At 61.6% G+C, this 57427-nt stretch carries 47 protein-coding genes and 5 tRNA genes (1 of these 52 cut by a window edge); 34 read left to right on the top strand and 18 right to left on the bottom strand.

Annotated elements, in window-relative coordinates; translation table 11 throughout:
* Both rluB and ACF8GF_RS13065 read left to right on the top strand, forming a co-directional pair.
* Nucleotides 1–356 carry the end of a 23S rRNA pseudouridine(2605) synthase RluB gene (rluB, locus tag ACF8GF_RS13070; protein WP_176685218.1) on the top strand. It extends 712 nt beyond the left edge of the window, so the window shows 356 of its 1068 coding nt (coding positions 713–1068); the start codon falls outside the window, past its left edge; its stop codon occupies nucleotides 354–356.
* Between the two features lie 639 nt (nucleotides 357–995).
* Entirely contained in the window at nucleotides 996–2414 is a 1419-nt protein-coding gene (locus tag ACF8GF_RS13065; RefSeq protein WP_392519745.1) for an amino acid permease, read from the top strand.
* Between the two features lie 271 nt (nucleotides 2415–2685).
* Here ACF8GF_RS13065 and ACF8GF_RS13060 read toward each other — a convergent pair whose 3' ends face one another.
* The gene (locus ACF8GF_RS13060; RefSeq protein WP_176685220.1) at nucleotides 2686–3570 is read right to left on the bottom strand and encodes a LysR substrate-binding domain-containing protein; all 885 of its coding nucleotides are present in this window, start codon (nucleotides 3568–3570) and stop codon (nucleotides 2686–2688) included.
* A gap of 152 nt (nucleotides 3571–3722) precedes the next feature.
* Between ACF8GF_RS13060 and ACF8GF_RS13055 the strand changes: the two genes are divergently transcribed.
* Nucleotides 3723–6743 carry an FAD-binding and (Fe-S)-binding domain-containing protein gene (locus ACF8GF_RS13055; RefSeq protein WP_392488111.1) on the top strand — a complete coding sequence of 1007 codons (3021 nt, stop codon included), beginning with the start codon at nucleotides 3723–3725 and terminating at the stop codon, nucleotides 6741–6743.
* Between the two features lie 132 nt (nucleotides 6744–6875).
* Here the strand turns inward: ACF8GF_RS13055 and ACF8GF_RS13050 are convergent, their stop codons facing one another.
* From ACF8GF_RS13050 to phhA, 5 genes are all read right to left on the bottom strand, one after another.
* The gene (locus ACF8GF_RS13050; RefSeq protein ID WP_392488110.1) at nucleotides 6876–8078 is read right to left on the bottom strand and encodes an MFS transporter; all 1203 of its coding nucleotides are present in this window, start codon (nucleotides 8076–8078) and stop codon (nucleotides 6876–6878) included.
* Nucleotides 8079–8168: 90 nt separating this feature from the next.
* Nucleotides 8169–12368 (bottom strand): deaminase domain-containing protein, encoded by a 4200-nt coding sequence (locus ACF8GF_RS13045; RefSeq protein ID WP_392488109.1) that lies wholly within the window; start codon nucleotides 12366–12368, stop codon nucleotides 8169–8171.
* Nucleotides 12369–12525: 157 nt separating this feature from the next.
* Complete coding sequence (locus tag ACF8GF_RS13040; protein WP_003254533.1) at nucleotides 12526–12654, bottom strand: hypothetical protein; 129 nt, start codon at nucleotides 12652–12654, stop codon at nucleotides 12526–12528.
* A gap of 186 nt (nucleotides 12655–12840) precedes the next feature.
* A complete protein-coding gene (locus ACF8GF_RS13035) occupies nucleotides 12841–13197 on the bottom strand; it encodes a 4a-hydroxytetrahydrobiopterin dehydratase (protein ID WP_003254532.1) in 357 nt (118 codons plus the stop codon).
* 39 nt (nucleotides 13198–13236) lie between these two features.
* Nucleotides 13237–14025, bottom strand: coding sequence for a phenylalanine 4-monooxygenase (gene phhA, locus ACF8GF_RS13030; protein ID WP_003254528.1), 789 nt, complete (start codon nucleotides 14023–14025; stop codon nucleotides 13237–13239).
* Between the two features lie 257 nt (nucleotides 14026–14282).
* On the opposite strand from phhA, the gene ACF8GF_RS13025 reads away from it, so the two are divergent.
* On the top strand, nucleotides 14283–15842 hold the full coding sequence (locus tag ACF8GF_RS13025; protein ID WP_392488108.1) for a sigma-54-dependent transcriptional regulator: 1560 nt from the start codon (nucleotides 14283–14285) through the stop codon (nucleotides 15840–15842).
* A 153-nt stretch (nucleotides 15843–15995) separates the two neighbouring features.
* Here ACF8GF_RS13025 and ACF8GF_RS13020 read toward each other — a convergent pair whose 3' ends face one another.
* Complete coding sequence (locus ACF8GF_RS13020; protein WP_021783457.1) at nucleotides 15996–16250, bottom strand: DUF2790 domain-containing protein; 255 nt, start codon at nucleotides 16248–16250, stop codon at nucleotides 15996–15998.
* Nucleotides 16251–16647: 397 nt separating this feature from the next.
* Here ACF8GF_RS13020 and acs point away from each other — a divergent pair, with 397 nt between their 5' ends.
* The 21 genes from acs (at nucleotide 16648) to mgtE (ending at nucleotide 38710) form a co-directional block, all read left to right on the top strand.
* Entirely contained in the window at nucleotides 16648–18609 is a 1962-nt protein-coding gene (gene acs / locus ACF8GF_RS13015) for an acetate--CoA ligase (protein ID WP_176685224.1), read from the top strand.
* A 536-nt stretch (nucleotides 18610–19145) separates the two neighbouring features.
* A complete protein-coding gene (locus ACF8GF_RS13010) occupies nucleotides 19146–19931 on the top strand; it encodes an ABC transporter substrate-binding protein (protein ID WP_012051577.1) in 786 nt (261 codons plus the stop codon).
* 88 nt (nucleotides 19932–20019) lie between these two features.
* The gene (locus ACF8GF_RS13005) at nucleotides 20020–20709 is read left to right on the top strand and encodes an ABC transporter permease (RefSeq protein WP_176685225.1); all 690 of its coding nucleotides are present in this window, start codon (nucleotides 20020–20022) and stop codon (nucleotides 20707–20709) included.
* Nucleotides 20706–21404: an ABC transporter permease gene (locus ACF8GF_RS13000; protein WP_176685226.1), complete on the top strand. Its 699-nt coding sequence runs from the start codon at nucleotides 20706–20708 to the stop codon at nucleotides 21402–21404. Before ACF8GF_RS13005 ends, ACF8GF_RS13000 begins: the two co-directional genes overlap by 4 nt.
* A gap of 22 nt (nucleotides 21405–21426) precedes the next feature.
* Nucleotides 21427–22191, top strand: coding sequence for an ABC transporter ATP-binding protein (locus ACF8GF_RS12995; RefSeq protein ID WP_233691502.1), 765 nt, complete (start codon nucleotides 21427–21429; stop codon nucleotides 22189–22191).
* Nucleotides 22192–22289: 98 nt separating this feature from the next.
* Nucleotides 22290–23270, top strand: coding sequence for a transcriptional regulator ArgR (gene argR / locus ACF8GF_RS12990; protein WP_021783461.1), 981 nt, complete (start codon nucleotides 22290–22292; stop codon nucleotides 23268–23270).
* Between the two features lie 602 nt (nucleotides 23271–23872).
* Nucleotides 23873–25093, top strand: coding sequence for an aspartate aminotransferase family protein (locus ACF8GF_RS12985; RefSeq protein WP_176685228.1), 1221 nt, complete (start codon nucleotides 23873–23875; stop codon nucleotides 25091–25093).
* Nucleotides 25094–25240: 147 nt separating this feature from the next.
* Complete coding sequence (gene aruF, locus ACF8GF_RS12980; protein WP_010955177.1) at nucleotides 25241–26260, top strand: arginine/ornithine succinyltransferase subunit alpha; 1020 nt, start codon at nucleotides 25241–25243, stop codon at nucleotides 26258–26260.
* Between the two features lie 78 nt (nucleotides 26261–26338).
* The gene (astA, locus tag ACF8GF_RS12975; RefSeq protein ID WP_176685229.1) at nucleotides 26339–27367 is read left to right on the top strand and encodes an arginine N-succinyltransferase; all 1029 of its coding nucleotides are present in this window, start codon (nucleotides 26339–26341) and stop codon (nucleotides 27365–27367) included.
* Nucleotides 27368–28831, top strand: coding sequence for a succinylglutamate-semialdehyde dehydrogenase (gene astD / locus ACF8GF_RS12970; RefSeq protein WP_392488107.1), 1464 nt, complete (start codon nucleotides 27368–27370; stop codon nucleotides 28829–28831).
* 23 nt (nucleotides 28832–28854) lie between these two features.
* Nucleotides 28855–30204, top strand: a complete 1350-nt coding sequence (gene astB / locus ACF8GF_RS12965; protein WP_209967397.1) for an N-succinylarginine dihydrolase — start codon at nucleotides 28855–28857, stop codon at nucleotides 30202–30204.
* A 14-nt stretch (nucleotides 30205–30218) separates the two neighbouring features.
* Entirely contained in the window at nucleotides 30219–30509 is a 291-nt protein-coding gene (locus tag ACF8GF_RS12960; protein WP_003254508.1) for a topoisomerase II, read from the top strand.
* A gap of 10 nt (nucleotides 30510–30519) precedes the next feature.
* On the top strand, nucleotides 30520–31527 hold the full coding sequence (gene astE / locus ACF8GF_RS12955; RefSeq protein WP_176685246.1) for a succinylglutamate desuccinylase: 1008 nt from the start codon (nucleotides 30520–30522) through the stop codon (nucleotides 31525–31527).
* A 384-nt stretch (nucleotides 31528–31911) separates the two neighbouring features.
* On the top strand, nucleotides 31912–34536 hold the full coding sequence (alaS, locus tag ACF8GF_RS12950; protein WP_176685232.1) for an alanine--tRNA ligase: 2625 nt from the start codon (nucleotides 31912–31914) through the stop codon (nucleotides 34534–34536).
* Nucleotides 34537–34638: 102 nt separating this feature from the next.
* The gene (locus ACF8GF_RS12945; RefSeq protein ID WP_176685233.1) at nucleotides 34639–35874 is read left to right on the top strand and encodes an aspartate kinase; all 1236 of its coding nucleotides are present in this window, start codon (nucleotides 34639–34641) and stop codon (nucleotides 35872–35874) included.
* A gap of 166 nt (nucleotides 35875–36040) precedes the next feature.
* Nucleotides 36041–36229, top strand: a complete 189-nt coding sequence (gene csrA / locus ACF8GF_RS12940) for a carbon storage regulator CsrA (protein ID WP_003254503.1) — start codon at nucleotides 36041–36043, stop codon at nucleotides 36227–36229.
* A gap of 72 nt (nucleotides 36230–36301) precedes the next feature.
* Nucleotides 36302–36392, top strand: a tRNA-Ser gene (locus ACF8GF_RS12935).
* A gap of 106 nt (nucleotides 36393–36498) precedes the next feature.
* A tRNA-Arg gene (locus ACF8GF_RS12930) sits at nucleotides 36499–36575 on the top strand.
* Between the two features lie 70 nt (nucleotides 36576–36645).
* Nucleotides 36646–36722 (top strand) — tRNA-Arg (locus tag ACF8GF_RS12925).
* Between the two features lie 72 nt (nucleotides 36723–36794).
* Nucleotides 36795–36871, top strand: a tRNA-Arg gene (locus tag ACF8GF_RS12920).
* Between the two features lie 396 nt (nucleotides 36872–37267).
* Nucleotides 37268–38710 (top strand): magnesium transporter, encoded by a 1443-nt coding sequence (mgtE, locus tag ACF8GF_RS12915; RefSeq protein ID WP_176685234.1) that lies wholly within the window; start codon nucleotides 37268–37270, stop codon nucleotides 38708–38710.
* A gap of 107 nt (nucleotides 38711–38817) precedes the next feature.
* Here the strand turns inward: mgtE and ACF8GF_RS12910 are convergent, their stop codons facing one another.
* Entirely contained in the window at nucleotides 38818–39144 is a 327-nt protein-coding gene (locus ACF8GF_RS12910; RefSeq protein WP_003254499.1) for an Arc family DNA-binding protein, read from the bottom strand.
* Nucleotides 39145–39213: 69 nt separating this feature from the next.
* On the opposite strand from ACF8GF_RS12910, the gene ACF8GF_RS12905 reads away from it, so the two are divergent.
* The 3 genes from ACF8GF_RS12905 to ACF8GF_RS12895 all read left to right on the top strand — a co-directional run bounded on the left by ACF8GF_RS12905 (nucleotide 39214) and on the right by ACF8GF_RS12895 (nucleotide 40270).
* Entirely contained in the window at nucleotides 39214–39483 is a 270-nt protein-coding gene (locus ACF8GF_RS12905) for a hypothetical protein (RefSeq protein WP_176685190.1), read from the top strand.
* Nucleotides 39484–39488: 5 nt separating this feature from the next.
* Complete coding sequence (phnN, locus tag ACF8GF_RS12900) at nucleotides 39489–40082, top strand: phosphonate metabolism protein/1,5-bisphosphokinase (PRPP-forming) PhnN (protein WP_176685235.1); 594 nt, start codon at nucleotides 39489–39491, stop codon at nucleotides 40080–40082.
* A 111-nt stretch (nucleotides 40083–40193) separates the two neighbouring features.
* Nucleotides 40194–40270 (top strand) — tRNA-Arg (locus ACF8GF_RS12895).
* An 82-nt stretch (nucleotides 40271–40352) separates the two neighbouring features.
* Here ACF8GF_RS12895 and ACF8GF_RS12890 read toward each other — a convergent pair.
* Together ACF8GF_RS12890 and ACF8GF_RS12885 are read right to left on the bottom strand one after the other, a co-directional pair.
* Nucleotides 40353–41735: an amino acid permease gene (locus tag ACF8GF_RS12890; RefSeq protein ID WP_392488106.1), complete on the bottom strand. Its 1383-nt coding sequence runs from the start codon at nucleotides 41733–41735 to the stop codon at nucleotides 40353–40355.
* A 312-nt stretch (nucleotides 41736–42047) separates the two neighbouring features.
* On the bottom strand, nucleotides 42048–42575 hold the full coding sequence (locus ACF8GF_RS12885; RefSeq protein ID WP_392488113.1) for a hypothetical protein: 528 nt from the start codon (nucleotides 42573–42575) through the stop codon (nucleotides 42048–42050).
* 215 nt (nucleotides 42576–42790) lie between these two features.
* Here ACF8GF_RS12885 and ACF8GF_RS12880 point away from each other — a divergent pair, with 215 nt between their 5' ends.
* The gene (locus ACF8GF_RS12880; RefSeq protein ID WP_176685237.1) at nucleotides 42791–43789 is read left to right on the top strand and encodes a diguanylate cyclase; all 999 of its coding nucleotides are present in this window, start codon (nucleotides 42791–42793) and stop codon (nucleotides 43787–43789) included.
* A gap of 111 nt (nucleotides 43790–43900) precedes the next feature.
* Here ACF8GF_RS12880 and lpdA read toward each other — a convergent pair whose 3' ends face one another.
* From lpdA to ACF8GF_RS12860, 4 genes are read right to left on the bottom strand one after another with little or no spacing between them, the layout of a single operon-like run.
* On the bottom strand, nucleotides 43901–45280 hold the full coding sequence (gene lpdA, locus ACF8GF_RS12875) for a dihydrolipoyl dehydrogenase (protein ID WP_209967385.1): 1380 nt from the start codon (nucleotides 45278–45280) through the stop codon (nucleotides 43901–43903).
* 2 nt (nucleotides 45281–45282) lie between these two features.
* Nucleotides 45283–46554, bottom strand: a complete 1272-nt coding sequence (locus ACF8GF_RS12870; protein ID WP_176685239.1) for a dihydrolipoamide acetyltransferase family protein — start codon at nucleotides 46552–46554, stop codon at nucleotides 45283–45285.
* The gene (locus ACF8GF_RS12865) at nucleotides 46555–47613 is read right to left on the bottom strand and encodes an alpha-ketoacid dehydrogenase subunit beta (protein WP_012051588.1); all 1059 of its coding nucleotides are present in this window, start codon (nucleotides 47611–47613) and stop codon (nucleotides 46555–46557) included.
* A gap of 1 nt (nucleotide 47614) precedes the next feature.
* Nucleotides 47615–48847, bottom strand: coding sequence for a 3-methyl-2-oxobutanoate dehydrogenase (2-methylpropanoyl-transferring) subunit alpha (locus tag ACF8GF_RS12860; RefSeq protein ID WP_176685240.1), 1233 nt, complete (start codon nucleotides 48845–48847; stop codon nucleotides 47615–47617).
* Between the two features lie 198 nt (nucleotides 48848–49045).
* On the opposite strand from ACF8GF_RS12860, the gene bkdR reads away from it, so the two are divergent.
* The 3 genes from bkdR (at nucleotide 49046) to ACF8GF_RS12845 (ending at nucleotide 52475) form a co-directional block, all read left to right on the top strand.
* Nucleotides 49046–49531 carry a Bkd operon transcriptional regulator BkdR gene (bkdR, locus tag ACF8GF_RS12855; protein WP_003254485.1) on the top strand — a complete coding sequence of 162 codons (486 nt, stop codon included), beginning with the start codon at nucleotides 49046–49048 and terminating at the stop codon, nucleotides 49529–49531.
* Nucleotides 49532–49760: 229 nt separating this feature from the next.
* A complete protein-coding gene (locus tag ACF8GF_RS12850) occupies nucleotides 49761–51002 on the top strand; it encodes a glutamine synthetase family protein (protein ID WP_392488112.1) in 1242 nt (413 codons plus the stop codon).
* Between the two features lie 132 nt (nucleotides 51003–51134).
* Nucleotides 51135–52475: an MFS transporter gene (locus ACF8GF_RS12845; RefSeq protein ID WP_064614948.1), complete on the top strand. Its 1341-nt coding sequence runs from the start codon at nucleotides 51135–51137 to the stop codon at nucleotides 52473–52475.
* A 93-nt stretch (nucleotides 52476–52568) separates the two neighbouring features.
* Here the strand turns inward: ACF8GF_RS12845 and ACF8GF_RS12840 are convergent, their stop codons facing one another.
* The 4 genes from ACF8GF_RS12840 to flgA form a co-directional block, all read right to left on the bottom strand.
* On the bottom strand, nucleotides 52569–53312 hold the full coding sequence (locus ACF8GF_RS12840; RefSeq protein WP_209967383.1) for a flagellar brake protein: 744 nt from the start codon (nucleotides 53310–53312) through the stop codon (nucleotides 52569–52571).
* Nucleotides 53313–53391: 79 nt separating this feature from the next.
* The gene (locus ACF8GF_RS12835; protein WP_176685242.1) at nucleotides 53392–53859 is read right to left on the bottom strand and encodes a flagella synthesis protein FlgN; all 468 of its coding nucleotides are present in this window, start codon (nucleotides 53857–53859) and stop codon (nucleotides 53392–53394) included.
* Between the two features lie 49 nt (nucleotides 53860–53908).
* Nucleotides 53909–54223: a flagellar biosynthesis anti-sigma factor FlgM gene (flgM, locus tag ACF8GF_RS12830; RefSeq protein ID WP_392488105.1), complete on the bottom strand. Its 315-nt coding sequence runs from the start codon at nucleotides 54221–54223 to the stop codon at nucleotides 53909–53911.
* 164 nt (nucleotides 54224–54387) lie between these two features.
* Nucleotides 54388–55140 carry a flagellar basal body P-ring formation chaperone FlgA gene (flgA, locus tag ACF8GF_RS12825; protein ID WP_028696945.1) on the bottom strand — a complete coding sequence of 251 codons (753 nt, stop codon included), beginning with the start codon at nucleotides 55138–55140 and terminating at the stop codon, nucleotides 54388–54390.
* A 77-nt stretch (nucleotides 55141–55217) separates the two neighbouring features.
* Between flgA and ACF8GF_RS12820 the strand changes: the two genes are divergently transcribed.
* Together ACF8GF_RS12820 and cheR are read left to right on the top strand one after the other, a co-directional pair.
* Nucleotides 55218–56147 (top strand): chemotaxis protein CheV, encoded by a 930-nt coding sequence (locus ACF8GF_RS12820; protein ID WP_339535012.1) that lies wholly within the window; start codon nucleotides 55218–55220, stop codon nucleotides 56145–56147.
* A 52-nt stretch (nucleotides 56148–56199) separates the two neighbouring features.
* The gene (cheR, locus tag ACF8GF_RS12815) at nucleotides 56200–57027 is read left to right on the top strand and encodes a protein-glutamate O-methyltransferase CheR (protein ID WP_004575768.1); all 828 of its coding nucleotides are present in this window, start codon (nucleotides 56200–56202) and stop codon (nucleotides 57025–57027) included.
* Nucleotides 57028–57427 lie beyond the last annotated feature (400 nt).

The raw sequence follows: 57427 nt of genomic DNA, 5'->3' as shown, positions 1-57427 counted from the left end.
CGATGGGCCGCTGGCGCGAAATGACCCAGGGCGAAATCGACATCCTCGCCGCCGAAGTCGGCCTGCAGCCGGTCGCGCTGCCAGCCATGAAGCTCAAGGCCAAGGACAAGATGGAGCGCCTGCAGCGCAAGTCGACCCGCCCGCTGGGCCGTGGCGAGCGCGTGCGCAACCTGCGCCCGGCACACGAAGGTGCCGCCACTGGCGAACGTCCAGCGCGTCAGCCGCGTGAAGAAGCCCCACGTAAAACCAACCGTGGCAGCACGGTGGCTGAGCGCCCGAGCGAGATGCGCAAGCGTCCAGGCAAGGCTGATGGTGACAAGCCAGCAGGCCGTGGCCGCGGCAAGCCGCGTGGCTGATAAGCCAGTGTGACAATCAAGGAACCAGCCTTCGGGCTGGTTTTTTATGCCTGCGAGAATCCGGCCAAGCGGCCCAAGATATTGAACAAAAAGAATTTTCCGGACGACTGGCAAGTTCTTGAACCGTCATGTAAAGAAATTTGTACAAATATGGCCGTTTTCAGTCCGCATTTCAGATCAAGCCCGATCGTGTAAACAAACCTTGCCGGCGTTCATGCACCAAAGCCGTCGCCATGGCGCCAGCCACCCTTGCCCAAACCCCCGTCCCCACGTTGTTATAGCCGCCATTGCCTTGTGCAGGAGCCCGCCCACCGAGCCGGGCTGACAAAACAACAAATGGAGGCGCCATGTACGCCGATCACTCCGCCTTTGAAGGCCTGTACCACAGGAACGCTGCGTTTTTTCCCGAGGAAACGATGCAACGCGTTGACGCCTGCGCGTTTGCAGGGGTATACAGTGCGCCGCGTTTTACCTGTGACTCTCTTGCGTACCGCGCACTCTTGATCACGCCTGGTTGACCCGCTCCGGCGGCACCTGAGGTCAAGAAACCCAAGGTAACCACCTTGCCCATTCCGCTGCGCCACGAGCGCGGTGGGTCCGATTCCGTCACAGATAAAAACAATGCAGGTGACTTCGTTCATGAGTGGACAAAACATGCATTCAGGCGAGCTAAAGCGGGGCCTGAAGAACCGCCATATCCAGTTGATCGCCCTCGGCGGTGCGATTGGTACCGGCCTGTTCCTCGGCTCGGCAGGCGTGATGAAATCCGCCGGCCCGTCGATGATCCTTGGCTACGCCATCTGCGGCTTCATCGCCTTCATGATCATGCGCCAGCTGGGTGAAATGATCGTCGAAGAGCCGGTGGCCGGCTCGTTCAGCCATTTCGCCCACAGCTACTGGGGTGGTTTCGCCGGCTTCCTGTCGGGTTGGAACTGCTGGGTGCTGTATATCCTGGTGGGTATGTCGGAGCTTTCGGCGGTCGGCAAGTATGTCCACTACTGGTGGCCGGAGATCCCCACCTGGGTCACGGCGGCAGCCTTCTTCGTGCTGATCAACGCCATCAACCTGATGAACGTGAAGTTCTTCGGTGAAGCCGAATTCTGGTTCGCCATCATCAAAGTGGTCGCCATCGTCAGCATGATCGGCCTGGGTGCCTACCTGCTGACCAGCGGCAGCGGCGGCCCTGAAGCCACCGTGGCCAACCTGTGGTCACAAGGCGGCTTCTTCCCCAATGGCGTCAGCGGGCTGGTAATGGCCTTGGCTTTCATCATGTTTTCCTTTGGTGGCCTGGAAATGCTTGGCTTCACCGCCGCCGAGGCGGACAAGCCAAAGACTGTGATCCCCAAAGCGATCAACCAGGTCATCTACCGCATCCTGATCTTCTACGTCGGTGCCCTGGTAGTGCTGCTGTCGCTGACCCCGTGGGACACCCTGGTCGCCAGCATCGACGCCTCGGGCGGCAGTTATGGCAGCAGCCCGTTCGTGCAAGTGTTCTCGCTGCTGGGCAGTGACGTGGCTGCCAACCTGCTGAACTTCGTGGTGCTGACTGCGGCGCTATCGGTGTACAACAGCGGCACCTACTGCAACGCCCGCATGCTGCTGGGTATGGCCGAGCAGGGCGATGCCCCGGCGTCGCTGGCCAAGGTCGACAAGCGTGGCGTGCCAGTGCGTTCGATCCTGGTGTCGGCAGCCGTGACCTTCGTCGCCGTGCTGCTGAACTACCTGATGCCGCAAAACGCGCTGGAACTGCTGATGTCGCTGGTTGTGGCCACCCTGGTGATCAACTGGGCGATGATCAGCTACTCGCACCTGAAGTTCCGTCAGCACCTCGACCGTACCGGCCAGAAGCCGCTGTTCAAGGCGCTGTGGTACCCGTACGGCAACTATGTGGTGCTGGCCTTCGTGGTGCTGATTCTGGGCATCATGCTGATGATCCCGGGCATCCAGGTGTCGGTGTATGCGATCCCGGTGTGGCTGCTTGCGATGTTCGTGGTGTACATCTTCAAGTCTCGTCGCCGGGTCAATGCGGGCGGTGCTGTTGAGACTGTCGCCAAGTAAGGCGCCATAAGTGGTAGGCGAAAACCCGGAGTCAGGTGACTGGCTTCGGGTTTTTTGTTGCCTGTGCGGGCCTGTTCGCGGGTGAACCCGCTCCTACGACGACCTGGTATGCCTGAGGCTTGCGTAACCCTTGTAGGAGCGGGTTTACCCGCGAATACGGTAGCGGCGGCAACGGTGAGCGGCGGGTGGAGATTGGCCAGCAGGCCCGGCCCTTTCGCGGGTGAACCCGCTCCAACAGCGTTGTCCTCAGGTCAGGTGACCCCGCCAAAAATCAGATCTGCTCCAGCAACCACCCTCTGAATGCCCGCAACGATGGCAGCGCCTCATTCCTCGGCGGGTAGATCAGGTAATAACTGCGCTGGCTGGCAAACGCTACGCCCGGGCTGTACAGCTCTCCCTTGGCCAATTCCTCCTCCACCAATATGCGCGGTACCAGCCCGATTCCGATCCCGGCACGTACCGCCTGGATCAGGTGCGAGGTCAGCTCGAAGCTAGGCCCCAACCGCATCGCCCGATGCGGCAGGCCATGATGGGTAAACCACTCGCCCCACGCATGCGGGTTGTTGGCCACATTCAGCAGCACCTCTTCGCTGATCCTGGCCGGGCTCCAGCCCTGGCTGTCGGCACCGGCTTCCGGCGGCAAGATCACCACCAGTTCCTCGGCATGCAGGCGATGGCAGACAAGCCCCGGCAAGTCGTGGCTGGCCACGCCGATGGCGGCATCGATTTCGCTGGTGTCGAAGTTGATGGTTTCAATGCGTGAATGAATATGCACCAGCATGCCCGGGTGAGCGCTGTAGAACGCATGCAGCCTCGGCAACAGCCATTTCGAGCCGAATGTTGGCAGGGTAGCCAGGCGCAAGGTGCCCACCCCCGATTGATAGGCCAGTGCCTGCAAAGTGGCGCTGCGGATGCGCCCCAGTGCCTCGCTGAGTTCGCGCTGGTACAGGCGGCCGACATCGGTCAGCTGCACCTGGCGCCCCTCGCGACGGAACAGGGTCAGGCCCAACTGCTGCTCCAGGGCCTGTACCTGGCGGCTGACCGCGCTTTGGGTCAGCGACAGTTCGGCGGCGGCGCGGGTGTAGCTTTCATGCCGGGCGGCGGCCTCGAAAGCCAGCAGCAGTGACATGGATGGGGTCAGGTGGCGGTAATTCATTCATAAAAGTCATTGATAGCGGCAGGATTATCCGTTTGCCCCTGACGCGAAACTACAGGAACATTGGCCTATACGTCATCCCGGCATGGCTGAATCCATGCCGGGGCGACAGGTATCCCGTGATCTAGCCAATATCAAGAGGCCATCCTTCGATGATCGCCCAGCTGTCCACCGTTGCACCGAGCGCCAATTACCCCGAATTCCTCGAAGCCCTGCGCAACAGCGGCTTCCGTGGCCAGATCAGTGCCGACTACGCAACCCGCACGGTACTGGCCACCGACAACTCGATCTACCAGCGTTTGCCGCAGGCGGCGGTGTTCCCGCTGGATGCCGACGATGTGGCGCGGGTCGCCACGCTGATGGGCGAGCCGCGCTTCCAGCAGGTCAAGCTGACCCCGCGCGGTGGTGGCACCGGCACCAACGGCCAGTCGCTGACCGACGGTATCGTCGTCGACCTGTCGCGACACATGAACAACATTCTCGAAATCAACGTGGAAGAGCGCTGGGTGCGGGTACAGGCCGGTACGGTCAAGGACCAGCTCAATGCTGCGCTCAAGCCGCACGGGCTGTTCTTCGCCCCTGAGCTGTCCACCTCCAACCGCGCCACGGTCGGCGGCATGATCAACACGGATGCCAGTGGCCAGGGCAGCTGCACCTACGGTAAAACCCGCGACCACGTGCTGGAGCTGCACAGCGTGCTGCTCGGTGGCGAGCGCCTGCATAGCCTGCCGATCGACGATGCTACGCTGGAACAGGCCTGCGCCGCGCCGGGCCGGGTCGGCGAGGTGTACCGCATGGCCCGGGAAATTCAGGAAACCCAGGCCGAACTGATTGAAACCACCTTCCCCAAGCTCAACCGTTGCCTGACCGGCTACGACCTGGCGCACCTGCGCGACGAGCAGGGCCGCTTCAACCTCAACAGCGTGTTGTGCGGCGCCGAGGGCTCGCTGGGGTATGTGGTCGAAGCCAAGCTCAACGTGCTGCCGATTCCCAAGTATGCGGTGCTGGTCAATGTGCGCTACACCAGCTTCATGGATGCGCTGCGTGATGCCAACGCGCTGATGGCGCACAAGCCGCTGTCGATCGAGACGGTCGACTCCAAGGTGCTGATGCTGGCGATGAAAGACATCGTCTGGCACAGCGTTGCCGAGTACTTCCCGGCGGACCCCGAGCGCCCCACGCTGGGCATCAACCTGGTGGAGTTCTGCGGCGACGAACCGGCCGAGGTCAACGCCAAGGTGCAGGCGTTCATCCAGCACCTGCAAAGCGACACCAGCGTCGAACGCCTGGGCCACACCTTGGCCGAAGGCGCCGAGGCAGTCACCCGCGTCTATACCATGCGCAAGCGTTCGGTGGGCCTGCTGGGCAACGTCGAAGGCGAAGTGCGCCCGCAGCCGTTCGTGGAAGACACCGCAGTGCCGCCAGAGCAGTTGGCCGACTACATCGCCGATTTCCGCGCACTGCTCGATGGCTACGGCCTGGCCTACGGCATGTTTGGCCACGTCGATGCCGGCGTGCTGCACGTGCGCCCGGCACTGGACATGAAAGACCCGGCGCAGGCTGCGCTGGTCAAGCCGATCTCCGACGCCGTTGCCGCGCTGACCAAGCGTTATGGCGGCCTGTTGTGGGGTGAGCACGGTAAGGGCCTGCGCTCGGAATACGTGCCCGAGTACTTCGGCGAGCTGTACCCGGCATTGCAGCGCCTGAAGGGCGCCTTTGACCCGCACAACCAGCTCAACCCGGGCAAGATCTGCACGCCGCCGGACAGCGCCGAGGGCCTGACCCCGGTCGATGGCGTGACATTGCGCGGCGACCTTGACCGTACCATTGACGAGCGCGTATGGCAGGACTTCCCCAGCGCCGTGCACTGCAACGGCAATGGCGCCTGTTACAACTATGACCCCAACGACGCCATGTGCCCGTCGTGGAAGGTTACCCGCGAACGCCAGCATTCGCCCAAGGGCCGCGCCTCGCTGATGCGCGAGTGGCTGCGCCTGCAGGGCGAGGCGAACATCGATGTGCTGGCTGCGGCGCGCAACAAGGTGTCGTGGCTCAAGGGCCTGCCGGCGCGTCTGCGCAACAACCGCGCGCGCAACCAGGGCCAGGAAGACTTCTCCCATGAAGTGTACGACGCCATGGCCGGCTGCCTGGCGTGCAAGTCGTGCGCCGGGCAGTGCCCGATCAAGGTCAATGTGCCGGACTTCCGCTCGCGCTTCCTCGAGCTGTACCACGGCCGCTACCAGCGCCCGCTGCGTGACTACCTGATCGGCTCGCTCGAGTTCACCATCCCCTACCTGGCGCACGCACCGGGGCTGTACAACGCGGTGATGGGCTCGAAGTGGGTGAGCCAACTGCTGGCCGACAAGGTGGGCATGGTCGACAGCCCGCTGATCAGCCGCTTCAACTTCCAGGCTACCCTGACCCGTTGCCGCGTTGGCATGGCCACGGTGCCGGCCTTGCGCGAGCTGACCCCGGCCCAGCGCGAACGCAGCATCGTGCTGGTGCAGGACGCCTTCACCCGCTACTTCGAAACGCCGCTGCTGTCGGCCTTCATCGACCTTGCCCACCGGCTGGGCCACCGGGTATTCCTGGCACCGTACAGCGCCAACGGCAAGCCGTTGCACGTACAGGGTTTCCTTGGCGCATTTGCCAAGGCGGCGATCCGCAACGCCACGCAGCTCAAGGCCCTGGCCGATTGCGGCGTGCCGCTGGTGGGGCTGGACCCGGCGATGACGCTGGTGTATCGCCAGGAGTATCAGAAAGTGCCAGGCCTGGAGGGTTGCCCGCAGGTGCTGCTGCCGCAGGAATGGCTGATGGATGTGCTGCCCGAGCAGGCGCCGACCGCACCGGGCAGCTTCCGCCTGATGGCGCACTGCACCGAGAAGACCAACGTGCCGGCCAGCACCCGGCAGTGGGAGCAGGTGTTCGCCCGTCTGGGGCTGAAGCTGGTGACCGAGGCCACGGGTTGCTGCGGTATGTCCGGTACCTATGGGCACGAAGCCCGCAACCAGGAAACGTCTCGGGTCATATTCGAGCAGAGCTGGGCGACCAAGCTGGACAAGGAAGGGGAGCCGCTGGCGACCGGTTACTCGTGCCGTAGCCAGGTCAAGCGCATGACCGAGCGGAAGATGCGTCACCCGCTTGAGGTGGTGTTGCAGTACGCTCAGCGCTAAGGTTCTGGGCCTTTGGGGGCTGCTTTGCAGCCCTTCGCGGGTGAACCCGCTCCTACGGGGGATCGTGCACGCCAGGCTGGCGCGTCAACCCAGCAGGGGCGGGGTTACCCGCGAAGAGGCCGGCAGCGGCTTTCAGGCTTCTGTTGTACGGTCCCTGCCACGGCGCGCCTGGCGGTACAAATAGAGGCTCAACACCAACCCGCACGCTGCCGCCGCCGCAGCGAACAGAAACATCGAAGCAAAGCCGAACCCCGCCGCCACCGCACCGACCAATGGCCCGGTCACCCCCAGTGACAAGTCGATGAACAGCGAATAAGCCCCCACCGCCGCCCCGCGGTTAGCTGCCGACACTTGGTTCACTGCCTCCACGCCCAACGCCGGAAACACCAGCGAGAAACCAAACCCGCTCAGTGCAGCCCCCGCCAAGGCCAGTTCGGCGTTGGGTGCCAGCCACAGCATCAACAGCCCGAGCACTTCCACCGACAGGCAGGCGATCGCCACCCTGAAGCCACCGATGCGATTGATCAGGTTGCCAAAGAGCAGTCGTGCGCTGATGAAACTGGCGCCGAACAGGCTCAGGGTCAGTGCCGCATTGGCCCAGCCGCGGCTTGCGTAGTACAGGGTGATGAAGGTGGCGATGGTGCCAAAGCCGATCGAGCCCAGGGCAAGCCCCGAGCCATGCGGGAATACCTTGCCCAGCACCCGCAGGAACGGCAGGCGTACACCGCTGACGATGGGGGCGGCTTGCTTGGGCCAGGCCAGCAGCAAACCGAGTACGCACAGCAGGATGATGCTCACACCCATGCTCCACAGCCCGAGGCCCTTGACCATCAGCACGCCCAGCGGGGCGCCGATGGCCAGCGCACCATAGCTGGCGATGCCGTTCCAGGAGATGACCTTGGCCGTGTTCGCGGCACCCACCCGGCCAATGCCCCAGCCGATCGCGCCAGAGCCTACCAGGCTTTCGGCGCTGCCCAGCACCAGGCGGCCGATCAGCAGGCAAGCCAGGCTCAGCCAAGGCAACTGGGTGAGGAAGGCGCAGGCCAGCATGAATACCCCGCTGAGCCCGCAGCCGGCCAGGCCATACATGACCGCCTTCTTGCTGCCGTGGTTATCGATGATGCGGCTGGCGCCAGGGCGACTGAGCAGGGTGGCCAGGTATTGCACGCTGATCACCAGGCCGGCGACCACGGCACTGAACCCCAGGTCGTTGTGCACATAGCCGGGCAAAACGGCCAGTGGGATGCCGATGTTCAGGTAGCCGATGAAGGTGAACAGGACGATGGAGACGACTTGCCCAGTGACGGCAAGGGGCGTGGGACTGCGTGGTGGCATTGGGGATCCGTTGCTGCGGTAAGGATGGCGGTGTGCGCCGCCATCTTAACCACAGCAAGGGTGTTTGCGGGCGAAGCTGTCAGCCTGTAGTCAGTTGGTGTATTCGAGCATCCAGGTCACACTGAACTCGGCTTGCGGGTAATCCAGCCGCAAGCGCGGCAGGACGAAGCCGCCACAGGAGCGACAGGAGTCGAGCAGTGTGAAGACATCGATACGCTCGACCTCGGTGTGGCGGTGAAGCAGTCTGCGGTTCAGCGCGCTGGCGATGTGCCGTTCGGCATCGAGATGTCGCTTATGGACGCGCGTCGACAGGAAATCTGCGCGCCGCAGGGTTGGCAACTCGGTAAACCGCGGGTCTGGCGGGAAAAACTGGTTAACCTGACGTGCATCGACGTAGTCCACTGCCGGTGTGAGGCGGGGCGTCGGGATGATATGCAATGCGCGTCGGCCAGGGCTGCCTGACAGGGCGAAGAACACCACGCGGCTATGGTCCTTCAGCGTGACGCTGGCAAAGGCCAGGTTGACTGGGTAGAGGTGCTGACGCAAGGCGGCCATCGCGTTGTCGTCGAGCGACTGCGCACCTGCTGCCGGTGCGTAAGGGGTAGTGGCGCCGCGCGCAGGTAGCAGATCGTCCAGTACGCCAAGGATGTGTTGGCGGTCTGCGGCGCTGGTGCTGTGGAACTGCCTCCAGATCGGGATTATCTCCCGGTTCAACGCTGCGATGCCGCGACTGGCGGGGCCCGCCAAAGCGTCCTGGGCCGCGCTCTGCGTGAGGATGTTGCGCGCGTAATCCGGGAGCAGGCGCGACTCCATGGCTTCGATGAATTGCAGGAATCGCGAGGGGTGGCGGAGCTGCCATGTTCGCCCTTGTTCTATCCAGTCGCGCAGCAATCTGACCACGTTATCGACATCGCGCTGCAGGTTGGGGCGTTCGGCGACGATGCGGTAGGTTTCGCTGATTTCCAGGTACCGCTCGATGGCCTCGTGGTCGGTGATTCTTTCGAACTTGCGACGCAGCCCTCTGGGTGGATGTGGCAGCGAAGCTGGCAGTGCCGGGGCATCCAGCAGCTTTGTCTGCCACGCCCAGGGCTGATGGGGGGCGCCATAAAATACCCCCAGATCGGCCTCGACGATCAACCACTGCTCACCGCGCCAGTCGATCAATGCGCCGCGCAGGGTACGGCGGTCGGGGATGGTCCGCGCCAGCCCGCCCAGGCGCACGGGAGGGCAGTGCTCGGTAATCTGCCTGACTTGCTCGATCGGCATGTCCGCAGGCAAGCCAAAGCGTAGTTCAGGCGATGGGTCGACCACGATGCGCCTGTGGTACACGGGCGGCGAGATGATGCCAAGGCGTAACTGGGTTTCTCCGACGGGCAAGGCTTTCAATTGCCTGGGGTGATTAGGCGCGTGCACGACGACCTTGCCCTCGCGCACCATGACCTGCGCCCAGATGTCGAAGCGTGTGTGCTGCGGGCGGTAACGAATCGGTACCGGCTCGATCCGCACGGTTTGGAAGGCGTGACTGACGTGTTGTCCGAACACGGGTGTGCCCGCGTCATTGGGCAAGGGCGAGAAGCTCAGGGCCATTTGCGCTTCGCCGCCGGGGTAGGGCGGCGGCACCACGGTGGGCGGCTGGCCGAGTAGCGGCTCATGGGCAACCCGACGGACCAGCCCCGAGGTGTTCGGCGTTTGCAGGCGATAGGCGGCGCCGTGAATGATTGCATCGACCGTGGCATTGTCGCGGGGTATGAGCGTGGCGGTCCCAGGCAGCTCCCGTGGCAACGGACCATGGCTGTCGGGTACCTGGTCAAGTAGCAGGGCATCGGGCGTTTGGCCCGGCAGTACCCTTCGCTGCACCATGAGCTCCCGGGATTCGGGAACGACCGTTGTCAGTTCGGGCGCGCTGCGCCAGCGCTTGGGCGGGGTAATGCGCTCGCTGAAGTCTGGCGTGACGGGGATGCTGCTCCAGCGTCGGGCGGCACGTGCGGCGTTCAGGCGTGCGATGCTGGCACTTTGGCCCAGTACGCCGGGAAGCTTGGCCAATGGTTTGAAGGCCCGTCCACCGAGCGTGACTGCCGCGCCTTTCAGCGCGGCGATGTCCAGGACGCAAGCCAGTGCATCGCTGCCATCCTCTGGGTTCAGGCAACTCAAGCCTGGTATCAGGTTGGAAAACAACCGTTGCAAGTAGCGCCCAGTGCTCACGGACTGGCGCCTGGCCAGGAATTGTTCGTGCGGGGTAGCGCCTTTGCCCAGTGCATGCAAGGCATCCCGATTGCCCAAGGCGATATCGCTGGCGTAATGCCTGGCCAGTGAGTCGAGGCGATCTTGCGAAGGGGCGCTGAGCACTTGTCGCAAGGCGGGGAAGTCGGCAGCAAGCCACGGCAGTTGCGATTGGTTGTATTCGCTGTAGACCAGCGTCAATTGCTCGGCCAGGCGTGTCGGCGCTGTGCGGGCAATGAAGTGCGCTTGCCAGTGCAGCCGTTCGGGGAACAGCTCGTAAAGCCAATCGCCCTCGGTGCCAGGGGCATGTACGACGAAACCCTGGGTGGCCGTCTGCATGTGCCAGTCCGCTCTGGGGCTGGAGCCGTACTCAGGTCGGTTATGGGGGCCCACGTAGACCGGCCAAGTAACGGCGTAGGCGGTCCAGGGGCCGTCACGCAGGCGGTCCTTGATGTCTTCCGGCAGGTGGTTAAAACAGCGGTGCAGGATACCTTGATAGAGGATGATGGCACGCTGTTCCCAAGCGCCGAAGGCCACTTCATACCAGGCGGTCACGTTCGGTAAGCGGGGGTTGTTTCGGTAGCCTGCGCCATGGTCGAGGTACATCAGCAGGTGCTCTTGGCCGTCAGCATCACGCGACTCTGGCGCTATCCGGCTCTGGAGCAACTGACGACGCGCCTCCTCGAAGCGGTCGGGGAGATCGTTGAGGCTTTCAACGTCCCTGACCGCCAGGTAGCGGTGCAACGCCAATTGCCATTGCTGGTGCGACCAGGGCGGGGGGAGTTCGAATGATCCGCGCAAGGGTGCCCACACGGCCAGCGTCTGGCGCAGTGCTTCGTCGGGAACAGGGTCATCCTCTTGCAGGGCCTGGCGCGTGACCTGTTCTGCATTGTCGAAGGTCATCGGTTGCTGGCGGGCGCTGAGTATCAGGGCCCCCTGGCGGATGCTGGCCCAGCGCAGGTCGGGCTCAAGGCTGAAATCGGCCGGGTAGCCACTGAGCAGTAGTTCGGGGGCGAAGCGGCGCATCAACAGTTCACCGGCCAGTTGCGCAATCGCCGGGGTGCAGGCGAGGCGGATTTGCACGCTGTTGATCAGGTCGAGGCGGATCTCCTCCACGGGGAGCGTGGCATTGCCGGGGCTGAACAGATCGAAAGCCATGATCAGCCCCGGCTGGCGGTCATCGGGTGGGTACAACACATCGATCAAGGTTTGTTCGGCCAAGGCCAAGTGATCGGAGCTGGCGTCCCATTCTGCCGAGGCGGCCAGTTCGCCGGCCCATCGGGTGAACATGGATGAATGCAACAGGGCGTCGAGCGCTTGAGCTGCTGGCGCATTCAATGCCGGGCCTGGGAAAAACACCTTTCCATTTTGATCAGGGGTTACGCCAGCCTCCCGTTCGCGGGCAGTGGGCGGGCGGTAACGCCTGCCTTGTGCATAGACGGTGGCACCGAGAGCGTTGAACAGGTGTACGGCAAGGTGAACGCCGGCTGGAGGCTTCAGCAGGTGTCTGGCCAGCGTGGGGAGGTCCAGGTAGTTGTCCAGCATCAGTGGACGGGAAGGCGATCGTGGGGGCAGGGGGGTAGTTGGCAAACTGGGGTAGAGCAGCAAGGCGGCCGCTACGAAGCAGTCACGTTGGGTCAGGCACACCCGGCGGGCCCAGAGTGCCTGGGCAAGGCTGCAACTGGCGTAGGGCCATGGATAGGGCAGGCCTTCGCTCAACTCGGCGATCAGTGAGGCATCGGTTGCCGTGATCACGATATGGGCCAGTTTTGCCTGCAAGGTCGCCACCAGGTTCGCCTGCACTTTGCTGCCGGCGGGCCGTCGCAGCATGCGGTTGAAGTGCTCATGCGCTGGTTCACGGGCGAAAGCTTCGGCCAGCTGCTGGCGCAGGTCATGATCGCTCAGGTCGACGGGGAACAGGTCTGTGAAGCCCAGTGCCTGGTTGAAATGTTCGCGCAGTGATGTGGCCAGGTCCATTGGGCCGGACAGGTCGCTGTGCAGGCGCACGTTTTCGGCGTCCAGGGTGTTTATCCGGGCGAGTAGGTCGGCGGCGTCAGTGATGGATGACATGGCTCTGCCTCTTTGCGGTTGGAGGCACGAGTCTGCGTAGGGTACGGGCGGGGTAGGGGGTAGTGGGTTGTTACAACGTTGATTTTAGACGGTGTGAAAACGTGATGACGGGGGTAGCCCGCAGGTCAGCCGTTTTCACACAGCCGGGGATGCGCAGTTATTCCTGGTCAGCGCTGGATTGATCGTCACCATCCTGCTCGGCGGCAGCTGCCGGTTCGGCGTGAACGGTCACGGATGGCTCTTCTGGGTTCAGGCTTGGGAAGGGAAGATTCGGGATTTCATGCATCTCGTCGTTCCTCGCAAGTGTGAGTGAAAAGTCTGCGCCAGGCGCGTTTGGAGCTTCAAAAAGCTGGGGCAGGATACACAAGTCTGGATGACAGTTTGGTTTTTTTCCTGGTCGTTTGTCGGTTTTGCGGGCGAACAACGCACATATGCCCCATGAAAAAAGGGGCCGCTGGCCCCTTTCTGGTGATTACTTTCGGCCTTCAGCCGTTTCCGCCACCTTGTCAGTGCGTGCGCACATGATGAAGTCGTTGCGGTGCAGGCCTTTGATCGAGTGGCTCCACCAGGTCACGGTGACCTTGCCCCATTCAGTCAGCAGCCCCGGGTGGTGGCCTTCGGCCTCGGCGATCTCGCCCACGGCATTGGTGAACGCCAGGGCGTGCTTGAAGTTCTTGAACAGGAACACGCGCTCCAGCTCCATGTGGCCGTCACGTACTTCGATGTTCCAGTCCGGGATTTCGCGGATCAGCTCGGCCAGCTCTTCGTCGGTGACTTTCGGTGCATCGGCGCGGCAGGCTTCGCAATGGGCTTGGTTCAAGGCATTCATGAGGTGTTTTCCGGTTCGAGTTGTTATCGGCAAGGTCGCTCAGGCAGCGACCTTGGGTGGAAACTTCGGTGCATGCAGACCCAGCTGCATGGCTTTATGGACCATGCCCATGATGTCTTCGTGGGCCAGGTCGAACAGGCGCTTCATGTTCGGCAGCACGAAATACACCGGTTGCAGAATGTCGATGCGGTAGGGCGTACGCATGGCCTCGATCGGGTCGAAGGCCTGGTGCTCGGGCTCGTCAGACAGACTGTAGACGGTCTCTTTCGGCGACGAGAGGATGCCACCACCATAGATTTTGCGGCCTTGCGCGGTTTCCATCAGGCCAAACTCGATGGTCATCCAGTACAAGCGCGCCAGGTACACACGTTGTTCCTTGGTCGCGGCCAGGCCGAGCTTGCCGTAGGTGTGGGTGAACTCGGCGAACCAGGGATTGGTCAGCAGCGGGCAGTGGCCGAAGATCTCGTGGAAGATATCCGGCTCTTGCAGGTAGTCCAGCTCTTCCGGGGTGCGGATAAAGGTGGCCACCGGAAAGCGCTTGCTGGCCAGCAGTTCGAAGAAGGTCTGGAAGGGGATCAGCGCCGGTACCCGGGCAACCTGCCAGCCGGTGGTGGCACCCAGCACCTTGTTGATCTCGCCCAGTTGCGGAATGCGGTCATGCGGCAACTTCAGCTGGTCGATGCCGTCCAGGTATTCCTGGCACGCACGGCCTTCGATCACTTTCAGCTGGCGGGTGATCAGGGTGTTCCACACCGCATGCTCTTGCTGCGGGTAATCGATAAAACCATGCGCATCGGGCTCGCGTGCCACGTATTGCGTCTGTTTCATGAGGCTCTCCTGGTGAGGGCTTTTCTTGTTATGTGCAGGACATGCCTAAAGGAATATCCCTTCACCCGCGGTTTTGCACGGGGGTGGGCCTTGGCCGGGATGGGTGCTGACGTGGGTTTTCGTAACGATAATTTTACAAAACTCAGCAAGTGTCGGAAAATTCGAGGCATATGGCTGGTGGAAACCCTGTTTTTGTCAGCTTATCTTTACGAATTTTCTGCGCGGTGTTGAAAAACATCGGCGCTTCGAGAGCCCTCATGCGTATCAAAGTCCATTGCCAGAACCGCATTGGCATCCTGCGCGACATTCTCAACCTGCTGGTGGAGTACGGCATCAACGTGCTGCGCGGCGAGGTGGGCGGTGACCATGGCAACGCCATCTACCTGCATTGCCCGAACCTGATCAACCTGCAATTTCAGGCCCTGCGGCCGAAGTTCGAGGCGATTGCCGGGGTATTCGGCGTCAAGCGCGTGGGCCTGATGCCAAGCGAACGCCGGCACATGGAGCTGAATGCGTTGCTGGGGGCGCTGGACTTCCCGGTGTTGTCGATCGACATGGGCGGCAGCATCGTTGCCGCCAACCGTGCAGCCGCGCAGTTGCTTGGCGTGCGTGTTGATGAAGTGCCGGGCATGCCGCTGGCGCGCTATGTAGAAGACTTCGACTTACCGGAACTGGTTCGGGCCAACAAGTCGCGCATCAATGGCTTGCGCATCAAAGTCAAAGGTGATGTGTTCCTGGCCGATATCGCACCGCTGCAGTCCGAGCACGATGACAGCGAGGCGCTGGCCGGCGCGGTGCTTACCTTGCACCGCGCCGACCGAATCGGCGAGCGCATCTACAATGTGCGCAAGCAAGAGCTGCGCGGCTTCGACAGCATCTTCCAGAGCTCGCGTGTGATGGCTGCGGTGGTGCGTGAAGCGCGGCGCATGGCGCCGCTGGATGCGCCGTTGCTGATTGAGGGCGAAACCGGTACCGGCAAAGAGTTGCTGGCGCGTGCCTGCCACCTGGCCAGCCCGCGTGGCCAGTCGCCGCTGATGGCCCTCAACTGCGCCGGGCTGCCCGAATCGATGGCCGAGACCGAGCTGTTCGGTTACGGCCCAGGGGCATTTGAAGGGGCACGCGCCGAAGGCAAGCTGGGGCTGCTGGAGTTGACCGCTGGCGGCACGCTGTTTCTTGACGGGGTCGGGGAGATGAGCCCGCGCCTGCAGGTAAAGCTGCTGCGCTTTTTGCAGGACGGCTGCTTCCGTCGGGTAGGTAGCGATGAAGAGGTCTACCTGGATGTACGGGTGATTTGTGCAACCCAGGTGGATTTGTCCGAGTTGTGTGCTCGTGGCGAGTTTCGCCAGGACCTGTATCACCGCCTCAACGTACTGTCGCTGCACATTCCGCCTTTGCGCGAGTGCATGGATGGCCTGGAGGGGTTGGTGCAGCATTTTCTTGATCAGGCCAGTCGGCAGATTGGCTGCGCCATGCCGCGCCTGGCGCCGGCGGCAATGGACAAACTTGGGCAGTATCACTGGCCGGGTAATGTAAGGCAGTTGGAAAACGTTTTGTTCCAGGCGGTTTCGTTATGTGACGGCGGCGTGGTTAAAAGTGAGCATGTTCGCTTGCCGGATTATGGCGTGCGGCAACCGTTGGGCGAGTTTTCGCTGGAAGGGGATTTGTCGCAGATTGTAGGGCGCTTTGAAAAGGCGGTGCTGGAAAGTTTGATGGGAGAGTTTCCCAGTAGTCGGGCCTTGGGGAAAAGACTGGGCGTTTCGCATACCACGATTGCCAACAAGTTGAGGGATTATTCGTTGGGCAAGTCGACTGATTAAATGGCTGTAAGTTAATAGCCTGTTAATCGGGTGGTGAATGCTTCGCGGGTGAACCCGCGCCTACAGGTACCGCGCCGCATTCATGGTGTGCGTGGTGCTCGTAGGCACGGGTTCACCCGCGAAGGGGCCCACAGGGCCCCAATTCACAAGGTGTCAGCCGTTAGAGCAGCCGTTCCCCATCACACGGTATTCGAGAATGTGTCTCTGGCCCTTGGAGTCTTCATAGGTCATGCGGGCTGGCACGACTTCGCACACGTTGGGCACTTCGCTCATCGAGATGACGCGGGCAATGTCCAGGTGCTGCGAGTAACTGTACTGTTCAACCGGAATCTGCTCGGCATCTTTTGCTTCACCGGCCATCGCCGCGCCGCAAAGACTGCCAAGTACCAATACCAGTAAAGCTTTCATTTTCTATTTACCTGTCTAAGGTCGTGAGGGGGCACGCGGCGCTTATGGCGCCGCGAGTACAGCGAGTTTTAACTATCGGGATTAGAGGGAGATTAACGCTTGCCTTCGTGGGGGCTGTTACCAGTTGTTAATCGCCTTGCCGTTGCTGGCGAGATGAATTTTATGGCGGTGGCCAATGCTGAAACAGTGGGTGTTTTGATAAAGTGTTTTGACAGAATCTGTAACAATCCTGTGCCAAAGCCCCTCGTTTTTCTCCGGAAGGGCTGTAATGCCCGCGCCAGAGCGCTTTGCCGGAACGGGTGTACCAAATTACTACCAACGTCGAATGGCTTTTGTCGCTCTGGTACAGTTACAAACGGTTCCATACAAAAACAACTATTACACCGAGGTAACACAGATGAGTGCGGCTCCACTGTATCCCGTTCGTCCCGAGGTTGCGGCCACTACCCTGACCGACGAGGCCACCTACAAGGCCATGTACCAGCAATCGGTGATCAACCCGGACGGCTTCTGGCGCGAGCAGGCCCAGCGTATCGACTGGATCAAGCCGTTCACCAAGGTCAAGCAGACCTCCTTCGACGACCACCATGTCGATATCAAGTGGTTCGCCGACGGCACTCTGAACGTTTCCTCCAACTGCCTGGACCGCCACCTTGAAGAGCGCGGTGACCAGTTGGCCATCATCTGGGAAGGTGACGACCCTTCCGAGCACCGCAACATCACCTACCGCGAGTTGCACGAGCAGGTCTGCAAGTTCGCCAACGCCCTGCGTGGCCAGGATGTGCATCGTGGTGACGTGGTCACCATCTACATGCCGATGATCCCTGAAGCTGTGGTCGCCATGCTGGCCTGTGCCCGCATTGGTGCGATTCACTCGGTGGTGTTCGGTGGCTTCTCGCCCGAGGCGCTGGCTGGTCGCATCATCGACTGCGAGTCCAAGGTGGTGATCACTGCCGATGAGGGCGTGCGTGGTGGTCGTCGTACTCCGCTCAAGGCCAACGTCGACCTGGCGCTGACCAACCCTGAAACCAGCAGCGTGCAGAAAATCATCGTGTGCAAGCGCACCGGTGGCGACATTGCCTGGCACCAGCACCGCGACATCTGGTACGAAGACCTGATGAAAGTGGCCTCCAGCCACTGCGCACCCAAAGAAATGGGTGCTGAAGAGGCGCTGTTCATCCTTTATACCTCCGGCTCCACCGGCAAACCGAAGGGCGTGCTGCACACCACAGGCGGTTACCTGGTTTACGCCGCACTGACCCATGAACGCGTATTCGATTACCGCCCGGGCGAGGTGTACTGGTGCACGGCCGACGTCGGTTGGGTCACCGGCCACAGCTATATCGTCTACGGCCCGCTGGCCAACGGCGCCACCACCTTGCTGTTCGAGGGTGTGCCGAACTACCCGGACATTACCCGCGTATCGAAGATCGTCGACAAGCACAAGGTCAACATCCTCTACACAGCGCCAACTGCCATTCGCGCCATGATGGCGGAAGGGCAGGCAGCTGTTGAGGGTGCCGACAGTTCCAGCCTGCGCCTGCTGGGGTCGGTGGGTGAGCCGATCAACCCTGAGGCCTGGAACTGGTACTACAAGACCGTAGGCAAGGAGCGTTGCCCGATCGTCGATACCTGGTGGCAGACCGAGACCGGCGGCATCCTGATCAGTCCGCTGCCTGGCGCCACTGCCCTCAAGCCGGGTTCGGCGACCCGTCCGTTCTTCGGGGTGGTGCCGGCACTGGTCGATAACCTGGGCAACCTGATCGACGGTGCTGCCGAAGGCAACCTGGTAATCCTCGACTCCTGGCCGGGTCAGTCGCGTTCGCTGTACGGCGACCACGACCGCTTCGTCGACACCTACTTCAAGACCTTCCGTGGCATGTACTTCACCGGCGACGGTGCGCGCCGTGACGAGGATGGTTACTACTGGATTACCGGCCGTGTGGATGACGTGCTCAACGTGTCCGGCCACCGCATGGGGACTGCCGAGATCGAAAGCGCCATGGTCGCGCACTCGAAGGTTGCCGAGGCTGCAGTGGTTGGCGTGCCGCATGACATCAAAGGGCAGGGCATCTATGTGTATGTCACCCTCAATGCCGGCATCGAGGCCAGCGAGCAATTGCGCCTGGAACTGAAGAACTGGGTGCGCAAGGAGATCGGTCCGATTGCTTCGCCGGATGTGATCCAGTGGGCGCCGGGGCTGCCGAAGACCCGTTCGGGCAAGATCATGCGCCGCATCCTGCGCAAGATTGCCACCGGTGAATACGACGCGCTGGGCGATATCTCGACCTTGGCCGACCCGAGTGTGGTGCAGCACCTGATCGATACCCACAAGGCGATGAGCCTGGCTTCGGCCTAATTCCCTCGCCGGCAATACCCCCTGTAGGAGCGGGCTTGCCCGCGAATGCGTCAGTTCAGGCTAAGCTGTCTCCTGACCTCATGCATTCGCGGGCAAGCCCGCTTTTGCATTGTTACCCGACAATCATCGGTAACTGTTCTGTCACCGGCCCTGCACAGGTTCGGGGCGCGAGGAAACAATTCCGGCCCGTTTCGGTGCGTCGGGGTCGCCATTTTGTGCATCACGGCACGCTACACTTGCCGTCGTACAAGGCTTTGCCAATAATAGGCCCAGGAATTGCTAGGTCTATAGGTTCTATTTCTTGCGCCATTGCATATTCTGCACTGGCTGTCAACATCGCTCGCGGCGGTTTCAGGCGCTTCTATAAGTAGTTGTCGCTTTGAAGAAATATCGACTACCGGGCTGTCGTTAAAATGCCACTCACTCGCTCGTGGTATGCGGCCTTGGTCGAACCCTGCGCGGCTCGCGTTGTACTCATTCGCATATCGGGCAGCCGTTACCTGCCTTGTATTGCCCCGTACCGATGGAGTTACCTGATGAAGAAGCTCGCACTGCTTGGCGCCCTGGCGCTGTCTGTGTTTTCCCTGGTGTCGCAGGCTGATGAAAAACCGCTGAAAATCGGTATCGAAGCTGCTTACCCACCCTTCGCCTTCAAGCAACCTGACGGCAGCATTGCCGGCTTTGACTACGATATCGGCAACGCCCTGTGCGAAGAGATGAAAACCAAGTGCACCTGGGTCGAGCAGGAATTCGACGGCCTGATCCCGGCGCTGAAGGTGCGCAAGATCGACGCTATCCTGTCGTCCATGTCGATCACCGATGACCGCAAGAAGTCGGTCGACTTCACCAAGCGCTACTACCTGACTCCGGCGCGCCTGGTCATGAAGGACGGCACTACCGTCAGCGACAGCCTCGATGAACTGAAAGGCAAGAAGATCGGCGTGCAGCGCGGCTCCATTCACGACCGCTTCGCCAAGGAAGTGCTGGGTGCCAAAGGTGCCACCGTGGTGCCTTACGGTACCCAGAACGAAATCTACCTGGACGTCGCTGCGGGTCGTCTCGACGGCACCGTGGCTGACGCCACCCTGCTGGAAGACGGCTTCCTCAAGACTGATGCCGGCAAGGGCTTCGCGTTCGTAGGTCCGGCCTTCACCGATGCCAAGTACTTCGGTGACGGTATCGGTATCGCCGTACGCAAGGGTGACAAGGCGAATGTCGACCGCATCAACGCGGCTATCGACGCCATCCGTGCCAACGGCAAGTACAAAGAAATCGAGAGCAAGTACTTCAATTTCGACATCTACGGTCCAGACTCGAAGTAAGACGTCGGGTTTCACCTGTGCAATGGTGCAAACAGCAGAGGCTCTGAGGTTTGCACCATTTTTCATTCTCTAGGTCGAGGACCTCATCATGTTGAAAGGCTACGGGGCAGTCATCCTCGACGGGGCGTGGCTGACGCTGCAGCTCGCCCTGTCGTCGATGGCCCTGGCCATCGTGCTCGGCCTGATCGGTGTGGCGCTGCGTTTGTCGCCAGTGCGCTGGCTGGCCTGGCTGGGCGATCTGTATTCCACGGTGATTCGTGGTATTCCGGACCTGGTCCTGATCCTGCTGATCTTCTACGGCGGGCAGGACATCATCAACCGGGTGGCGCCGCTGCTCGGCTACGACGACTACATCGACCTGAACCCGCTGGTTGCGGGTATCGGTACGCTTGGCTTCATTTTTGGCGCCTACCTCTCGGAGACCTTCCGCGGGGCCTTCCTGGGTATTCCCAAGGGCCAGGCCGAGGCGGGCGTGGCGTATGGCATGAGCCCCCGCCAAGTGTTCTTCCGCATCCAGGTGCCGCAAATGATCCGCCTGGCCATACCGGGCTTCACCAACAACTGGCTGGTGCTGACCAAGGCTACTGCACTGATTTCGGTCGTCGGCCTGCAGGACATGATGTTCAAGGCCAAGCAGGCGGCTGACGCCACCCGCGAACCCTTCACCTTCTTCCTGGCAGTGGCGGCGCTGTACCTGGTGCTGACCAGTGTCTCGCTGCTGGCCCTGAAGTATCTGGAACGCCGCTACTCGGTAGGCGTCAAGGTGGCTGAACTATGATTTTCGACTACAACGTCGTCTGGGAAGCGCTGCCGATGTACTTCGGCGGCCTGCTGACCACCCTGAAGCTGCTGGCGATTTCGCTTTTCTTCGGCCTGTTGGCGGCTGTGCCACTGGGCCTGATGCGAGTATCCAGGCAGCCGGTGGTCAACCTTGCTGCATGGCTGTACACCTACGTCATCCGTGGCACGCCGATGCTGGTGCAGCTGTTCCTGATCTACTACGGCCTGGCCCAGTTCGAAGCGGTGCGCGAGAGTATCTTCTGGCCGCTGCTGTCCAGTGCCACCTTCTGCGCCTGCCTGGCGTTCGGCATCAATACCAGTGCCTATACCGCCGAAATCATTGCCGGCAGCCTCAAGGCCACGCCGCATGGCGAGATCGAGGCCGCCAAGGCCATGGGCATGTCGCGCATGAAAATGTACCGCCGCATCCTGCTGCCATCGGCACTGCGTCGGGCACTGCCGCAGTACAGCAATGAAGTGATCATGATGCTGCAGACCACCAGCCTGGCGTCGATCGTTACCCTGATCGACATCACCGGTGCTGCGCGCACGGTCAATGCCCAGTACTACCTGCCTTTCGAGGCCTATATCACGGCGGGCGTGTTCTACCTGTGCCTGACCTTCATCCTGGTGCGCCTGTTCAAGATGGCCGAACGCCGCTGGCTCGGCTACCTGGCGCCGCGCAAGCACTGACCGCTTTGTGAGAATCGACAGCATGTACAAACTCGAAGTCCAAGACCTGCACAAGCGCTACGGCAGCCACGAAGTGCTCAAGGGCGTGTCGCTGGCGGCCAAGGCCGGCGACGTCATCAGCATCATCGGCTCCAGCGGTTCGGGCAAGTCGACCTTCCTGCGCTGCATCAACCTGCTGGAGCAGCCGCACGCCGGCAAGATCCTGCTCAACAACGAAGAGCTGAAGCTGGTCGCCGGCAAGGATGGCGCACTGAAGGCCGCCGACCCACGTCAATTGCAGCGCATGCGCTCACGCCTGTCGATGGTGTTCCAGCACTTCAACCTGTGGTCGCACATGACTGCGCTTGAGAACATCATCGAAGCGCCGGTGCACGTGCTGGGAGTGAACCGCAAGGAAGCCCTGGAGAAGGCCGAGCACTACCTGGCCAAGGTCGGCGTTGCCCACCGCAAGGATGCCTTCCCCGGGCATATGTCGGGTGGTGAGCAACAACGTGTGGCAATTGCCCGGGCATTGGCCATGGAGCCGGAGGTCATGCTGTTCGACGAGCCGACCTCGGCGCTTGACCCTGAGCTGGTAGGTGACGTGCTGAAGGTGATGCAGGCGCTGGCCCAGGAGGGTCGGACCATGGTGGTGGTGACCCACGAAATGGGCTTTGCCCGCGAGGTGTCCAACCAGTTGGTGTTCCTGCACAAAGGCCTGGTGGAAGAAACCGGCTGCCCGCGTGAAGTGCTGGCCAACCCGCAGTCGGAGCGCCTGCAGCAGTTCCTCTCCGGCAGCCTGAAGTAAAAGCTGCATTTTTGCACCAGAATAGGGCATGCTGCGCGGCGAGCGCAGCCTGACCCGGCGCACAGACTCGAACGACCTCAGGTTTCGGACCGTACCCTATGACCACCCAGCGAATCGGTTTTCTCATCTGGCCCAGCACCAGGCCCTTGACCCTGGCGTTGGCCGAGGAAGTGTTGCTGGTGGCGCAGCGGGTGCATCCGGATGTGGTCTACGAGTTGGTCTTCCTGCAGGCTGAGCCTGCGCAGGAAGGCGCCTGGCGCCTGCCGGGCGAGCCGTGGCTCGGCCGCCTGGAGGGTTGCCACAAGCTGTTTCTGCTGGCCGACGAGCCGCCTGCGGCGATGGGGGCTGCCTTCTCGACGGCGCTCAAGCAGCTGGCGCGCAGTGGCTGCCTGATCGGTGGCCTGTCGGCCGGGGTATATCCGCTGGCAATGCTGGGCCTGCTCGATGGTTACCGGGCAGCCGTGCACTGGCGCTGGCAGGATGACTTTGCCGAACGCTTCCCCAAGGTCATCGCCACCAGCCACCTGTTCGACTGGGATCGCGATCGTCTGACCGCCTGCGGTGGTATGGCCGTGACCGACCTGTTGCTGGCGGTGCTGGCGCGCGATCACGGGGCTGAGCTGGCTGGGGCTGTGTCGGAAGAGCTGGTGGTCGAGCGCATCCGCGAGGGTGGCGAGCGCCAGCGTATCCCGCTGCAGAACCGCCTGGGTTCGAGTCATCCCAAGCTGACTCAGGCGGTGTTGCTGATGGAAGCCAACATCGAAGAGCCGCTGACCACTGACGAAATTGCCCAGCATGTGTGCGTATCGCGTCGGCAGTTGGAGCGTATCTTCAAACAGTACCTGAACCGCGTGCCCAGCCAGTACTACCTGGAGTTGCGGTTGAACAAGGCGCGGCAGATGCTGATGCAGACCAGCAAGTCGATCATCCAGATCGGGCTGTCCTGTGGTTTTTCCTCGGGGCCGCATTTTTCCAGTGCCTACCGCAACTTCTTTGGTGCCACGCCGCGGGAAGACCGTAATCAGCGACGCAGCAGCAGCCCGTTTGAGTTGAGCTCGGCGCCGGCTGAAAAGGGCTGAGATTTCGGGTGGGTTCGGGGTGTATGCCTTGGGGGTGGTATTGGGGCGCAAATCGAGCGCCGCCCACGCGGCGCTTCGCGGGTAAACCCGCTCCTACGTTTGTTTCGGGCCAGTTATGCCTGTGGCATTTGCGCGCGAACGCCTGGGTGCCTATCTCGATATCGCGTCGTACCAACAAGGCGGTCGCGCGCGCCAGGCACAGGATGGACTGGCCCGAAACGAACGTAGGAGCGGGTTTACCCGCGAAGCGCCGCGCGGGCGGCGCTCGATCTCCCCGTCAACACATCAACATCGCCGTACATCCTGCCCCCTCACAATCCTATGTGAACACCCGTACATCCTGTCCCCCTCACAATCCTGTGTGAACACCCGTACATCCCGCCCCCTCACAAACCTGTGTGAACACCCGTTCACCCAGCCCCCTCTCTCCCGTACACTGCGCGATTGCGACAGTGTTTGTCGCATTGCCGAAAGCCTTGTCAAAACTGGGTTTTGCGCTGTAACAAGTTGTCGCTTGGCCGCAAGGACAGGCGCGGATCAGTCCTTACAATCCCCCCATCGCTCGCCACTTCCAGGCCAGCGTTCCTCTTCAGGAGACTCAGATGTCCGTTGAGCAAGCCCCGGTGCAACGTGCCGATTTCGACCAGGTGATGGTCCCCAACTATTCTCCGGCGGCCTTCATTCCTGTGCGAGGCGAGGGTTCCCGTGTCTGGGACCAGTCGGGTCGCGAGCTGATCGATTTTGCCGGCGGCATCGCGGTCAATGCCCTGGGCCACTGCCATCCGGCACTGGTCAAGGCCCTGACTGAACAGGCCAACACCCTCTGGCACGTATCCAACGTGTTCACCAACGAGCCGGCCCTGCGCCTGGCCCACAAGCTGGTGGACGCCACTTTTGCCGATCGCGCGTTCTTCTGCAACTCCGGCGCCGAGGCCAACGAGGCCGCTTTCAAGCTGGCCCGTCGTGTGGCGCATGACCGCTTCGGTCCGCAAAAGCACGAAATCATCGCCACCGTGAACAGCTTCCACGGTCGCACCCTGTTTACCGTCAGCGTGGGTGGCCAGCCGAAGTACTCCGATGGCTTTGGCCCGAAGATCACCGGTATCAGCCATGTGCCGTACAACGACCTGGAAGCGTTGAAGGCACAGATTTCCGACAAGACCTGCGCCGTGGTGATCGAGCCGATCCAGGGCGAGAGCGGCGTGGTGCCGGCCGACAAGGCCTACCTGGAAGGCGCGCGCAAGTTGTGTGACGAGCACAACGCTCTGCTGATCTTCGACGAAGTGCAGACGGGCGTGGGCCGTACCGGCTCGCTGTATGCCTACCAGCACTACGGCGTGACCCCGGACATTCTGACCAGTGCCAAGAGCCTGGGCGGCGGCTTCCCGATTGGCGCCATGCTGACCACCACCGAGCTGGCCAAGCACCTGGCCGTTGGTACCCACGGCACCACTTATGGCGGCAACCCGCTGGGCTGCGCCGTTGCCTGCGCTGTGCTGGATGTGGTCAACACCCCGGAAACCCTGGCCGGTATCAAGGCAAAGCACGAGCGCTTCAAAACCCGCCTGGAGCAGATCGGACAGCAGTACGGCCTGTTCAGCCAGGTGCGTGGCGTTGGCTTGCTGCTGGGCTGCGTCTTGGCCGAGGCCTGGCAAGGCAAGGCCAAGGACGTGCTCAACGCTGCCGAGAAAGAAGGCGTGATGGTGCTGCAGGCCGGCCCGGACGTGGTCCGCTTCGCGCCAAGTCTGGTGGTTGAAGACGCCGACATCGACGCAGGCCTGGATCGCTTCGAACGCGCTGTGGCCACACTGACCAAAGGCTGATCCGCCAGCGGTCCTTTCGCCGGCCCCGGCCCAGCCTCGGCACGAGGCTGAACCGGGCCGGCGATACCCGATTCCAGTGCAGGTGCCTGGGCGCCTGCCGTTTTTCCGTGCCGCCGTGAACGGCCCGTATTCCAAAGGAGTGACACCATGCTGGTGATGCGCCCCGCGCAAATGGCTGATCTGAACGACGTGCAGCGCATGGCTGCAGACAGCCCCATTGGTGTCACCTCGCTGCCGGACGACACTGCTCGTCTGGGCGACAAGATTGCCGCCTCTGAGACATCCTTCGCCGCCGAGGTCAGCTTCAACGGTGAAGAGAGTTACTTTTTCGTGCTCGAAGACAGCGAAACGGGCAAGCTGGCCGGCTGCTCGGCCATCGTCGCTTCGGCCGGGTACTCCGAGCCGTTCTACAGTTTTCGTAACGAAACATTCGTGCACGCCTCACGCGAGCTGAAGATACACAACAAGATCCATGTGCTGTCGCTGTGTCACGATCTGACCGGCAACAGCCTGCTGACCAGCTTCTATGTGGCGCCGGAGCTGGTGAACAGTGGCTGGGCCGAGCTCAACTCGCGCGGCCGACTGCTGTTCATGGCCGCGCACCCGGAGCGTTTCGCCGATTCAGTGGTGACCGAGATTGTCGGCTTCAGCGACGAGCAGGGTGAATCACCGTTCTGGGACGCCATCGGCCGCAACTTCTTCGACCTCAACTATGCCGACGCCGAGCGCCTGTGCGGCCTGAAGAGCCGTACCTTTCTCGCCGAGCTGATGCCGCATTACCCGATCTACGTGCCGTTGCTGCCAGACCTGGCGCAGGAAGCCATGGGCCAGGTACATCCGCGGGCACAGATCACCTTCGACATACTCATGCGCGAAGGCTTCGAGACCGAGCACTACATCGACATTTTCGACGGCGGCCCGACCCTGCATGCGCGCACCTCTGGCATTCGCTCGATCGCCCAGAGCCGGGTTGTACCGGTGAAGATCGAAGAGGCCCCGGTCAAAGGCGGGCGCCCGTACCTGGTGTGCAACGGCCTGTTGCAGGACTACCGCGCGGTGTTGCTGGACCTGGACTGGGTGCCTGGCAAACCGGTCAGCCTGAGCGTGGCTGCAGCCGACGCGCTGGGCGTGGGCGAGGGCGCCAGCGTGCGCCTGGTTGCGGTTTGAGGTCTGGCAACAGACGTTTCGGGATTGATGCGTTAGCAGAGTTTCGCGGCGGCCGATGCCGCCGCACAAGGAGATAGCATGATCGTTCGTCCTGTACGCAGCAGCGATTTGCCTGCGTTGATCGAATTGGCACGCAGCACCGGCACCACCGGGCTGACCACGCTGCCGGCCAACGAAGAGCGCCTGGGGCATCGCGTTGGTTGGGCGGAAAAAAGCTTTCGTGGCGAGGCTGAGCGTGGCGACACCGATTACCTGTTCGTGCTGGAAAACGACGAAGGTCTGGTGGTGGGCATCAGCGCCATCGCCGGCGCCGTCGGCCTGCGTGAGCCCTGGTACAACTATCGGGTCGGCCTGACGGTCAGCGCCTCGCAGGAGCTGAAGATCTACCGCGAAATCCCGACGCTGTTCCTGGCCAACGACCTGACTGGCAACTCCGAGCTGTGCTCGCTGTTCCTGCGCAGCGACCACCGCTCCGGCCTCAATGGCCGCCTGCTGTCGCGCGCGCGTATGCTGTTCATTGCCGAGTTCCCGGAGCTTTTTGGCAAGAAAATCATTGCCGAGATGCGCGGCATGTCTGACGAGCAGGGCCGTTCACCGTTCTGGGAAAGCCTGGGTCGTCATTTCTTCAAGATGGAGTTCAGCCAGGCCGACTACCTCACCGGCGTGGGCAACAAGTCGTTCATCGCCGAGCTGATGCCCAAGTTCCCGCTGTACACTTGCTTCCTGTCCGAGGCCGCGCGCAACGTGATCGGCCGCGTGCACAAAGACACCGAGCCGGCGTTGGCCATGCTCAAGCAGGAAGGCTTCAACTACCAGGGCTACGTCGACATCTTCGACGCCGGCCCGGCCATCGAATGTGACACTGCCAAGATCCGCGCCGTGCGCGAGAGCCAGACCCTGGTGCTGGCGATCGGTACGCCAGGCGATGACGCGACCCCTTTCATCATCCACAACCGCAAGCGCGACGACTGCCGTATCACTGCTGCACCTGCACGGTTGGCTGCCGGTACTCTGGTGGTCGACCCGTTGACCGCCAAGCGCCTGCGCATGGGCGTCGGCGACAATGTGCGTGCGGTGCCGCTGTCGGCCAGCCGGGAGGCCCAGTAAATGACCACGCATTACATCGCAGGCAGTTGGCAGGCCGGCCAGGGTGAAACCCTGCAGTCGCTCAATCCGGTGACACAGGCCGTGATCTGGCAAGGGCAGGGCGCTGACGCCAGCCAGGTCGACGCTGCCGTGCAGGCTGCGCGGCAGGCTTTCCCGGCCTGGGCGCAGTTGAGCCTGGAGGCACGTATCGATGTGCTGGAGAAGTTTGCCGCGCAGTTGAAAGTGCATGCCGAAGCCATGGCCCAGTGCATTGGCGAGGAAACCGGAAAGCCGCTGTGGGAATCTGCGACTGAAGTCACCAGCATGATCAACAAGGTGGCGATTTCGGTACAGAGCTACCGCGAGCGCACCGGCGAAAAGAGTGGCCCGCTGGCCGATGCCACGGCTGTGCTGCGGCACAAGCCTCACGGCGTCGTGGCAGTGTTCGGCCCCTACAACTTCCCCGGGCACCTGCCCAATGGCCATATCGTGCCGGCGCTGCTGGCAGGCAACTGCGTGGTGTTCAAACCCAGCGAGCTGACCCCCAAGGTCGCTGAGCTTACCGTTAACTGCTGGATTGCTGCCGGCCTGCCGGCGGGTGTGCTGAACCTGGTGCAGGGCGCACGCGAAACCGGTGTGGCTCTGGCCGCCAACCCAGGTATCGATGGCCTGTTCTTCACCGGCTCCAGCCGTACCGGCAACCTGCTGCATCAACAGTTCGCAGGCCGCCCAGACAAGATTCTGGCCCTGGAAATGGGGGGTAACAACCCGCTCGTGGTGGACGAGGTCAAGGACCTCGACGCAGCGGTGTATACCATTATCCAGTCGGCGTTCATTTCCGCTGGTCAACGCTGCACTTGCGCGCGGCGCTTGCTGGTACCGCAAGGCGCCTGGGGCGATGCGCTGATCGCGCGCCTGGTCGAGGTCTGCAAAACCATCACGGTGGGGGCGTTCGATGAGCAGCCGGCGCCTTTCATGGGCTCGGTGATTTCGCTGCAGGCGGCTCGGGCGCTGCTAGCCGCCCAGGCCGAACTGGCCGCCAAAGGTGGCGTGAAACTGCTGGAAATGACCCAGCCACAGGCCGATGCCGCATTGCTGACTCCGGGCATTGTCGATGTCACCGCCGTGGCTGACCGCCCGGACGAAGAGTTTTTCGGCCCGCTGCTGCAGGTGATCCGCTACGCCGACTTCGATGCTGCCATCGATGAAGCCAACAACACCCAGTATGGCCTGGCCGCTGGCTTATTGTCTGATTCGCGAGCCCGCTACCAGTACTTCTGGCTGCGCAGCCGCGCCGGCATCGTCAACTGGAACAAACAGCTGACGGGGGCTGCCAGCAGCGCGCCGTTCGGTGGTGTGGGAGCCAGTGGCAACCATCGCGCCAGTGCCTATTACGCAGCCGACTACTGCGCTTACCCCGTGGCTTCGCTGGAGACCGCCAGCCTTGCCTTGCCGGCGACCCTGACGCCGGGCGTCACCCTATAACAACAGGTCACGGAGCCTAGCCGATGAAATCCTATGAAGTGAATTTTGATGGCCTGGTGGGGCCTACCCACAACTATGGCGGCCTGTCTTACGGTAACGTGGCTTCGCAGAGCAACAGCCAGCAGGGGTCCAACCCGCGTGAGGCAGCGCGCCAGGGCCTGGCGAAGATGAAAGCGCTGGCCGACATGGGCTTCAAGCAGGGTGTTCTGGCGCCACAAGAGCGCCCGGACGTGGCGGCGCTGCGCCGCCTGGGGTTCAGTGGTAGCGATGCCGAAGTTATCCAGCGCGCCGCCCGCGAGGCCATGCCGTTGCTGGTGGCCAGTTGCTCGGCCTCGAGCATGTGGGTGGCCAACGCCGCGACAGTCAGCCCGAGTGCCGACACTGCTGACGGTCGCGTGCACTTCACCGCGGCCAACCTCAACTGCAAATATCACCGCAGCATCGAGCACCCGACCACCAGCCGCGTGCTGGGCGCCATGTTCAACAACGACAGGCACTTTGCCCACCACGGCGCGCTACCTGCCGTGGCACAGTTCGGTGATGAGGGTGCGGCCAACCACACGCGCTTCTGCCGCGCCTATGGCGAGCCTGGTGTGGAGTTCTTTGTCTACGGCCGCAGCGCTTTCGACAGCCGTTACCCGGCGCCACAGAAGTACCCGGCCCGGCAAACCCTGGAGGCCTCGCAGGCTGTGGCCCGGCTGCACGGCCTGAGCGATGACGGAGTGGTCTACGCTCAACAGAACCCGTCGGTGATCGACCAGGGCGTGTTCCACAATGATGTGATTTCGGTGGGTAACGGCGAAGTGCTGTTCTACCACGAGGACGCGTTCCTCGAGACCGACGCGGTACTTGGGCAGTTGCGAGCTAAACTGGCCAGCAAGGGTGGCAACTTCCAGGCCATCTGCGTGCCCAGGGCCGCGGTAGCGGTGGAGGATGCGGTGCGTTCCTACCTGTTCAACAGCCAGCTGCTGAGCCGCGACGATGGTTCCATGCTGTTGGTCGTGCCGGAAGAGTGCCGCAACAACGAGCGGGTCTGGGCTTATCTCGGCCAGTTGACCAGCCAGGGAGGCCCGGTGAAGGAGGTCAAGGTGTTCGACCTCAAGCAGAGCATGCAAAACGGCGGCGGCCCAGCCTGCCTGCGTTTGCGCGTGGCTTTGAAGGAATCGGAACTGGCGGCGGTCAACCAAGGCGTTATCATGACGGCCTCGCTGTATGACACGCTGCTGCAGTGGGTGGACAGGCACTACCGCGATCGCCTTGGCGAAGCTGACCTGGCTGACCCGCAACTGCTGGTGGAGTGCCGTACGGCACTGGACGAATTGACCCAGATCCTGAAGTTGGGCTCGGTGTATCCGTTCCAACGCCAACCTTGAAGAGAGACTCTGTAATGACCGACGCCTTGCGCCTGATCCTCGAAGATGAAGACGGCACCCAGCTGGAAACTTCCTGCACCCGCTTTGCTGTGGTCTGGCAAGGCAAGGAAGTGTGGATTCAGCAGGATGGCCGTGGCCAGCTGCTGATCGGTGTGGATGTCGAGGAAGACGACACTGAGTATGCCAACTTGCTGCTACGCCCGATGGCCACCAATCTGGTCAGCCTGCAGCTGGAAATGGAACCGGCAGAGCTTGGCGAAGACGACGATCACGTTCATGGCCCTGACTGCGGTCACCACCACTAAGGAAGCACCTATGCTCGCCCTTGGCAAATTGCTTGAGCTGACCCTCACCGATCACGAACCGGCCGAGAAGACCCAAGTGACACCCAAGGGCGCGCGTTTGCGGTGGCTGGGGGAGGGCGCGCTCGAAGTGCGTCCGGCCGAAAGCGAAGACTGCGGGCTGGACTTGCTGTTGTCCGCCGGCATTCATGGCAACGAAACAGCGCCGATCGAATTGCTCGAGCGGCTGCTGCACGGCGTGGCCAACGGCAAGATCAAACCCAGGGCTAGAGTGCTGTTCCTGTTCGGCAACCCGCCAGCGATCCGCAAGGGTGAGCGCTTTATCGAACAGGACATCAACCGCTTGTTCAATGGCCGCCATGAGCTGTCCAGCGGCTTCGAAGCATTGCGTGCTGCCGAGCTGGAGCAGTTTGCCCGGGTGTTTTTCAGCAAACCGGGGCGCAATCGCCTGCATTACGACCTGCATACTGCCATCCGCGGTTCTAAGATCGAGCAATTCGCCTTGTACCCTTATAAAGAGGGGCGCAAGCACTCCCGTCGCGAACTGGCGCGCCTGGCGGCGGCAGGTATGGAAGCGGTGTTGCTGCAAAGCAAGTCGTCCATCACCTTCAGCGCATTCACCTACGAACAGCTTGAGGCTGAAGCCTTCACCCTGGAGCTGGGCAAGGCCCGTCCGTTCGGCCAGAACGAGCAGGTCAACCTCGACAAGCTCGAAGAGCGGTTGGTCCGCATCATCGAGGCTACCGAGCCAGAGGACGAAAGTTCGCTGGATGGCCTGCAACTGTTCAGGGTTTCCCGAGAAGTCATCAAGCACAGCGACAGTTTCCATCTGCACCTGCCGGCGGACATCGAAAACTTCTCCGAGCTGAGCAAGGGTTACCTGCTGGCTGAAGACCTGGCCGAGATGCGCTGGGTGGTCGAGGAGGAGGGCGCACGCATCATCTTCCCCAACCCCAAGGTCAAGAATGGCTTGCGCGCCGGCATTCTGATCGTGCCGGATTCGGGGCAGCACCTGGGGTGAGACCGGTGTCGCCTGTTTCGCGGGTGAGCCCGCCCCCACGAGATATGTGCAAGGTCTCAATGTGGCGCCGTACCCGTAGGAGCGGGTTTACCCGCGAAGCAGGCGACACGATTTCGGATCCTATCCATGATGAAAACCTTTTAATTCACCGCCTGTTCCATTTTCCCTTCCCTTGAGCGGTAATTGGCTTGCCAGTGGCGAAACACAGGATTTAGCATCCGGTCATGTCGTTTTCGTTTGCGTAGCCCGAAAAACCGTCCAAACGATGGCTTCTATCGTATAAACACACTGCATCGAGACTGCAGGACCGATATAATGCGGCCCTTTGCCGTCGTTTCGTCGACGCGTTTGCCCAACAGGGCCGCCGTTTCCGTGGAAGAACCTATGAAAAGCGCAGAAATCCGTGAAGCCTTCCTTCGCTTCTTCGAAGAGCAGGGACATACCCGAGTCGCCTCCAGTTCGCTGATCCCGAACAACGACCCGACCCTGCTGTTCACCAACGCAGGCATGAACCAGTTCAAGGACTGCTTCCTCGGTGCGGAGAAGCGCGCCTACACGCGTGCTGTCAGCAGCCAGAAGTGCGTGCGTGCCGGTGGCAAGCACAACGACCTGGAAAACGTCGGTTACACCGCGCGTCACCACACCTTCTTCGAAATGCTGGGTAACTTCAGCTTCGGCGACTATTTCAAGCGCGACGCCATTACCTTCGCCTGGACCTTCCTGACCTCTGAGCAGTGGCTGAACCTGCCCAAAGAAAAGCTCTGGGTCACCGTCTACGCCACCGACGACGAAGCCTACGACATCTGGACCAAGGAAGTCGGCGTGCCGGCCGAGCGCATGGTGCGCATCGGCGATAACAAGGGCGCCCCGTACGCCTCCGACAACTTCTGGACCATGGGCGATACCGGCCCGTGCGGCCCGTGCACCGAGATTTTCTACGATCACGGCGCGGATATCTGGGGCGGCCCACCCGGTTCGCCAGAAGAAGACGGTGACCGCTACATCGAGATCTGGAACAACGTCTTCATGCAGTTCAACCGCACCGCCGACGGCGTATTGCACCCGCTGCCAGCGCCGTCGGTGGACACCGGCATGGGCCTGGAGCGCATCAGCGCCGTGCTGCAGCACGTGCATTCGAACTACGAGATCGACCTGTTCCAGAACCTGCTGGCTGCCGCAGCCAAGGCCATCGGTTGCAGCAATGACGGCCAGGCCTCGCTGAAAGTGGTCGCAGACCACATCCGTTCGTGCGGTTTCCTGATTGCGGATGGCGTGCTGCCGTCCAACGAAGGCCGTGGCTACGTGCTGCGCCGCATCATCCGCCGCGCTTGCCGTCACGGCAACAAGCTGGGCGCCAAGGGCAGCTTCTTCTACCAGATCGTTGCCGCACTGGCCGCTGAAATGGGCGAAGCCTTCCCAGAGCTGAAGAGCCAGCAAGCGCACATCGAGCGGGTGCTCAAGGCCGAAGAAGAGCAGTTCGCCAAAACCCTGGAGCAGGGCCTGCGCATCCTCGAGCAGGACCTGGCCCAGCTGAAAGGCGACGTGGTACCGGGCGACGTGGTGTTCAAGCTGTACGACACCTATGGCTTCCCGATGGACCTGACTGCCGACATCGCGCGTGAGCGTGAGCTGACTATCGACGAAGCCGGCTTCGAGCGTGAAATGGACGCCCAGCGTGAGCGTGCCCGTTCCGCCAGCGCCTTCGGCATGGATTACAACAGCCTTGTGAAGGTCGACAGCGCCACCGAGTTCCTCGGCTACGATGCCACTGAAGGCCAGGGCAAGATCATCGCCTTGTACAAGGACGGCCAGTCCGTCGACCAACTGGGTGAAGGCGAGCAGGGCGTGGTCGTGCTCGACCGCACACCGTTCTACGCCGAATCCGGCGGCCAGATTGGCGACACCGGCTTCCTGCAGGCTGGCGCTGCACGCTTTGACGTGCGCGACACTACCAAGACCGGCGGTGCCTTCCTGCACCACGGCGTGGTTGCCAGCGGCGCGCTGGTGATCGGTTCGCCAGTCGAGGCCAAGGTCGATGCAGAGGTGCAACACGCTACCTCGTTGAACCACTCCGCCACTCACCTGCTGCACGAAGCGCTGCGCCAGGTGCTGGGCGAGCATGTACAGCAGAAGGGCTCGCTGGTCGACAGCCAGCGCCTGCGTTTCGACTTCAGTCACTTCGAGGCGGTGAAGCCAGAGCAGATCAAGGCGCTGGAAGACATCGTCAACCGCGAAGTGCGCAAGAACACTGCCGTTGAAACCGAACTGACCGACATCGAAACTGCCAAGGCCAAAGGTGCAATGGCGCTGTTCGGCGAGAAATATGGCGACACCGTGCGTGTGCTGAGCATGGGCGGCGATTTTTCGGTGGAATTGTGCGGCGGTATCCACGCCAAGCGCACCGGTGACATCAGCCTGTTCAAGATCATCAGCGAAAGCGGCGTGGCCTCTGGCGTGCGCCGTATCGAAGCCGTAACCGGTGCCGCTGCGCTGGCTTACCTGAACGCTGCCGAAGAGCAGGTCAAGGAAGCCGCACAACTGGTGAAAGGTAACCGCGACAACCTGATCGACAAGCTGTCGGCTGTGCTTGAGCGCAACCGCCAGCTGGAGAAGCAGCTGGAACAGCTGCAGGCCAAGGCCGCCAGCGCCGCCGGGGACGATCTCTCCAACGCGGCTGTTGAGGTCAAGGGTGCCAAGGTCCTCGCCGCCCGCCTGGATGGGCAGGATGGCAAGGCCCTTCTGGCCCTGGTCGATCAGCTGAAGAACAAGCTCGGCCACGCAGTGATCCTGCTGGGCAGTGAGCATGAGGGCAAGGTTGTGCTGGTGGCCGGCGTGACCAAGGACCTCTCCAGCCAACTCAAGGCTGGCGATCTGATGAAACAAGCCGCTGCGGCGGTGGGTGGCAAGGGCGGTGGCCGTCCGGACATGGCCCAAGGTGGTGGCGTCGACGTCGCTGCCCTGGACCAGGCCCTGGCGCTGGCCGTGCCATTCGCAGAGCAGGGACTTTGAGATGAAGGGGTGGATGGTCTAGTGGCCACACAGGCCAATCCCGTCCACCCCTTCATGTTGGATTGTTTTTTGGGGCCCTGTATGGGCTGAGGCACCATTGAAATGGCGTTGATCGTACAGAAATTTGGCGGCACCTCTGTCGGTTCCATCGAGCGGATCGAGCAGGTAGCCGAAAAGGTCAAGAAGCACCGTGAAGCGGGCGACGACCTGGTGGTTGTGCTGTCGGCCATGAGCGGTGAAACCAATCGTCTGATCGACCTGGCCAAGCAGATTACCGATCAGCCGGTTCCTCGTGAACTGGACGTGATCGTGTCGACCGGTGAGCAGGTCACCATTGCCTTGCTGACCATGGCCTTGATCAAGCGTGGTGTGCCAGCGGTGTCCTACACCGGCAACCAGGTGCGTATTCTCACCGACAGCTCGCACAACAAGGCGCGCATTCTGCAAATCGACGACCAGAAGATTCGTGCCGACCTCAAGGAAGGTCGCGTGGTCGTGGTTGCAGGCTTCCAGGGCGTCGACGAGCACGGCAGCATCACTACCCTGGGTCGTGGTGGCTCTGATACCACCGGCGTGGCCCTGGCGGCGGCGCTGAAGGCTGATGAGTGCCAGATCTACACTGATGTCGATGGCGTCTATACCACCGACCCGCGCGTCGTGCCACAGGCTCGTCGCCTGGAGAAGATCACCTTCGAAGAGATGCTGGAAATGGCCAGCCTCGGTTCCAAGGTGCTGCAGATCCGCTCGGTGGAGTTCGCCGGCAAGTACAACGTTCCGCTGCGCGTGCTGCACAGCTTCAAGGAGGGTCCGGGTACCCTCATTACCATTGATGAAGAGGAATCCATGGAACAGCCGATCATTTCCGGTATCGCCTTCAACCGTGATGAAGCGAAGCTGACCATTCGCGGCGTGCCGGATACCCCGGGCGTGGCCTTCAAGATCCTCGGCCCGATCAGCGCTTCGAACATCGAGGTCGACATGATCGTGCAGAACGTTGCTCACGATAACACCACCGACTTCACCTTCACCGTGCACCGCAACGAGTACGAGAAGGCCCAGAGCGTGCTGGAAAACACTGCGCGCGAGATCGGTGCCCGTGAAGTGATCGGCGACACCAAGATCGCCAAGGTCTCGATCGTTGGCGTTGGCATGCGTTCGCACGCCGGTGTTGCCAGCCGCATGTTCGAAGCCCTGGCCAAGGAGAGCATCAACATCCAGATGATCTCCACTTCCGAGATCAAGGTTTCGGTGGTGCTCGAAGAGAAGTACCTGGAGCTGGCCGTACGCGCGCTGCATACCGCGTTCGAGCTGGATGCTCCTGCCCGACAGGGCGAGTAAGGCGCTGCCTGGAAGGGCGCGGCTTGCCGCGCCCTTCGCGTTTCTGCTCGCCACGCAGGCCCTGTCCTGCCCTGTGCGGTGAGTAACCGGGGCCATGGTCGTCGTCCGCGACCTGGCCCGATATCCAAGACTGTTACCCCTGAATGTTTTGCGTAAGGAGAAAGCTATGTTGATTCTGACTCGTCGGTGCGCCGAGAGCCTGATCATTGGAGACGGCGAGATCACCGTGACGGTGCTTGGCGTCAAAGGCAACCAGGTGCGTATTGGCGTGAGCGCCCCGAAAGAAGTGGCAGTTCACCGCGAGGAAATCTACCTGCGGATCAAGAAGGAGAAGGATGAAGAGCCAAGCCTTTAATTTTTTTGAAGTTTTTTTCAAAAAAAGGGTTGCAAAGGTGAAAGAGGTTCTTTAATATTCGCCTCGTGTTGCGGTGAGGTGGCCGAGTGGCCGAAGGCGCTCCCCTGCTAAGGGAGTATACCTCATAAGGGTATCGGGGGTTCGAATCCCCCCTTCACCGCCATTATTCGCTTAGGGCGCTGTAAACGGTAAGAACGCTAAGTAGTTGATTTTAAACGAAAAAGTTCTTGCAAAAATGTTTCAGCGACCTATAATGCGCGGCAAGACACGGACTCATAGCTCAGCTGGATAGAGTACTCGGCTACGAACCGAGCGGTCGGAGGTTCGAATCCTCCTGAGTCCGCCACTTTTGAAGTGGCTTTGCTTAGAAGCTGCTTCAAACAACCAGTGGTAATCTGGTCTAAAAATACCAATGCGGACTCATAGCTCAGCTGGATAGAGTACTCGGCTACGAACCGAGCGGTCGCAGGTTCGAATCCTGCTGAGTCCGCCACTTTTTGAAGTGGTTATGCTTGCAAAGCTACTTCAGTCAACCAGTGGTAACCTGGTCTAAAACTACCACCACGGACTCATAGCTCAGCTGGATAGAGTACTCGGCTACGAACCGAGCGGTCGGAGGTTCGAATCCTCCTGAGTCCGCCACACCCCCTCAAAAAGCCCGCTCAATAGAGCGGGCTTTTTGTTTGTGCGCCAATGAATTCTTGATCATGTCGATCTACGCTCTTCTGTAATGATTGCGGTGTAGTTTGGAGCCGCTGCGCGGCCTCAAAAATCGAATGTGCTTTCCCATCCATAACAACCGTCGCACTGATAGCTTCGAGCGTTGTCCCAGCTTTATCACGCAAACGATTGTTCTGGCCAAAAATTTAAGCGATCTGACAGCTTTAGCAGTGTATGATTGCGCCCGTCAGCCCCGCCGGGGCTTGTGGAAAACCACCATGGACTTACCCAGTAGTTACTCGCTAACAAGATTCATACAGAAAGATCTGACCGATTGATTCCCTCGGCGTGCTCCGCTGCTGGGAGTGGAGTTCGCCTATGACCGAAGTAGAAGTTAAAAAAGCGCAAGAAAGCCTGCAGGATCGCCTGGCCCAGGTGGTCGAACTGCTGCAGCGCCAGCGCATGGTCGAAGACCTGACCCATCGCCAGGAAGGCGCGCACAACGACCTGGTGGAAAACCTGGTCCACCGCCAGAACCTCGTCGAGCTGCAGCGCAAGCTCGATGACCTGCACCCCGCCGACATCGCCTACATCCTCGAAGCCTTGCCCCTGGAAGATCGCCTGACGGTCTGGCAGCTGGTGCGCTCGGAGCGCGATGGCGACATCCTGCTGGAAGTTTCCGATTCGGTTCGCCAATCGCTGATCGCCGACATGGACGATCACGAGCTGCTGGCTGCCGCCAAGGAGATGGACGCCGACGAGCTGGCCGACCTCGCCCCAGAGCTGCCGCGTGACGTTGTTCATGAGCTGATGGAAACGCTCGATGCCCAGCAACGCGAACGGGTACGTTCGGCGCTGAGCTACGACGAGGAGCAGGTCGGTGCGTTGATGGACTTCGAGATGGTCACCATCCGCGAAGACGTCAGCCTGGAAGTGGTTCTGCGCTACCTGCGCCGCCTGAAAGAACTGCCCAACCACACCGACAAATTGTTCGTGGTCGATTACGACGGCATCCTCAAAGGGGTATTGCCGATCAAGCGCCTGCTGGTCAACGACCCGGAAAAGAAGGTGGCGGAGGTCATGGCGACCGACCCTGTCTCCTTCCAGCCCGAGGAAGATGCCTACGATGCAGCGCAGGCTTTCGAGCGTTATGACCTGGTATCCGCCCCGGTGGTGGACAAGAGCGAACGCCTGATCGGCCGTCTGACCATCGACGAAATGGTCGACCTGATCCGTGAGGAGAGCGAGAGCGAAGTCCTCAACATGGCGGGTCTGCGTGAAGAGGAGGATATTTTCGCCTCGGTCTGGCGTTCGTTACGCAACCGTTGGGCGTGGCTGGCCATCAACCTGATTACCGCCTTTGTTGCTTCGCGAGTGATCGGGTTGTTCGAAGGCTCGATTGAAAAGCTGGTGGCGTTGGCTGCGTTGATGCCGATCGTGGCGGGTATTGGTGGCAACTCTGGTAACCAGACTATCACCATGATCGTCCGCGCCATGGCCCTGGACCAAGTGTCGCCAGGCAATACCAGTCGCTTGATGCGCAAGGAGTTGGCGGTGTCGCTGATCAACGGCCTGGTTTGGGGTGGAGTGATCGGTGCGGTGGCTTTCTGGCTGTATGGCAGTTGGTCGCTGGGGGTGGTGATGACCGCAGCGATGACCTTGAACCTGTTACTGGCGGCGCTGATGGGCGTGCTGATCCCGATGACATTGGCCCGTTTGGGGCGAGACCCTGCGATGGGGGCGAGCGTGATGATCACTGCTGTGACCGACAGCGGTGGTTTCTTCATCTTCCTTGGGCTGGCCACGGTGTTCCTGTTGTAAGCCGATCCTCCCTGTGGGAACAATCCCGCAGGGACATGTGTTTGCTGCCAGTCAGTCGCCCACAAAAAAGCCAGCTTACGCTGGCTTTTTTGTGTTTGGTGCAGGCCTCAGGAGGCGTCTGCGGCCATTTCCACATCGTGAGCGATGAGGGCGACCAGAGCGTTCTGCTGGCGGTGGGACAGTTGGCGGAAACGCTGCAGCAACTCGCGCTCATGCAGGGACAGTTCGGGGCTGTCCAGGCGCATGCTCAGCTCGTCACCCAGCGCACCTTCCTGGATAAGGCTCTGTTCCAGGCGTGCGATAATCTCGGAGTTCATGCTGCGGTGGTGGTTGCGCGCTACCTCGGCAATGCGCTCACGCATTCCGTCTGGCAGGCGGACGACGAACTTGTCAGCGGTGCGGCTCGAATAAATAGCCTGTTTCATTGGGCGCATATAAATTGACCGGAGTTTAGTTCAGGGGAAGCGGTTCTCAAATTGGCCGCACGGGATGGAAGTACGACCGTGGCGACGACAAAATGTTCAACCGCCAGTGAAAAATGGATGCTCATCTTGCCTCAAGGTCGCCGTTTGCTTGGCGTCAATTATGTGACAAATAGTGAGCCGGATAAAGGCTTTATGCCAGTACCAATTATCAGAAATGAGCACTGGTTTGAAAAGTTTCACATGCTCTGGCTAGCCTGGCCGTCAGTCTTTTGCCGTCAACAATTGGTAAAACGCAGAAAAATGCCCGGAAAAACCCTAGAATGCGCCGGTTCCCTCCATAGAGCATAGTGGCTATGCAACATGACGCAAGCGACCGCCGATCAGGGAAAGGCCGGTTGATATTTCTGGTTGGGCCGTCGGGTTCCGGGAAAGATTCCCTGATCGACGCTTTGCGTGAGCAACTGGCCGTCTCGGGGGTAGAAATTGCCCGCCGGGTCATCACCCGTTCGGCCGAAGCCAAAGGCGAAGCCGCCCAAGGGGTCACGCCCGAGCAGTTTGATACCCTGCGTGCGCAAGGTGCTTTTGCCATGCACTGGCGGGCCAATGGCCTGGACTATGGCATACCCCGGCAGGTGGATCAGTGGTTGGCGGCGGGAAGGGCGGTGCTGGTGAATGGCTCACGGGCTTATCTGGCAGAGGCCCGTGAGCGCTATCCGGACTTGTTGGTCGTGTTGGTCCAGGTCAAGCCTGAGGTGCTGCGCCAGCGCTTGCTGGCCCGGGGCCGTGAAACCACAGAAGAAGTAGAGCAGCGCCTGGCGCGCAGCGCACGCTTGCAGGCTGCAGCCGACCCGTCGGTACATGTGCTGGATAATTCTTCCACACTGGAGGCGGCGGTCGCTGCATTCCTTTCGCTGCTGCGCAATCAGGGCGTGCTACCGCGAGGATAGCAGCCGCAGAAAAGGATTACGCGAAAAAGCCCAGTTCAGGCATGACAAACGCCAGCATGCTGGTTAACATGCTGGCCATCCCGCTGTGCAGCGCTCGCTGCCGGTCGTAGCGTCTCAGTAGCTCAATTGGATAGAGCATCCCCCTCCTAAGGGGAAGGTTGCAGGTTCAATTCCTGCCTGGGACGCCATTCTCGTCATTCCCATCATTGTCTCCGTCGCCTTTGTTGCCGCCGTGCTGCTGTTGACAGCACCTGCGCTCGGCCAGCGCTGTCATGCATCACGTCCGTGGGCTAACGCCGCGCTTGATGCCAGCCGCTGGCGCATCAGGAAGTACCCCGCCACCACCAGCAGTACCGTCAGCACCGTGAACCAGAACTGGAAACGCGATGCTGGGTCGAACGCCTGGGTGCCGATGACTGCCAGCAAGGCGAACAGCGCAATGATATTGGTGTAGGGGAACAGCCAGGCACGGAAGGCGTTTGGGGCGACCGCTTCGTGGCGGGTTTTCCTGCGCATGGCCACGTGAGCGATGATGATGAAGATCCATACGACCATGACCAGGCTGCCGGTACTCTTGGCCAAGGTCATGAAAAGGTCGCCGCCACTGACAAAGTGCACGGTCAGGATCATCGTGCAGATCGACAGGCTCAGCAGCAGTGCATTGATCGGTACGCCCTTGGCACTGGTGCGCGAGAAGAGTTTGGGCGCGTGACCGCGCTGGCTCAGCGAGAACAGCATGCGCGAGTTGGAGAACATGAACGAGTTCATGACCGACATGAACGAGACGAACAGCACCAGTTTCATGGCCACTGCAGCACCACCGAACCCGGCCAGGCTGAACAGCGAAACATAGGGCGAGGCCAGGTTGGCCTTGTCGGTCCAGGGCAGGCAAAGGATCAGGATCGACACGGAACCCACATAGAACAGCATCACACGCAGGATCACGCTCTTGATTGCGCGGATCACGTTCTGTCGGGGGTTCTCTGATTCACCCGCGGCCACAGCGGCAATTTCGCTGCCGCCCAGTGAGAAGATCACCACGATAACGCCGGCCATCACCGGTGACAGGCCGTTGGGCATGAAACCGTCATGGGCGGTGAGGTTGACCAGGCCGGGGGCGGGAATCTCACTGTGCAGGCCGAGCAGGATCGTGACGCCCAGCAGCATGAAGATGAGGATGGTGGCGACCTTCATCGCGGCCAGCCAGTACTCTACTTCGGCAAACGAGCGTACCGAGTAGGCGTTGCTGGCCATGAGTGTCACCAGCATCAGGAAGGCGCCTGCCCAGATCGGCAGCCAGGGCAGGAAGTCATGCAGGATGGCACCCAGCAGTACCGCTTCCAGGGTGATGGTCATCATCGACTTGAACCAGTACAGCCAGCCGACCGCAAACCCTGCCCAGTCGCCGAGGTAGGTGTTGGCGTAGGTCGAGAACGACCCTGCATCCGGGTTGCGGCAGGCCATTTCGCCCAGCATGAACATGACCAGGGTGACCACCAGGCCACCAATGAAATACGACAGTATGGCCGCGGGCCCTGCCGATGCGATCAGTGAGCCCGAGCCCATGAACAGGCCTGCACCGATCACCCCACCCAGCGCGATCATGGTGATATGCCGCTGCTTGAGGCTTTGCTTCAAACTGTTGGATTGCATTTCCTTGTCCTCTCTTATTTTTGGAGGGATCCGACATCGTCCCCCAACGCAGGCATCGTCATGCGCCTGCGTCCACGCGTGGCAAATAGCTACCAGCCTGCCACCCTGGACAATAAGGCCAAGGACCTCAAACGAATTCTCTGCACAACATCCTGCCGATTTTTCCTGAGGCCGGTGATGGCGCCGATAGCGGTGCAGTTGACGAAGCCATGCACCACCTGAATATCGACGCCACCTGACGCCTTCAAACCGGTCAGGTCGGGGAGCCTTGGACGAACCGCGGCGCTATACCAGTCGAGCGCTGCCACTCCCTCATGCCGGGCTTGCCGCTTGTTGCTCTTCATCCTGGCCGCCATCCACCTTGGCGACCTGCTCTTGCGCTTTCTCCTCCATCTTGCGCTCGATGTCTTCTTTCATGCGCTGGGCAATCAATTCGTCGACTTTTGCTTTCATTTCTGGCGGCAGGGCGTCGTACTCTTCTTCGGTCAGGCCTATTTCACGCAGCAGCTTTTCCTTGATCATCTCGCCAGGCGACTTGGACATGAAGTCATGAAATTCCTGCCGGGCAGTCTTGGGCGGCAGTGGTTCTCCGATGACCGGCTCGGTGGTCGCTGAACCCAGGTTTTGCAGCATCACCTTGAATTTGGCAAAGGCTTCTGCACGAGCATCCTCAGCGTTTTGCTGAGCGGTACTGCCTCCGTTCTGCTGTTGGCTTGCCGTGTTGGCGGTGGATATTGGCGTGCGGACAGGCGCAATCTGGGCCACTGCCTGCTCATCGCTGGCGTGCCGAGGCTGATGGAGCGTGGGCTGCCAGCTCACGCCGTTATGGGCGATTATCATGTTTCCTCCTTGGAAATCTCGTTGGCAGGTACCCAGCGCAAAAGCCATGCCAGCGCTGTGCCGGTCGAAATCAGGGCTTTTGCGCTATTTCCGTTACACGCGAGCGGGCATATGCTTGCCCGTGTCAGGCATGATCTTGCCGCCTGCGGCAATTACCACCACTGTCGGCAGCCCCTTGATCGGAGCGCAGTTGCTGGGCATCAGGGAGAGTGTCCATGAGTCAAGAAACCAGGCCGGTACCTGCCGGCTTCAGTGAACAGCAGTTGCACACCTTGTTCGATTTGATCAGCGATGGCATCTGGGACTGGAATGCCAATACCGGCTACGTTTATCGCAATCCGGGCTGGTACAGCATGCTGGGGTATGCCAGCCATTCCATGGCCAACTCGGTATTTACCTGGGAAAGCGTGATCCATCCTGAAGACTACCCACGGGTAATGGCGCATTTCGAGGCCTATATCAATCAGCGCAACGAGCGCTACCGCATTGAATACCGTTGCCGTTGTCAGGATGGCAGCTACATCTGGATCGAAGACAGCGGCTACATCATCGCGCATAACGAGGACGGTTCCGTGGCGCGCATGCTGGGTGCGCATCGCAATATCGACGCTGGCAAGCGCTTGGTGGCTCAACTGGAACAGAAGAACCAGTCGCTGGAGTTTCAGGTGGCCGAACGCACTCGCGAGTTGTCCTGGGTGAACCAGCAGTTGCAGCGGCAACTGGACGAAAACCGTGAACTGGCCGAACGCGATGCGTTGACCCGCGTCGCCAACCGTTACCGGCTGGAGAGCGCATTGCAGCTGGAGTGCCAGCGCGCCCAGCGCTTCCGCCAGCCGTTGTCGCTGATTGCCATGGACATGGATGATTTCAAACCGATCAATGACCGCTACGGTCACGCCCGTGGCGATGCGGCGCTGGTGCGGGTGGCCGAAAACCTGCGCACCTGCTTGCGCGAACTGGACCTGCTGGCGCGCTGGGGCGGCGACGAGTTCGTCATCGTGCTGCCGCAGACCGCGTTGGGGGAGGCGCTGGAGGTGGCAGCGCGCTTGCGCCAGGTGCTGGAGCAGGTGGAGCCGGTGGGTGATTGTCGGCTGACCATGAGCTATGGCGTGGTGCAATGGCTGGAAGGGGAGGATCAGCACGCGCTGCTGGCGCGTGCCGACAAGGCGCTATACAGGGCCAAGGGGGCAGGCAAGAACGCAATTGCCGAGTAGCGCGCCCCTCGGAGAGGGCGCTGTTTTCTGGAACGTTACATGGCCTGAATGAAAAAAGACCCGCAGCGCCTCTCGGCGCAGCGGGCCAAATCGGCCTCGGCCGCTTCAGTGTCAGATATGCAAGGCGTGGCCCAAGGCGCGCAGCGCGGCTTCCTGTACCGCTTCACCCAACGTGGGGTGGGCATGAATGGTGCCGGCCACATCTTCCAGGCGCGCGCCCATCTCCAGCGATTGGGCAAACGCTGTGGACAGTTCGGAAACCGCCACGCCAACCGCCTGCCAGCCCAGGATCAAGTGGTTGTCACGCCGCGCCACCACCCGCACAAAACCGCTTTTCGATTCGAGACTCATGGCCCTGCCGTTGGCGGCAAACGGGAATTGCGCGACGATGCAGTCCAGGCCCTGCTGGCTGGCTTGTTCCGGGGTCTTGCCGACCACCACCACTTCCGGGTCGGTGAAGCACACGGCGGCAATCGCAGTCGGCTCGAAGCGGCGTGCCTTGCCGGCGATGATCTCGGCGACCATTTCGCCCTGGGCCATGGCCCGATGCGCCAGCATCGGTTCGCCAGCCACGTCGCCAATGGCCCAGACGTTGCGCATGCTGGTTTGGCAGTGCTGGTCGATGGCAATGGCGGCGCCGTTCATCTTCAGGTCCAGGCATTCCAGATTGAAGCCTTGGGTGCGTGGCCGGCGGCCCACGGCCACCAGTACCTGGTCGGCCTCCAGGCGCAGTTGCCCGCCCTTGCCGTCGCTGGCCAGCAGGCAGCCATTTTCGTAGCCCTCGACGCTGTGGCCCAGGTGCAGAGCTATGCCCAGTTTTTTCAGCGACTCGGCCACCGGGGCGGTCAATTCGCTGTCGTAGGTCGGCAGGATGCGCTCACGCGCTTCCACCACACTCACCTGTGCACCCAGCTTGCGATAGGCAATGCCCAGCTCCAGGCCGATATAGCCACCGCCGACCACCACCAGGTGTTGCGGCAGTGCTTTCGGTGCCAGGGCCTCGGTCGAGGAAATCACCGGGCCACCCAGCGGCAGCATCGGCAGTTCGACACTGCTGGAGCCGGTGGCCAGCAACAGGTGCTCACACTGGATGCGCTGGCCATCGACCTCGACCTGCTTGCCGTCGAGCACCTTGGCCCAGCCATGTACTACCTTGACCCCGTGCTTTTTCAGTAAGGCGGCAACACCAGTGGTCAGGCGGTCGACGATACCGTCCTTCCAGGCCACGCTTTGGCCGATGTCCAGGCGCGGCGAGGCTACGCTGATGCCCAGCTCGGACGCCCCGGCAAAGCGCGAAGTCTGGTGGAACTGCTCGGCCACATGGATCAGGGCCTTGGACGGAATGCAGCCGATGTTCAGGCAGGTGCCGCCCAGTGCCTGGCCTTCGACCAGTACGGTAGGAATGCCCAGTTGCCCGGCGCGGATGGCAGCCACATAACCGCCAGGGCCGCCGCCGATGATCAGCAGGGTCGTTTGGATAGTCTGGTGCATGCTCACTCCACGAACAGGCAGGCGGGCTGTTCGAGCAGGCCGCGTACGGCCTGGATGAACAGTGCGGCGTCCATGCCATCGACCACGCGGTGGTCGAACGAACTGGACAGGTTCATCATCTTGCGCACGACGATCTGGCCGTCGATCACCACTGGCCGTTCGACCATGCGGTTGACCCCGACGATTGCCACTTCCGGGGTGTTGACCACCGGCGTGCTGACAATGCCGCCCAAGGCGCCAAGGCTGGTCAGGGTGATGGTCGAGCCGGACAGCTCCTCGCGACTGGCCTTGTTGTTACGTGCGGCGTTGGCCAGGCGTGAAATCTCGCCGGCATTGGCCCACAGGCTGCCCGCTTCGGCGTGGCGCAGTACGGGTACCATCAGGCCATTGTCACCTTGGGTGGCAATGCCCACGTGCACCGCGCCATGGCGGGTGATGATCTGCGCTTCGTCGTCGTAGGTCGCGTTGATCTGCGGGAAGTCACGCAGCGCCACGACCAGAGCGCGAACCAGGAACGGCAGCAAGGTCAACTTGCCACGGCTGTCGCCATGCTTGCTGTTGAGTTGCTGGCGCAGGGCTTCCAGGGCGGTGACGTCGATTTCCTCGACATAACTGAAGTGTGCGACACGGCGTTTGGCGTCCTGCATGCGCTGGGCGATCTTGCGGCGCAGGCCGATCACTGGCACCTGCTCGCTGTTCGTGCGCTTGGCATAGCCATCAGGTGTTTGCCCGGCAGTGCTTTGCGGCTTGCTCATGAAGGCGTCGAGGTCTTCGTGCAGAATACGCCCGGCCGGGCCGCTGCCATGCACATAACGCAGTTCGATGCCGGCATCCAGGGCGCGTTTGCGCACGGCCGGCGAAGCCAGCGGCTTGTCGCCCGCCTGGCGCGGCACGACGGGCGCAGCTTCATGGTTGGCGGGCGCCTGGTACGCGGCGGGTTTTACATCGTTCTGCGGTTGCGGCTGTGCTGCAATCGGGGCAGCCGGGGCCTCTACCGGCTTTGGCTGAGGCACATCCACATGGTTGCCGCTGCCTTCCACTTCGATGCGGATCAGTTCGCTACCGACCGCCATCACTTCACCGGGCTGGCCACCGAGGGCCAGCACTGTGCCGCTGACCGGCGAAGGGATTTCCACGGTGGCCTTGTCGGTCATGACGTCGGCCACCACCTGATCCTCGGCGATGATGTCGCCGACCTTGACGAACCATTCCACCAACTCGACCTGCGCGATGCCTTCGCCAATGTCCGGCATCTTGATGACGTGCGTGCCCATTCAGACCTCCATGACCTTTTTCAGTGCCGCACCTACCCGCGAAGGGCCGGGGAAGTAAGCCCATTCCTGTGCGTGAGGGTAGGGGGTGTCCCAGCCGGTGACGCGCTCGATCGGCGCCTCCAGATGGTGGAAGCAGTGCTCCTGCACCAGCGACACCAGTTCGGCACCGAAGCCGCAGGTACGGGTGGCCTCGTGCACCACCACGCAACGGCCGGTCTTCTTCACCGACTCGACGATGGTGTCCAGGTCCAGCGGCCATAGGCTGCGCAGGTCGATCACTTCGGCGTCGACGCCGCTTTCTTCGGCGGCCACCTGGGCCACGTACACCGTGGTGCCGTAGGTCAGCACGGTCACGTCATTGCCAGGGCGGGTAATGGCGGCCTTGTCCAGCGGTACGGTGTAATAGCCGTCGGGCACGGCGCTGTGCGGGTGCTTGGACCACGGCGTTACTGGGCGGTCGTGGTGACCATCGAACGGGCCGTTGTACAGGCGTTTGGGCTCCAGGAAGATTACCGGGTCGTCGCATTCGATCGAGGCAATCAACAGGCCTTTGGCGTCATAAGGGTTGGACGGCATGACGGTGCGCAGGCCGCACACCTGGGTGAACATCGCTTCCGGGCTCTGGCTGTGAGTCTGGCCGCCATAGATGCCGCCGCCGCAAGGCATGCGCAGGGTCAGCGGGGCGATGAATTCGCCGGCCGAACGGTAACGCAGGCGGGCCAGCTCGGAGACGATCTGGTCGGAGGCCGGGTAGAAATAGTCGGCGAACTGGATTTCCACCACCGGGCGCAGGCCATAGGCGCCCATGCCCACGGCGGTACCGACAATGCCGCTCTCGGAGATGGGCGCATCGAACACGCGCGATTTGCCGTACTTGTTCTGCAGGCCTTCGGTGCAGCGGAACACGCCGCCGAAGTAGCCGACGTCCTGGCCGTACACCACCACATTGTCGTCGCGCTCAAGCATGACATCCATGGCCGAGCGCAGGGCCTGGATCATGGTCATGGTAGTGGTGGCCATGGCGGTTTCCGGGTTTATGCTGTTGTTGTGGTCGTTCATCTCAAACCCCCAGTTCCTGGCGTTGACGGCGCAGGTGTTCGGGCATCTCCTTGTACACATCCTCGAACATCGAGGCGGCGCTCGGGATATGCCCGTTGGCCAGGGTGCCGTACTGCTCGGCTTCTTTCTGCGCGGCAATCACGGCAGCTTCGAGTTCGGCCGTGGTGGCCTGGTGTTCTTCCTCGGACCAGTGGCCGATCTTGATCAGGTGCTGCTTCAGGCGGGCGATCGGGTCACCCAGCGGGAAGTGGCTCCAGTCATCGGCAGGGCGGTACTTGGAGGGGTCGTCCGACGTCGAGTGCGGGCCGGCACGGTAGGTGACCCACTCGATCAGGCTTGGGCCCAGGCCACGGCGGGCGCGTTCGGCAGCCCAGCGCGAGGCGGCGTAAACGGCGACGAAGTCGTTGCCGTCAACTCGCAGCGAAGCAATACCGCAACCCACGCCACGGCCGGCAAAGGTGGTCGACTCGCCACCGGCGATGGCCTGGAAGGTGGAAATGGCCCACTGGTTGTTGACCACGTTGAGGATGACCGGGGCACGGTACACGTGGGCAAAGGTGAGGGCGGTGTGGAAGTCCGACTCGGCAGTAGCGCCGTCACCGATCCACGCCGAGGCGATCTTGGTATCGCCCTTGATCGCCGAGGCCATGGCCCAGCCGACCGCCTGCACGAACTGGGTCGCCAGGTTGCCGCTGATGGTGAAGAAGCCGGCTTCGCGCACCGAGTACATGATCGGCAACTGGCGGCCTTTGAGGGGGTCGCGCTCGTTGGACAGCAGTTGGCAGATCATCTCGACCAGCGACACGTCGCGGGCCATCAGGATGCTTTGCTGGCGGTAGGTCGGGAAGCACATGTCGGTGCGGTTCAGGGCCAGCGCCTGGCCGCTGCCGATGGCTTCTTCGCCCAGGCTTTGCATGTAGAAGGACATCTTCTTCTGGCGCTGGGCAACCACCATGCGGCTGTCGAAGATCCGCGTCTTGAGCATGGCGCGCATGCCTTGACGAAGGATCTGCGGGTCGATGTCCTCGGCCCACGGGCCTTGCGCGTCGCCTTGCTCGTCGAGCACGCGGACCAGGCTGCAGGACAGGTCGGCAGTGTCGGCAGCATCGACATCGATAGCGGGTTTACGGGCCTGACCTGCATCGTTGAGGCGCAGGTAGGAAAAATCGGTCTGGCAGCCTGGCCGGCCGGTGGGCTCGGGCACATGCAAACGCAGGGGGGCGTACTCGTTCATGCTTTTTACGCTCGCTCGGGTATTTGTTTTTGTGAGCTCTGAAGCGGCCGCCGCTGAGTACCGGCTTGTGACTGGTAAGTCAGCGTCACTTACATCTTAGTGGCCCGGCAGGAGAATTTTTCTCTCAAGTTGATTGCCTTTACCGAGCGGGGCAGATAAACATTCCGCATAAACACAAAAAACCGGTGATTTTGTCTCATGCGCAAACTCGATCGTACCGATATCGGCATTCTCAACAGCCTGCAGGAGAACGCCCGCATCACCAATGCCGAGCTGGCACGCTCGGTGAACCTGTCGCCCACACCTTGTTTCAACCGGGTGCGGGCCATGGAAGAGCTGGGGGTGATCCGCCAGCAGGTGACCTTGCTGTCGCCGGAGGTGCTGGGGCTGGATGTGAACGTGTTCATCCATGTCAGCCTGGAAAAACAGGTGGAGCAGTCGTTGCATCGCTTCGAGGAAGAAATTGCCGAAAGGCCCGAGGTGATGGAGTGTTACCTGATGACGGGTGACCCGGATTACCTGTTGCGGGTGCTATTGCCCAGCATCCAGGCGCTGGAGCGGTTTCTCGATTACCTGACGCGCTTGCCAGGGGTAGCCAATATTCGTTCGAGCTTTGCCCTGAAGCAGGTGCGCTACAAGACGGCGTTGCCGTTGCCGGCCAATGGCATGACCTTGCGGGAGTAGGGGGGCGGCGCCGGCACAAGGATTGCATCCACCTGTAGGAGCGGGTTCACCCGCGAAGAGGCCGGCACAGCCACCCAATGGGCTGCTTGATATTTTAAACACCCGCAGCCTATGTTGTTGTCAGCCTACAACAACAAGGACAAGCGTCATGAGCACCGCTCAGCTCCAGGGCATCGATGAAATCGAATGCGTCACCCCCGACCTCAACGGCGTCCCGCGCGGCAAGGTGATGACCGCCGAAGGCTTCCTCGAAGGCCGTCGTCTGCAGATGGCCCGGGGCGTGCTGCTGCAATGCATCATGGGCGGTTATCCACCAGCGAAATTCTACGGCAGTGACGACGGTGACCTGGCACTGGTGGCCGAACCCGGGCAGGTCCACCGCCTGCCCTGGAGCGATGACGGCCGCGCCTTGGCCATCTGCGATGCCAACGAGCTGGATGGCCGGCCCTCGGCACTGTCCACCCGGGGCCAGCTGAAGGCCGTGATAGCCCGCTATGCGGCACTGGGCCTGGCGCCGGTAGTGGCAACCGAGCTGGAGTTCTTCGTCTTTGCCCCCAACACCGACCCGCAGCAACCGTTCCTGCCGCCTGTAGGCAGCGATGGCCGCCGCGAGCTGGGCCATTCGGCGTTCAGTGTCAGTTCCAACAACGGCCTGCGCCCGTTCTTCAAGGAGGTGTATCACTGCATGGCCGCGCTCGGCCTGCCACGTGACACCTTCATGCATGAAATGGGTGTCAGCCAGTTCGAGATCAACCTGCTGCATGGCGACCCGCTGCTGCTGGCCGACCAGACCTTCCTGTTCAAGCACCTGCTCAAGGAAGTGGCGCTCAAGCACGGGCTGACGGTGGTCTGCATGGCCAAGCCGCTGGCGCGTACGCCCGGCAGCTCCATGCATATTCACCAGAGCCTGGTCGAGGCCAGCAGCGGGCGTAACGTGTTCAGTGACAAACAAGGCCTGCCGACAGACACCTTCCACCATTTCATCGGCGGGTTGCAGGCGTGCATGGCCGACTTCACCGCCCTGTTCGCGCCCAACGTCAATTCCTACCAGCGTCTGTGCCACCCCTATGCCTCGCCGAACAATGCATGCTGGTCCGAGGACAATCGTGCTGCTGGATTGCGCATACCGGCCAGTGCGCCGGTCGCGCGACGGGTGGAAAACCGCCTGCCTGGCGCCGATGCCAACCCGTACCTGGCCATTGCTGCCAGCCTGGCTGCCGGGCTGCATGGCATCGAGCAGCGCTTGCAGCCATCGCCGGCCATCCAGGGCGAATTCGAGGTGCCCGAGCACCTGAGCCTGCCGTGCACGCTGCACGCGGCCCTTGAAAGGCTCGAGCGCAGCACGCAGGCGCGGGAACTGTTCGGCAGCGAGTTCATCGAAGGCTACATCGCCAGCAAGACCCTTGAGCTGAGCGATTTCTTCGACGAGATCACGCCGTGGGAGCGCCGGGTGCTGGCGGCACAGGCCTGAGCGCGACACAACCTGCACCGGGCACGCCCCCGCACAGCCAAATAGCTGTCGGGGGGCCTGCGCCAGGCGGTTTTTGCATTTATGCTGCTAGCACCCAAAACTGCCACCTGACCAGGGAGCTCCACGGGACGTATGCGAAATGTATGGAAGCCGTTTCAGTCGTTGTATTTCGCCGCGCTGATGATGTTGATCGGCTCAGGCCTGCTCAGCACCTACCTGGCCCTGCGCCTGGCTGCCGACCATGTCGACAGCCTGTGGGTGGGTGCTTTGATGGCGGCCAACTACTTTGGCCTGGCGGTTGGCGGCAAGGTTGGCCACCGGCTGATCGGGCGGGTAGGGCACATACGCGCCTATGCCACCTGTGCCGGTATCGTCGGCGCTGCGGTGCTCGGTCATGGCCTGACCAGCTGGCTGCCGGCCTGGGTCGGGCTGCGCATGATCGTCGGCCTGGGGATGATGTGCCAATACATGGTCATCGAGAGCTGGCTCAATGAGCAGGCCGATGTGAAACACCGGGGCGCGGTGTTCAGCGGTTACATGATTGCCTCGTACCTGGGGCTGGTGCTTGGCCAGTTGATCCTGGTGGTGCACCCGCAGCTCGGCCCTGAGTTGCTGATGCTGGTGGCGATGTGCTTTGCCCTGTGCCTGGTGCCCGTGGCGATGACCCGGCGTATTCACCCGGCGCCCTTGCGCCCGGCACCGATGGAGCCGAAGTTCTTCATCAAGCGTGTGCCGCAGTCGCTCAGTACGGTGTTGGGCTCGGGCCTGATTGTCGGCTCGTTCTACGGTCTGGCGCCTTTATATGCGTCAAGCCAGGGCATGAGTACCGAACAGATCGGTCTGTTCATGGGTAGCTGCATTTTTGCCGGCCTGCTGGTGCAGTGGCCGCTGGGCTGGTTGTCTGACCGTTATGACCGGGCCGTGCTGATTCGTAGCGTGGCGGTGGGGCTGGCACTGGCTGCTGCGCCATTGGCAATACTGCCCAGTGTGCCGCTGGAATTGCTGTTTGGTATCGGCTTCCTGATCTCGTTGCTGCAGTTCTGCCTGTACCCGCTGGCGGTTGCCTTCTCCAATGACCACGTTGAAAGCGAGCGCCGGGTATCGCTGACGGCGATGCTGTTGGTGACCTACGGTGTGGGTGCATGTGTCGGCCCGCTGGCGGCAGGGGTTCTGATGAAGGTATTGGGTGCGCAGATGCTGTATGCCTTCTTCGTATTCTTTGCCCTGGTGCTGGTCTGGCGCATTCGGCCGAAAGCGGTTACCGGCCTGCATCAGGTACAGGATGCACCGCTGGGCCACGTGGCGATGCCGGCGGCCGGTTCGCCGTTGTCGGCGGCGCTGGACCCGCGGGTGGATGAGCAGACCGTGCAGGACGTGATGCAGGCGCCGGTGGCGGCTGAAGACACCGAGGATGAAGAGAAGGGCGCGCAGCAACAGGCGCCTGAACCTGAAGAGGTCAGCAAGTCAGTGTAGGAGCGGGTTTACCCGCGAAGAGGCCAGCCCAGCAGAAACACAAATGAAAACGCCACCTCAGCAGGTGGCGTTTTCTGTTTTACCGACCGACGATCAATAATCGTCCTTGTCGAACCGCCGCGCCTCACGCTGCAGCTGGTACACAAAACTCTCGATCTTGCGTTGAGCCTGCCCGCTCAGGTTGTGGAAGCGCACGCCGGCAAAGGTAGTGTTGATGCGCTCTTCATAGTGCAGATGACGCAGCTCGACCATGGTATCCACCAGGCCCAGCGGGTTGCCCGCCTTGAAACGCTCATACACCTGGCCCAGTTGCAAGCGGTCTTCGATATTGCCTTCGAAGCGCAGTTTGCAGCCGGTGGCCGAGATATCCAGCAGCTTGCCTCGCATGGCGCCGTTGCCCTTGAGGTGAGCCCCGTCGAGGATGATGTCGACCAGTTGCGATAGCTTCAGCGCGGCGCGGAAGGCGTTGCGGCGCTGGTGGTAGGTCATCTCTTGCGGCAGGGCGCCGCTGTAGCAGCGGTGGCCGTCGACTTCGCTGATTTTCAGCTCGTGATCGCATTCCCAGGCGATGCGTACACCATCGTGGAAGCCTTCGACGCGGAAGTGCTCGCCGTTCTCGATGAATTTCTCGCCGTCACGGGGGATCATCTCGTCCAGCGCCAGGGTGTTGCTTTCGCGGTCCACACGCACCACATAGCTCTGGAAGCGCTGGCTGCGGTCGTGGAAGGTGATGATCAGGGGGTCGTGGCTTTCCTGCAGCTGCCGCAAGTTGGCCGCAATCTCCAAGGGGGTGCTCAACACCTTGGGTGGCTGCGGGGCATCGGATTCATTGAACACAGCTTATCGTTCTCCAGGCAAAAGCGACACACGCAAGTAACGGCATTTTGCCACTATGTTCTGTGCCTTGATAGAAAAATCACACTTGGCTGAGCGCACGCGGCTTGGCCAGAGGCGAGGTGCTGCCACGGCTGTCGTAGAGTGAGGGCGAATCGCCGCCCTGAAGGATGCGGATCTGGTTGTTGGTGACCTGTTGCTGCACCTGGATGATCCGGCCATTGGTCTGGTTGACCTGCTGGCAGTCGTCCATCAGTTGCGACAGCATGTCGAGCCGCTGCAGCATCACATCACCATGGGGTGACTGCGCGGCTACAGCCTGCACACCGGTGCGGTCGGCACTCAGGCCCAGGCTGCCGAGCAATTGGCTGCGGCGCTGGCCGTGCTGCTCGAGCAAGATGATCAACGACTGCTTGCGCGCCAGGATTTGCTCCAGCAGCGGCATGTCGCGGCCATGCAGGGCGATTGCTTCCTTGTGCAGAAGGTCAAGCAGTTCCTGCATCGGGGCAATGTCATCTTCGATCAGTTGCAGCAAGGTGGTGTCGTGCATGGCTAACTCTTGGCTTTTCTAGCGTCCGTGAAGTCAGCGCGCCGTACGGTCAGCGCTGGGCTTCGAAATCAAGCAGTTTGCTGGCGACCCGGCCGGCATCGACCTGGTAGCTGCCGTCGGCGATCGCCTGTTTCAACTCGGCCACGCGGGCGCTGTTGACCACCGGCTCGTCGCGCAGCTTGTCGCTGATCTTCTGCAACTGCTGGGCCTCCTGGCTGAGGTGTACTGCTTCTCCGCTGGCATTGGTGGCGCTTGCCGCTTCCTGGCTGGCTGCCGGTTTTTCGGCGCTGCCGGACGCGGTGCTGCCGCGTACGCCGCCCGTGACGGACGGAGAGTTATTCAAACGACTGAAGTCGATGACCATGATCAGAAACCTCTGGGTATTTGGACGCTTGCCTTGTTTTCGGCCAACCCGATATAAACTTTAGGCACAAATGCACTGCCGCCTGTCGGCAAGCCCGCGAACCCGTGTTCTGACACAGTTTAGGAAAAGCGGTTCCTCACTGCCAGCGCAATCTGGTGGTTGGCCTACATACTGACCTCGACCTGGCCAGGCCCGGTAACCCTGGCCTTGACCACGCGTTTGGAGTTGAGGTTGCGTACCCGGATCTGCTCGCTCAGGCCGCCCTTGCTCAAGGCTTCGCCCGGCATGCGCACGCTCAGGCCACCACTGCGGGCAATGATCACCACATGGTCACCCTTGCGAACCACCTCGGCCTGTTCCAGGTGTTGCGGGGTGAGCACCTGGTCGATCACCGTGGGGCGCAGCATCTTCATGCCCACCGCCTGGTCCAGTTCGGTCAGAAAGCCCTGGCCCAGGGTGCCGACATCGCGCTCGCGCAGGGCCACGTCACCTTCGCCGACCGTGTTGTCGCGCTTGAGCGGGCGGGTTACCACTACCACGTCGCGGAAAAGTCGCACGGTGGCCGGTACAAATACCGTCCACGGTGCTGCGCCGTTGCAGCGTATCCTTACCGTCACCCGGCCCAGTGGCTTGGCCGGGCTTTCCAGCGAGGCGTCCAGCTGCTGGCTGCACAATGGCATGCGCAACCGTGGGTCCAGCGGGTTGACCTGGATTTCATAGCGGCCGGCCGTCTGGGTGGTGGACAGGTAATCTTCAACGGTGAATTCAAGAAACCCTTGGGTGACACCGATAAGCTGTTCAGGCAAGGTGAACGCGTCCGCTACCGTGCGAACGCCGGGCATCAGCAGGCACAGCGTGGCCAGCGGGCCAGTCAGCAGGCGTGTCAATCGTCGGGAAAATGTCGTTTTCGTGTGCATGACACTCAAAAAAGCAAAGCCCGTGCCGACTCGCTACCTGAGTTGCAACGAAAGGCTGAAACGTTAAGGAGTCTGGCATGGCGGGTGTTATGGATTCGGTCAACCAGCGCACGCAGCTGGTGGGGCAGAATCGCCTGGAATTGCTGCTGTTCCGCCTCAATGGCGAACAGCTTTACGGCATCAATGTGTTCAAGGTCAGGGAAGTACTGCAATGCCCTGCGCTGACCTTGCTGCCCAAGGCGCACCCTGTGGTGCGTGGCGTTGCCAATATTCGCGGGGCGACCATCCCGATCCTCGACTTGTCGATGGCCACCGGGTTGCGGCCGCTGCAGGAAGACACACGCAACAGCTTCGTGATCATCACCGAGTACAACACCAAGACCCAAGGCTTCCTGGTGCATTCGGTGGAGCGCATCGTTAACATGAACTGGGAAGAGATTCATCCGCCACCCAAGGGGACCGGCCGTGACCACTATCTGACTGCGGTCACCCGGGTGGACAGCCGCATGGTCGAGATCATCGATGTGGAGAAGGTGCTGGCCGAAGTGTCGCCGTCGTCCGAGTCGGTATCGGCCGGTGTGATCGATGCCGAGGTGCAGGACAAGGCGGTATTGATGCGGGTGCTGACCGTCGACGACTCGTCGGTGGCGCGCAAGCAGGTCAGCCGTTGCCTGCAGACCGTAGGGGTCGAGGTGGTGGCGCTCAATGATGGTCGTCAGGCGCTGAACTACCTGCGTCAGCTGGTGGATGAGGGCAAAAAGCCGGAAGAAGAGTTCCTGATGATGATCTCGGACATTGAAATGCCGGAAATGGACGGCTATACGCTAACGGCGGAGATTCGCAGCGATCCGCGCATGCAAAAGTTGCACATCTGCCTGCATACTTCGCTTTCCGGGGTGTTCAACCAGGCAATGGTCAAGAAGGTCGGCGCCGATGACTTCCTGGCCAAGTTCAAGCCGGACGACCTGGCCCAACGGGTGGTCGACCGGATCAAGGCAGCGCATTGAAGCAGCCGGGGGCATGCCCCTCGGCACCAGTGATTGAAAAGAGGCGGCAGTAGTGTCTACGGGTAATTTGGATTTCGAACAGTTCCGGGTCTTCCTGGAGAAAGCCTGTGGCATCCTGCTGGGCGAGAATAAGCAGTACCTGGTTTCCAGCCGTCTCAACAAGCTGATGGAACAACAGGGCATCAAGAGCCTGGGTGAGCTGGTGCAGCGCATTCAGGCCCAGCCGCGCGGCGGCTTGCGCGAGCAGGTGGTCGATGCCATGACCACCAACGAGACCCTGTGGTTTCGCGACACCTATCCGTTCGAAGTGCTGAAGAACAAGGTTATCCCCGAGTTCATTCGCAACAACCCCGGCCAGCGACTGCGCATGTGGTCGGCGGCCTGTTCGTCGGGGCAGGAGCCGTATTCCATCTCGATGGCGATCGATGAGTTCGAGCGCAGCAACCTCGGCCAGTTGAAGATGGGGGCGCAGATCGTCGCCACCGACCTCTCCGGCACCATGCTGACCAACTGCAAGACTGGCGAATACGACAGCCTGGCGATTGCCCGCGGCTTGTCCCAGGAACGCTTGCAGCGCTACTTCGACCCCAAGGGACCGGGGCGCTGGGCGGTCAAGCCAGCGATTCGCAGCCGTGTCGAGTTCCGCTCGTTCAACCTGCTCGACAGCTATGCCAGTCTGGGCAAGTTCGATATCGTGTTCTGCCGCAATGTGCTGATCTATTTCTCGGCGCAGGTGAAGAAGGACATCCTGCTGCGCATTCACAGTACCCTCAAGCCCGGTGGTTACCTGTTCCTCGGCGCCTCGGAAGCGCTGAACGGCTTGCCGGACCATTACCAGATGGTGCAGTGCAGCCCGGGGATCATCTACCAGGCCAAGTAAGCAAAAAGGCCGGTATCGAGAGATGCCGGCCTTTTTGTTTGCCGTGTCTTCGTAGGAGCGGGTTCACCCGCGAAAGGGCCGGGCCTGCTGGCCATTTACCACCCGCCGTTCACCGTTGCTGCCGCTACCGTATTCGCGGGTAAACCCGCTCCTACGCCGGATCGGTGGTGGACACACACCGGAGGTTGGGCACAGCCCGCCGTGTAGGAGCGGGTTCACCCGCGAAAGGGCCGGGCCTGCTAGCCATTTACCACCCGCCGTTCACCGTTGCGGCCGCTACCGTATTCGCGGGTAAACCCGCTCCTACACAGATTGGTGGTGGACACACACCGGAGGTTGGGCGCAGCCCGTCGTGTAGGAGCGGGTTCACCCGCGAAAGGGCCGGGCCTGCTGGCCAATC

This window comes from Pseudomonas sp. yb_5 (assembly GCF_043103865.1).
GTDB lineage: Bacteria > Pseudomonadota > Gammaproteobacteria > Pseudomonadales > Pseudomonadaceae > Aquipseudomonas > Aquipseudomonas putida_Y.
Note: the sequence above shows the minus strand (reverse complement) of the source record. Positions and strands in the feature narration are given on the sequence as shown.

Coding starts and splice junctions, on each gene's coding strand:
- ACF8GF_RS13065 (WP_392519745.1), top strand. CDS start 996: ATGAGTGGACAAAACATGCATTCAGGCGAGCTAAAGCGGGGCCTGAAG.
- ACF8GF_RS13060 (WP_176685220.1), bottom strand. CDS start 3,570: ATGAATTACCGCCACCTGACCCCATCCATGTCACTGCTGCTGGCTTTC.
- ACF8GF_RS13055 (WP_392488111.1), top strand. CDS start 3,723: ATGATCGCCCAGCTGTCCACCGTTGCACCGAGCGCCAATTACCCCGAA.
- ACF8GF_RS13050 (WP_392488110.1), bottom strand. CDS start 8,078: ATGCCACCACGCAGTCCCACGCCCCTTGCCGTCACTGGGCAAGTCGTC.
- ACF8GF_RS13045 (WP_392488109.1), bottom strand. CDS start 12,368: ATGTCATCCATCACTGACGCCGCCGACCTACTCGCCCGGATAAACACC.
- ACF8GF_RS13040 (WP_003254533.1), bottom strand. CDS start 12,654: ATGCATGAAATCCCGAATCTTCCCTTCCCAAGCCTGAACCCAGAAGAG.
- ACF8GF_RS13035 (WP_003254532.1), bottom strand. CDS start 13,197: ATGAATGCCTTGAACCAAGCCCATTGCGAAGCCTGCCGCGCCGATGCA.
- phhA (WP_003254528.1), bottom strand. CDS start 14,025: ATGAAACAGACGCAATACGTGGCACGCGAGCCCGATGCGCATGGTTTT.
- ACF8GF_RS13025 (WP_392488108.1), top strand. CDS start 14,283: ATGCGTATCAAAGTCCATTGCCAGAACCGCATTGGCATCCTGCGCGAC.
- ACF8GF_RS13020 (WP_021783457.1), bottom strand. CDS start 16,250: ATGAAAGCTTTACTGGTATTGGTACTTGGCAGTCTTTGCGGCGCGGCG.
- acs (WP_176685224.1), top strand. CDS start 16,648: ATGAGTGCGGCTCCACTGTATCCCGTTCGTCCCGAGGTTGCGGCCACT.
- ACF8GF_RS13010 (WP_012051577.1), top strand. CDS start 19,146: ATGAAGAAGCTCGCACTGCTTGGCGCCCTGGCGCTGTCTGTGTTTTCC.
- ACF8GF_RS13005 (WP_176685225.1), top strand. CDS start 20,020: ATGTTGAAAGGCTACGGGGCAGTCATCCTCGACGGGGCGTGGCTGACG.
- ACF8GF_RS13000 (WP_176685226.1), top strand. CDS start 20,706: ATGATTTTCGACTACAACGTCGTCTGGGAAGCGCTGCCGATGTACTTC.
- ACF8GF_RS12995 (WP_233691502.1), top strand. CDS start 21,427: ATGTACAAACTCGAAGTCCAAGACCTGCACAAGCGCTACGGCAGCCAC.
- argR (WP_021783461.1), top strand. CDS start 22,290: ATGACCACCCAGCGAATCGGTTTTCTCATCTGGCCCAGCACCAGGCCC.
- ACF8GF_RS12985 (WP_176685228.1), top strand. CDS start 23,873: ATGTCCGTTGAGCAAGCCCCGGTGCAACGTGCCGATTTCGACCAGGTG.
- aruF (WP_010955177.1), top strand. CDS start 25,241: ATGCTGGTGATGCGCCCCGCGCAAATGGCTGATCTGAACGACGTGCAG.
- astA (WP_176685229.1), top strand. CDS start 26,339: ATGATCGTTCGTCCTGTACGCAGCAGCGATTTGCCTGCGTTGATCGAA.
- astD (WP_392488107.1), top strand. CDS start 27,368: ATGACCACGCATTACATCGCAGGCAGTTGGCAGGCCGGCCAGGGTGAA.
- astB (WP_209967397.1), top strand. CDS start 28,855: ATGAAATCCTATGAAGTGAATTTTGATGGCCTGGTGGGGCCTACCCAC.
- ACF8GF_RS12960 (WP_003254508.1), top strand. CDS start 30,219: ATGACCGACGCCTTGCGCCTGATCCTCGAAGATGAAGACGGCACCCAG.
- astE (WP_176685246.1), top strand. CDS start 30,520: ATGCTCGCCCTTGGCAAATTGCTTGAGCTGACCCTCACCGATCACGAA.
- alaS (WP_176685232.1), top strand. CDS start 31,912: ATGAAAAGCGCAGAAATCCGTGAAGCCTTCCTTCGCTTCTTCGAAGAG.
- ACF8GF_RS12945 (WP_176685233.1), top strand. CDS start 34,639: ATGGCGTTGATCGTACAGAAATTTGGCGGCACCTCTGTCGGTTCCATC.
- csrA (WP_003254503.1), top strand. CDS start 36,041: ATGTTGATTCTGACTCGTCGGTGCGCCGAGAGCCTGATCATTGGAGAC.
- mgtE (WP_176685234.1), top strand. CDS start 37,268: ATGACCGAAGTAGAAGTTAAAAAAGCGCAAGAAAGCCTGCAGGATCGC.
- ACF8GF_RS12910 (WP_003254499.1), bottom strand. CDS start 39,144: ATGCGCCCAATGAAACAGGCTATTTATTCGAGCCGCACCGCTGACAAG.
- phnN (WP_176685235.1), top strand. CDS start 39,489: ATGCAACATGACGCAAGCGACCGCCGATCAGGGAAAGGCCGGTTGATA.
- ACF8GF_RS12890 (WP_392488106.1), bottom strand. CDS start 41,735: ATGCAATCCAACAGTTTGAAGCAAAGCCTCAAGCAGCGGCATATCACC.
- ACF8GF_RS12885 (WP_392488113.1), bottom strand. CDS start 42,575: ATGATAATCGCCCATAACGGCGTGAGCTGGCAGCCCACGCTCCATCAG.
- ACF8GF_RS12880 (WP_176685237.1), top strand. CDS start 42,791: ATGAGTCAAGAAACCAGGCCGGTACCTGCCGGCTTCAGTGAACAGCAG.
- lpdA (WP_209967385.1), bottom strand. CDS start 45,280: ATGCACCAGACTATCCAAACGACCCTGCTGATCATCGGCGGCGGCCCT.
- ACF8GF_RS12870 (WP_176685239.1), bottom strand. CDS start 46,554: ATGGGCACGCACGTCATCAAGATGCCGGACATTGGCGAAGGCATCGCG.
- ACF8GF_RS12865 (WP_012051588.1), bottom strand. CDS start 47,613: ATGAACGACCACAACAACAGCATAAACCCGGAAACCGCCATGGCCACC.
- ACF8GF_RS12860 (WP_176685240.1), bottom strand. CDS start 48,847: ATGAACGAGTACGCCCCCCTGCGTTTGCATGTGCCCGAGCCCACCGGC.
- bkdR (WP_003254485.1), top strand. CDS start 49,046: ATGCGCAAACTCGATCGTACCGATATCGGCATTCTCAACAGCCTGCAG.
- ACF8GF_RS12850 (WP_392488112.1), top strand. CDS start 49,761: ATGACCGCCGAAGGCTTCCTCGAAGGCCGTCGTCTGCAGATGGCCCGG.
- ACF8GF_RS12845 (WP_064614948.1), top strand. CDS start 51,135: ATGCGAAATGTATGGAAGCCGTTTCAGTCGTTGTATTTCGCCGCGCTG.
- ACF8GF_RS12835 (WP_176685242.1), bottom strand. CDS start 53,859: ATGCACGACACCACCTTGCTGCAACTGATCGAAGATGACATTGCCCCG.
- flgM (WP_392488105.1), bottom strand. CDS start 54,223: ATGGTCATCGACTTCAGTCGTTTGAATAACTCTCCGTCCGTCACGGGC.
- flgA (WP_028696945.1), bottom strand. CDS start 55,140: ATGCACACGAAAACGACATTTTCCCGACGATTGACACGCCTGCTGACT.
- ACF8GF_RS12820 (WP_339535012.1), top strand. CDS start 55,218: ATGGCGGGTGTTATGGATTCGGTCAACCAGCGCACGCAGCTGGTGGGG.